The 57,671-nt window shown below is 42.7% G+C and carries 57 protein-coding genes (1 of these 57 cut by a window edge); 42 read left to right on the top strand and 15 right to left on the bottom strand.

The features are described 5' to 3' along the window. The 5 genes from MED222_RS08645 to MED222_RS08665 form a co-directional block, all read right to left on the bottom strand. A protein-coding gene (locus MED222_RS08645) for a fimbria/pilus outer membrane usher protein (RefSeq protein ID WP_032555266.1) crosses the window boundary here: on the bottom strand, positions 1 to 912 show its 5' end (the start). Its footprint begins 1,479 nt before the window's first position; 912 of the gene's 2,391 nt are visible here — the first part of the coding sequence; the start codon lies at positions 910 to 912; its stop codon lies off the left edge, out of view. Positions 913 to 922: 10 nt separating this feature from the next. Next, the gene (locus MED222_RS08650; protein WP_009847511.1) at positions 923 to 1,603 is read right to left on the bottom strand and encodes a fimbria/pilus periplasmic chaperone; all 681 of its coding nucleotides are present in this window, start codon (positions 1,601 to 1,603) and stop codon (positions 923 to 925) included. Positions 1,604 to 1,680: 77 nt separating this feature from the next. Next, positions 1,681 to 2,265, bottom strand: coding sequence for a hypothetical protein (locus MED222_RS08655; RefSeq protein WP_009847510.1), 585 nt, complete (start codon positions 2,263 to 2,265; stop codon positions 1,681 to 1,683). A gap of 192 nt (positions 2,266 to 2,457) precedes the next feature. Continuing rightward, positions 2,458 to 3,096 (bottom strand): helix-turn-helix transcriptional regulator, encoded by a 639-nt coding sequence (locus tag MED222_RS08660; RefSeq protein ID WP_009847509.1) that lies wholly within the window; start codon positions 3,094 to 3,096, stop codon positions 2,458 to 2,460. A gap of 237 nt (positions 3,097 to 3,333) precedes the next feature. Next, positions 3,334 to 3,549: a VF530 family DNA-binding protein gene (locus MED222_RS08665; protein WP_009847508.1), complete on the bottom strand. Its 216-nt coding sequence runs from the start codon at positions 3,547 to 3,549 to the stop codon at positions 3,334 to 3,336. A 515-nt stretch (positions 3,550 to 4,064) separates the two neighbouring features. Between MED222_RS08665 and MED222_RS08670 the strand changes: the two genes are divergently transcribed. From MED222_RS08670 to MED222_RS08680, 3 genes are read left to right on the top strand one after another with little or no spacing between them, the layout of a single operon-like run. Beyond that, positions 4,065 to 4,559 carry a TadE family protein gene (locus MED222_RS08670; RefSeq protein ID WP_157044866.1) on the top strand — a complete coding sequence of 165 codons (495 nt, stop codon included), beginning with the start codon at positions 4,065 to 4,067 and terminating at the stop codon, positions 4,557 to 4,559. 11 nt (positions 4,560 to 4,570) lie between these two features. Next, a complete protein-coding gene (locus MED222_RS08675) occupies positions 4,571 to 5,128 on the top strand; it encodes a TadE/TadG family type IV pilus assembly protein (RefSeq protein ID WP_009847506.1) in 558 nt (185 codons plus the stop codon). 10 nt (positions 5,129 to 5,138) lie between these two features. After that, on the top strand, positions 5,139 to 6,521 hold the full coding sequence (locus tag MED222_RS08680; protein WP_009847505.1) for a vWA domain-containing protein: 1,383 nt from the start codon (positions 5,139 to 5,141) through the stop codon (positions 6,519 to 6,521). Positions 6,522 to 6,706: 185 nt separating this feature from the next. Here MED222_RS08680 and MED222_RS08685 read toward each other — a convergent pair whose 3' ends face one another. Beyond that, on the bottom strand, positions 6,707 to 8,395 hold the full coding sequence (locus tag MED222_RS08685) for an AMP-binding protein (RefSeq protein WP_009847504.1): 1,689 nt from the start codon (positions 8,393 to 8,395) through the stop codon (positions 6,707 to 6,709). A 90-nt stretch (positions 8,396 to 8,485) separates the two neighbouring features. Beyond that, positions 8,486 to 9,235 carry a helix-turn-helix domain-containing protein gene (locus MED222_RS08690; RefSeq protein ID WP_009847503.1) on the bottom strand — a complete coding sequence of 250 codons (750 nt, stop codon included), beginning with the start codon at positions 9,233 to 9,235 and terminating at the stop codon, positions 8,486 to 8,488. Positions 9,236 to 9,429: 194 nt separating this feature from the next. Between MED222_RS08690 and MED222_RS08695 the strand changes: the two genes are divergently transcribed. From MED222_RS08695 to MED222_RS08775, 17 genes are all read left to right on the top strand, one after another. Next, complete coding sequence (locus tag MED222_RS08695) at positions 9,430 to 9,618, top strand: Flp family type IVb pilin (RefSeq protein ID WP_009847502.1); 189 nt, start codon at positions 9,430 to 9,432, stop codon at positions 9,616 to 9,618. Positions 9,619 to 9,780: 162 nt separating this feature from the next. Next, the gene (locus MED222_RS08700; RefSeq protein ID WP_009847501.1) at positions 9,781 to 10,311 is read left to right on the top strand and encodes an A24 family peptidase; all 531 of its coding nucleotides are present in this window, start codon (positions 9,781 to 9,783) and stop codon (positions 10,309 to 10,311) included. A 39-nt stretch (positions 10,312 to 10,350) separates the two neighbouring features. Beyond that, entirely contained in the window at positions 10,351 to 11,700 is a 1,350-nt protein-coding gene (locus MED222_RS08705; protein WP_009847500.1) for an ATP-binding protein, read from the top strand. Beyond that, on the top strand, positions 11,693 to 12,442 hold the full coding sequence (gene cpaB, locus MED222_RS08710; protein ID WP_009847499.1) for a Flp pilus assembly protein CpaB: 750 nt from the start codon (positions 11,693 to 11,695) through the stop codon (positions 12,440 to 12,442). The genes MED222_RS08705 and cpaB overlap by 8 nt, the downstream gene beginning before the upstream one ends. A gap of 8 nt (positions 12,443 to 12,450) precedes the next feature. Continuing rightward, positions 12,451 to 13,908 (top strand): type II and III secretion system protein family protein, encoded by a 1,458-nt coding sequence (locus MED222_RS08715; RefSeq protein ID WP_009847498.1) that lies wholly within the window; start codon positions 12,451 to 12,453, stop codon positions 13,906 to 13,908. Then, positions 13,898 to 14,167: a hypothetical protein gene (locus MED222_RS08720; protein ID WP_032555265.1), complete on the top strand. Its 270-nt coding sequence runs from the start codon at positions 13,898 to 13,900 to the stop codon at positions 14,165 to 14,167. The genes MED222_RS08715 and MED222_RS08720 overlap by 11 nt, the downstream gene beginning before the upstream one ends. A 14-nt stretch (positions 14,168 to 14,181) precedes the next feature. Then, a complete protein-coding gene (locus tag MED222_RS08725) occupies positions 14,182 to 15,447 on the top strand; it encodes a Tad domain-containing protein (RefSeq protein ID WP_009847496.1) in 1,266 nt (421 codons plus the stop codon). A gap of 2 nt (positions 15,448 to 15,449) precedes the next feature. Beyond that, entirely contained in the window at positions 15,450 to 15,878 is a 429-nt protein-coding gene (locus tag MED222_RS08730) for a TadE/TadG family type IV pilus assembly protein (RefSeq protein WP_009847495.1), read from the top strand. Beyond that, complete coding sequence (locus MED222_RS08735; protein WP_009847494.1) at positions 15,878 to 16,378, top strand: TadE/TadG family type IV pilus assembly protein; 501 nt, start codon at positions 15,878 to 15,880, stop codon at positions 16,376 to 16,378. Before MED222_RS08730 ends, MED222_RS08735 begins: the two co-directional genes overlap by 1 nt. 1 nt (position 16,379) lies before the next feature. Beyond that, a complete protein-coding gene (locus MED222_RS08740; protein ID WP_009847493.1) occupies positions 16,380 to 17,594 on the top strand; it encodes an AAA family ATPase in 1,215 nt (404 codons plus the stop codon). A 35-nt stretch (positions 17,595 to 17,629) separates the two neighbouring features. After that, the gene (locus MED222_RS08745) at positions 17,630 to 19,081 is read left to right on the top strand and encodes a CpaF family protein (RefSeq protein ID WP_009847492.1); all 1,452 of its coding nucleotides are present in this window, start codon (positions 17,630 to 17,632) and stop codon (positions 19,079 to 19,081) included. Between the two features lie 10 nt (positions 19,082 to 19,091). Beyond that, positions 19,092 to 20,057: a type II secretion system F family protein gene (locus tag MED222_RS08750; protein ID WP_009847491.1), complete on the top strand. Its 966-nt coding sequence runs from the start codon at positions 19,092 to 19,094 to the stop codon at positions 20,055 to 20,057. A 3-nt stretch (positions 20,058 to 20,060) separates the two neighbouring features. Then, positions 20,061 to 21,032, top strand: a complete 972-nt coding sequence (locus tag MED222_RS08755) for a type II secretion system F family protein (RefSeq protein WP_009847490.1) — start codon at positions 20,061 to 20,063, stop codon at positions 21,030 to 21,032. Then, positions 21,029 to 22,033, top strand: a complete 1,005-nt coding sequence (locus tag MED222_RS08760; protein WP_009847489.1) for a tetratricopeptide repeat protein — start codon at positions 21,029 to 21,031, stop codon at positions 22,031 to 22,033. The genes MED222_RS08755 and MED222_RS08760 overlap by 4 nt, the downstream gene beginning before the upstream one ends. Positions 22,034 to 22,057: 24 nt before the next feature. Further along, positions 22,058 to 23,839, top strand: coding sequence for a hypothetical protein (locus MED222_RS08765; RefSeq protein ID WP_009847488.1), 1,782 nt, complete (start codon positions 22,058 to 22,060; stop codon positions 23,837 to 23,839). Beyond that, on the top strand, positions 23,832 to 24,761 hold the full coding sequence (locus MED222_RS08770) for a glycosyltransferase family 2 protein (protein ID WP_009847487.1): 930 nt from the start codon (positions 23,832 to 23,834) through the stop codon (positions 24,759 to 24,761). The genes MED222_RS08765 and MED222_RS08770 overlap by 8 nt, the downstream gene beginning before the upstream one ends. 9 nt (positions 24,762 to 24,770) lie before the next feature. Then, on the top strand, positions 24,771 to 25,490 hold the full coding sequence (locus tag MED222_RS08775; RefSeq protein ID WP_009847486.1) for a class I SAM-dependent methyltransferase: 720 nt from the start codon (positions 24,771 to 24,773) through the stop codon (positions 25,488 to 25,490). A gap of 68 nt (positions 25,491 to 25,558) precedes the next feature. Here MED222_RS08775 and chrA read toward each other — a convergent pair whose 3' ends face one another. Further along, positions 25,559 to 26,707: a chromate efflux transporter gene (gene chrA / locus MED222_RS08780; protein WP_009847485.1), complete on the bottom strand. Its 1,149-nt coding sequence runs from the start codon at positions 26,705 to 26,707 to the stop codon at positions 25,559 to 25,561. A 100-nt stretch (positions 26,708 to 26,807) separates the two neighbouring features. Between chrA and MED222_RS08785 the strand changes: the two genes are divergently transcribed. Then, a complete protein-coding gene (locus MED222_RS08785; protein ID WP_009847484.1) occupies positions 26,808 to 27,737 on the top strand; it encodes a LysR family transcriptional regulator in 930 nt (309 codons plus the stop codon). Here MED222_RS08785 and MED222_RS08790 read toward each other — a convergent pair. Together MED222_RS08790 and MED222_RS08795 are read right to left on the bottom strand one after the other, a co-directional pair. Beyond that, positions 27,721 to 28,845: a phosphatase PAP2 family protein gene (locus MED222_RS08790; protein ID WP_009847483.1), complete on the bottom strand. Its 1,125-nt coding sequence runs from the start codon at positions 28,843 to 28,845 to the stop codon at positions 27,721 to 27,723. The two genes, MED222_RS08785 and MED222_RS08790, sit on opposite strands and share 17 nt — an antisense overlap. 408 nt (positions 28,846 to 29,253) lie before the next feature. Then, positions 29,254 to 29,808, bottom strand: a complete 555-nt coding sequence (locus tag MED222_RS08795) for a gamma-glutamylcyclotransferase family protein (protein WP_009847482.1) — start codon at positions 29,806 to 29,808, stop codon at positions 29,254 to 29,256. A 307-nt stretch (positions 29,809 to 30,115) separates the two neighbouring features. Between MED222_RS08795 and MED222_RS08800 the strand changes: the two genes are divergently transcribed. After that, positions 30,116 to 31,300, top strand: coding sequence for an NnrS family protein (locus tag MED222_RS08800; RefSeq protein WP_029223481.1), 1,185 nt, complete (start codon positions 30,116 to 30,118; stop codon positions 31,298 to 31,300). Positions 31,301 to 31,647: 347 nt separating this feature from the next. Continuing rightward, positions 31,648 to 31,965, top strand: coding sequence for a DUF3622 domain-containing protein (locus MED222_RS08805; RefSeq protein ID WP_009847480.1), 318 nt, complete (start codon positions 31,648 to 31,650; stop codon positions 31,963 to 31,965). 174 nt (positions 31,966 to 32,139) lie between these two features. Here MED222_RS08805 and MED222_RS08810 read toward each other — a convergent pair whose 3' ends face one another. After that, positions 32,140 to 33,186 carry a succinylglutamate desuccinylase/aspartoacylase family protein gene (locus MED222_RS08810; RefSeq protein WP_009847479.1) on the bottom strand — a complete coding sequence of 349 codons (1,047 nt, stop codon included), beginning with the start codon at positions 33,184 to 33,186 and terminating at the stop codon, positions 32,140 to 32,142. Positions 33,187 to 33,446: 260 nt separating this feature from the next. On the opposite strand from MED222_RS08810, the gene MED222_RS08815 reads away from it, so the two are divergent. Beyond that, positions 33,447 to 33,986: a DUF3332 family protein gene (locus MED222_RS08815; RefSeq protein ID WP_009847478.1), complete on the top strand. Its 540-nt coding sequence runs from the start codon at positions 33,447 to 33,449 to the stop codon at positions 33,984 to 33,986. Between the two features lie 171 nt (positions 33,987 to 34,157). Here MED222_RS08815 and MED222_RS08820 read toward each other — a convergent pair whose 3' ends face one another. Beyond that, positions 34,158 to 35,630 (bottom strand): aminoacyl-histidine dipeptidase, encoded by a 1,473-nt coding sequence (locus MED222_RS08820; protein ID WP_009847477.1) that lies wholly within the window; start codon positions 35,628 to 35,630, stop codon positions 34,158 to 34,160. Between the two features lie 1,064 nt (positions 35,631 to 36,694). Here MED222_RS08820 and MED222_RS08825 point away from each other — a divergent pair. The 14 genes from MED222_RS08825 to pgpA all read left to right on the top strand — a co-directional run bounded on the left by MED222_RS08825 (position 36,695) and on the right by pgpA (position 49,501). After that, the gene (locus tag MED222_RS08825) at positions 36,695 to 37,984 is read left to right on the top strand and encodes an NCS2 family permease (protein WP_009847476.1); all 1,290 of its coding nucleotides are present in this window, start codon (positions 36,695 to 36,697) and stop codon (positions 37,982 to 37,984) included. A gap of 84 nt (positions 37,985 to 38,068) precedes the next feature. Beyond that, complete coding sequence (gene tet(34), locus MED222_RS08830) at positions 38,069 to 38,533, top strand: oxytetracycline resistance phosphoribosyltransferase domain-containing protein Tet(34) (RefSeq protein ID WP_009847475.1); 465 nt, start codon at positions 38,069 to 38,071, stop codon at positions 38,531 to 38,533. An 89-nt stretch (positions 38,534 to 38,622) separates the two neighbouring features. Beyond that, complete coding sequence (gene frsA, locus MED222_RS08835; protein ID WP_009847474.1) at positions 38,623 to 39,876, top strand: esterase FrsA; 1,254 nt, start codon at positions 38,623 to 38,625, stop codon at positions 39,874 to 39,876. A 143-nt stretch (positions 39,877 to 40,019) separates the two neighbouring features. Beyond that, the gene (crl, locus tag MED222_RS08840; RefSeq protein ID WP_009847473.1) at positions 40,020 to 40,409 is read left to right on the top strand and encodes a sigma factor-binding protein Crl; all 390 of its coding nucleotides are present in this window, start codon (positions 40,020 to 40,022) and stop codon (positions 40,407 to 40,409) included. A gap of 76 nt (positions 40,410 to 40,485) precedes the next feature. Continuing rightward, positions 40,486 to 41,670 (top strand): glutamate 5-kinase, encoded by a 1,185-nt coding sequence (proB, locus tag MED222_RS08845; protein WP_012604650.1) that lies wholly within the window; start codon positions 40,486 to 40,488, stop codon positions 41,668 to 41,670. Between the two features lie 66 nt (positions 41,671 to 41,736). Further along, positions 41,737 to 42,987 carry a glutamate-5-semialdehyde dehydrogenase gene (locus tag MED222_RS08850; protein WP_009847471.1) on the top strand — a complete coding sequence of 417 codons (1,251 nt, stop codon included), beginning with the start codon at positions 41,737 to 41,739 and terminating at the stop codon, positions 42,985 to 42,987. 156 nt (positions 42,988 to 43,143) lie between these two features. Then, positions 43,144 to 43,593 (top strand): transcriptional regulator NrdR, encoded by a 450-nt coding sequence (nrdR, locus tag MED222_RS08855; protein WP_004734394.1) that lies wholly within the window; start codon positions 43,144 to 43,146, stop codon positions 43,591 to 43,593. A gap of 40 nt (positions 43,594 to 43,633) precedes the next feature. Further along, entirely contained in the window at positions 43,634 to 44,728 is a 1,095-nt protein-coding gene (ribD, locus tag MED222_RS08860) for a bifunctional diaminohydroxyphosphoribosylaminopyrimidine deaminase/5-amino-6-(5-phosphoribosylamino)uracil reductase RibD (RefSeq protein ID WP_009847470.1), read from the top strand. A gap of 84 nt (positions 44,729 to 44,812) precedes the next feature. After that, positions 44,813 to 45,469, top strand: coding sequence for a riboflavin synthase (locus MED222_RS08865; protein WP_009847469.1), 657 nt, complete (start codon positions 44,813 to 44,815; stop codon positions 45,467 to 45,469). A 108-nt stretch (positions 45,470 to 45,577) separates the two neighbouring features. Further along, the gene (gene ribBA, locus MED222_RS08870; RefSeq protein WP_004734397.1) at positions 45,578 to 46,687 is read left to right on the top strand and encodes a bifunctional 3,4-dihydroxy-2-butanone-4-phosphate synthase/GTP cyclohydrolase II; all 1,110 of its coding nucleotides are present in this window, start codon (positions 45,578 to 45,580) and stop codon (positions 46,685 to 46,687) included. Between the two features lie 280 nt (positions 46,688 to 46,967). Next, a complete protein-coding gene (gene ribH, locus MED222_RS08875; protein WP_004734398.1) occupies positions 46,968 to 47,438 on the top strand; it encodes a 6,7-dimethyl-8-ribityllumazine synthase in 471 nt (156 codons plus the stop codon). Then, positions 47,438 to 47,905: a transcription antitermination factor NusB gene (gene nusB, locus MED222_RS08880; RefSeq protein ID WP_004734399.1), complete on the top strand. Its 468-nt coding sequence runs from the start codon at positions 47,438 to 47,440 to the stop codon at positions 47,903 to 47,905. The genes ribH and nusB overlap by 1 nt, the downstream gene beginning before the upstream one ends. Before the next feature lie 115 nt (positions 47,906 to 48,020). After that, a complete protein-coding gene (gene thiL / locus MED222_RS08885; RefSeq protein ID WP_009847468.1) occupies positions 48,021 to 48,995 on the top strand; it encodes a thiamine-phosphate kinase in 975 nt (324 codons plus the stop codon). Further along, positions 48,995 to 49,501 carry a phosphatidylglycerophosphatase A gene (pgpA, locus tag MED222_RS08890; protein ID WP_009847467.1) on the top strand — a complete coding sequence of 169 codons (507 nt, stop codon included), beginning with the start codon at positions 48,995 to 48,997 and terminating at the stop codon, positions 49,499 to 49,501. Before thiL ends, pgpA begins: the two co-directional genes overlap by 1 nt. Positions 49,502 to 49,692: 191 nt before the next feature. Here pgpA and dxs read toward each other — a convergent pair whose 3' ends face one another. From dxs to xseB, 3 genes are read right to left on the bottom strand one after another with little or no spacing between them, the layout of a single operon-like run. Then, entirely contained in the window at positions 49,693 to 51,576 is a 1,884-nt protein-coding gene (gene dxs / locus MED222_RS08895) for a 1-deoxy-D-xylulose-5-phosphate synthase (protein WP_009847466.1), read from the bottom strand. Between the two features lie 21 nt (positions 51,577 to 51,597). Beyond that, entirely contained in the window at positions 51,598 to 52,482 is an 885-nt protein-coding gene (ispA, locus tag MED222_RS08900; protein WP_009847465.1) for a (2E,6E)-farnesyl diphosphate synthase, read from the bottom strand. Between the two features lie 20 nt (positions 52,483 to 52,502). Beyond that, positions 52,503 to 52,745, bottom strand: a complete 243-nt coding sequence (gene xseB, locus MED222_RS08905; RefSeq protein WP_004734405.1) for an exodeoxyribonuclease VII small subunit — start codon at positions 52,743 to 52,745, stop codon at positions 52,503 to 52,505. A 298-nt stretch (positions 52,746 to 53,043) separates the two neighbouring features. Here xseB and pomA point away from each other — a divergent pair, with 298 nt between their 5' ends. From pomA to MED222_RS08925, 4 genes are all read left to right on the top strand, one after another. After that, positions 53,044 to 53,808: a flagellar motor protein PomA gene (gene pomA, locus MED222_RS08910; protein ID WP_009847464.1), complete on the top strand. Its 765-nt coding sequence runs from the start codon at positions 53,044 to 53,046 to the stop codon at positions 53,806 to 53,808. A gap of 11 nt (positions 53,809 to 53,819) precedes the next feature. Then, complete coding sequence (locus tag MED222_RS08915; protein ID WP_009847463.1) at positions 53,820 to 54,767, top strand: flagellar motor protein MotB; 948 nt, start codon at positions 53,820 to 53,822, stop codon at positions 54,765 to 54,767. Positions 54,768 to 55,153: 386 nt separating this feature from the next. After that, positions 55,154 to 56,602 carry a tRNA uracil 4-sulfurtransferase ThiI gene (gene thiI, locus MED222_RS08920; RefSeq protein ID WP_009847462.1) on the top strand — a complete coding sequence of 483 codons (1,449 nt, stop codon included), beginning with the start codon at positions 55,154 to 55,156 and terminating at the stop codon, positions 56,600 to 56,602. A gap of 668 nt (positions 56,603 to 57,270) precedes the next feature. Further along, positions 57,271 to 57,671 (top strand): LysR family transcriptional regulator (locus tag MED222_RS08925; protein WP_009847461.1); only part of this gene is annotated, 401 nt, incomplete at its 3' end.

Raw genomic sequence — 57,671 nt, 5'->3', positions numbered from 1 at the left:
CCTGCCTGATTGATAACTAATGTCTAACCGAACGTCATTGGTACCAGAAACGAGAGGTAAGTCATCAAGTGTATATCGACCTGGAGGTAAGCGAATCTCGGTGAGAAAAACATCGTTGATATAGATTTCTACATCGGCACTCTCGTTCAATACTAGCGGTTGAGTTCCTCCGTTCTGGATGTTTCGGGTAGGTTGCAAGTCTTGATACAAACGTTCAAAAGCAAGGCCTCCGAGAGGAGTACTAGGAAGGTGTCCAGCACTGGCTTGGGTGACATCACCAAAGGTTAGGCGAAAAGGGGTATTTGGTTCATCGAAGAACAGACGAGCTTCACCTCGATACACGTCGGAATTAACATCGTTACCACCAGTTACAAAGCCAGATATGTCAATATTGACGCCTCGAACACCACCGATATTGGATTTCATTAACCATTCACCAAGCCAGGTTTGGGTGTCATCTGCGTTAGAGTCGTTGAACAGGGAGTAATCCGTACTGGCATTTAGTGTATTTTGCACTGTCCAAAATGCGCTTTCTGAGTACTGGGCTGGTTCATATTTGCTACCAAACGAAAGCAAAAATTCAGCAGCAGCCGTCTCATCAATAACTAAATCAATACTTTGTTCGGAAGCGTTGAAAATTGCATTGATACCCATACGATCCAACTGGTCGATTGTAATGTACTCTTTGGAAAAACCTCGCAGTGCAGCCAGTGTATCAGCATTGATCAACTTTTCAGTCGACTGAACAATCTGCTCTACGTTAATGGAGCCAACGCTCATACCGTCAGAATACGCATTTACTTCGCCGATTGTGTTCTCACCCCAAGTCACTGGAAATGGGAATAACCAACTTTGAGCGAATGCGGTTTGTATAGTCATTATTAGAGTGAGGCATAAAATGAGACTTTTCATGCAAGCCTCATTAGTCTACTGTTTTAACAGAAACTTTCTCTGGCTGTCCCAGTTCACTTGGTAAGGCGTACTTGATCGCCGTTCCTGGCATCAAGTAAGCGCTTGTTTTTTTACTTAGAACTTCCCAATTGACTGTTTTGTCCACTTTACCACCTGAGAAGTTAAACTCCATACCATTCATGTTCAGTACTCGCTTACCATCATTACGAATAACAACCTGTCGGTTTAGGAGTGTAGTGGTTGGAGTCGATTTGCTGGATGAGGGAGATACAAAAACCAAAGTTGCAAACTCTAGTAACATAGAAATAGAACTGTCGTCATTTTCCTCAATTTTATTTTCTAGTTCAATTTGAGTAAAGACGATACGGTAGGTGACTGTTTGTTTGATTGGTTCTGTTGGCATGTAACGTACGCGGAAAGTCTGAGACTTTTGGCCGTCAATTTTCGCTTGAGGTGGAAGGATGAGAAACTCCTCTTCTGACGGTGTTAAGATTTCTTCACCGGTAGAAAAATCAGTTTGATAGACGTTTACTTCTAGGAGGATCGGCTCTTCTTCGACATTAGTCACTTTATACAAGCCTTGGGAATTCCGACCTACATCATCGAGCTCTAAATAGATAGGACTCACTTCGTACGCGAAAAGAATAGAACTAAGCAATAAGGAAAATAGAAGAGTGGTAATCCTAACCATAGATATTTCTCCATGAAATAAACTTGGCCCGATAACCGAGCCAAGTTTTGTTTGAGTCCATAAGCGTTATTCGGTTTTTAGCTTGCAGGACCGGCTGCTGCAAGGCTCACTTTGATTTTACCTTTATACTTACCTGCTTTTGCAAAGCCTGAATCTTCAGGTTTCACATAAATTGGATGCTTGTTGATTTTGTTCACCAAGTGTTCGCCCAAGGATGGAATTGGTGGTGCCGTTACTTCCATCGCATGATCGTTTTCGGTGTTCGCCACGGTATCTGAACCAATTTTCACTTTGTAGTTAATGGTTTCATTCATATTGTGCTTGGTTACGCCGTTTAGCTGGTAAGCCGTTACTGAAAACTCCAAATCAGTACCGTAATTACACCAAGCACGTAAGTTACCCACCAAAACTTTCTTGTTGTTGAAGCCATTGCTCCACGAATCAGTGTGAACTTTGTTCGCTTTACGTAGAACGTTATTCTTCACGTCTTTTTTACCGATTCGCAGTAGACAGCGTTTTGGCACTCGACCTTCGATTCGAATCGTTTTTTGGTCCGTTTTACTCAGTGTTGTAAAGTCCACAGCATTATTAAACTGAACCGCAGAAGCGCCAAAAGAAAGTGAAGCGGCTGCCACAGCTGTAGCAATAAGTAACTTTTTCATAACTCAATCCCTCGTTGATTTAAGATGCATACCCGTGCATCACTTTTAAAGGTTACGAGGGAACAAAGTGCCAAACCTCATCACATAGAGTGAAAAATATCGCTTACATAGGGTGAGTTTAGAATGAGTTTTTTCATATTCCACTTTTCTTGTGATCTTACTATTTTCTTGTGACCTTGCTATATATCGAATCTAATTAAAGCTTTTTACCTGAGCAAGAAGTTCATACCTGGATCGTAAGTTTAATTTACGAAGTAAGTTTGATGAGTGAGTCTTTACTGTGTTAATACTGACGTGTTGCTGAGATGCTATCTGAGAGTTTGACAGCCCTTTTAGCATCAATGAGCAAGTATCCCTTTCTTTATTTGTTAACTCTTGATAATTAACGAGGTTTTCGCAAGCAGATTCAAGGCTTGGTTCATTATTCTGATAAAAAGAGACAAGTTTATTTAGAATAGTCCTAGGAAACCATATATCTTCTTGATAAACAGATAGGATTGCTTTCGATATGAATTCGAAGTTTTGCCCGACTTGCCCCGAAAATCCCTTTTCTAACCATACCGTTGATGTATTGTCATTAACATTTACGGCTAACCAAAACTCGAGTCGTTCATGAAGGATAAACCCGTACCTTTTAGGACAAGGCATCGTCTGAATATCAAACAAGACTACTGTTTCTGGCGATAGTTTAGGTATTTGCATAAAGCATCGATCATGGGTTATCTGGGCGTTAGGGAGAGATACGGCAAGTAAGTCTTTTATCACCCGTAAGTATGAGTTATTACGGGTGAGAACATGAATTTCTAAAACGAGTTCAGAATCATTTTCCATTAATGACCTCTCTACTTATTCACGTATAAATCTTGACTAATCGGTAGGTTAGGGAAGGAAATCCCTACGATTCCCAGTTCAATAATAGTAGTATCGATTGAGTATTATTCAACGTAATGAATGCGTTATTTTTATTAATTGTTGATTATTAAGGGAATCAGGGAGAGGGAAATGAGGTGCGCACCAATTGTTTCATACTTTAGTACCGTAAATGGTGCGCTTTGTTGAAGGTGAGAGCTAGTTAGTTTTTAGTTGGATGTAAATCTGCTCTACTTTGGTGCGTGCCCAATCTGTTTTACGCAAAAATTTTAAGCTCGATTTAATGCTCGGGTCTTTTTTAAAGCAGTTGATGTTCACCATGTAACTCAACTCTTCCCAACCGTAATGTTCAACCAATTCAGTCAGTAGCTTCTGTAGAGTGATACCGTGAAGTGGATTATTGTCTTGTGTCATGAGATGTTCTCGCCATTTATTTGAGTTAAGTATACCAGTATCGCTTTATGAATTATCAGACCATTTAAGTCGGGTGTATGTGTTTCGTTATTGAGGAAATATCTAAAAGTTGTTGTGTTTGTTTTCTATAAAGCTTGAGACTTATCCTTATATACTTCTGTCTCACTATTGAGAACTACGGGCTTGTTTGTTGTAAAAACAACTACTGTTATCTTTATATCCTCATTCTTATAATGGATATAAAACATACAGTTATTTGAAGGGTTAATAAATTAAGGCTCAGCCTTTATTGTGTTTTCGTTATTGTGACTTCTATTAAGTAATTGAAAATAAGATGGTTAGATTTATTTTAGCTTTAATTACACTTCCTATTTGCAACCTTTAAATTTGCATGGAGTATTAATCTTGAACAACCAATCCATCACATCTATAGATGTAGGATATGTTTTTCTATATTTTCTGAATCTCCAATGGGCCGGAGGTGATGATTAGAAAAATGCATGGGTGGGGGTTGCATAATGTCTATTTTAAGAGGCTCGGGGCGTAACAGCACACGAGGCTATCTCAAATCCAAAACAAAAGGCATCGCTATTATCGAGTTTACGATCGTGGTGAGCCTGTTTTTTGCGCTTTTTTTGACGGTTGTTGATCTTGGTATATATGGGTTTGTTAAATTGACCATGCAACATTCGGCAAGAGAGGGCGCAAGATATGCCATCACAGGTCGTTCTGATCTCGATCCCGACGCATCGAGTAATCGAGAAGCGGCAATCTTAGAAAAAATTTCCCAATCTTCGAGTGGTCTACTCGACAAAGTGATGGATGTTCAAAACATACGTGTTGAAGATGTCTATGGTAATGCCGTCGCTGGTTTTGGTGGCTCAGGGGACATTATTTCTATTCATCTTGATTGTGAGTGGCCATCTGTAAACCCTTATATGTATGTTTTGCTTGATGACGGGAAGTTTAAATTTACCGTTAGTGCGGCAATGAAAAACGAAGCTTTTTAAGGAGGAACAGGATGTTTCCTTTGAAGATCAAAAGAGCCGCAGAGAAAGGGTTTGCGGCAATCGAAATGACCTTAATAGCACCATTGTTCATGTTGCTTATTGTTGCTGCTGTCGATATCACGCACCTCATTCAAGCCAATCACATCATTATCAGTATCAGTCGAGAAGGTGGGAACATTATTTCTCGGAGTAATACTGATACCCCTCAAGAAGTGATGGACATCATAGCGACGACATCGGGAACATTGGACTTAACGCAAGACGGTGTCATTTACATTACCGAGGTGGTTGGTCAAGAAGGTGCTTCCCCCTACATTAAAAGTCAATATCGATGGAACCAACACGGATTAAGTAAAAATAGTGCTATTTGGTCGAGTTGCAGTAACTGGGCAAGTGATGGGGAGTGTTCTGATGTGGATTCAGATGATCCCCCGCTCATCAATAATCTCGCAGTTGCACTTGATGACGGGGAGATCGTTTACAGCGTAGAGGTATTCTATGACTACTCACCCATCTTTAGTCGAGTATTCGACGAGCAATATATTTTGAGTGACACAACATATATGTAGGGAGGTTAAAATGGATAAGGGAACCCCAATCAAATATCGTTACAGTCGGGGGTTAGTGGCTTTGATGTCAATCATCGCACTGCCTTTTATTTTGTTAGTTGTTGGACTTTCAGTGGATGCTGGACGCGCTTACATTGTTAAGTCTAAATTATTTGCGGCGGTTGATGCCGCGAGCATAGCAGCCGCAAGAGCGGTCGCTAATGGCGAAGATGCTGGCCGTGCGGCAGCTCAAAAATATTTTTCAGCCAATATCCCCGCCGACTTTTATTCAGCAACGCCTAGCTTAGGTGCAGTGAACTTCGCATATGATTCTTTTGGTAACATCTCCATAGATATTTCGGCCACAGCGCAAGTGCCCACTATCTTTTTGCCCTTGATAGGGTTAGATACATTTAACCCTGGTGTTTCCGCACAATCCATTCGTCGACCTGTAGATCTAGTGTTAGTGATTGATAATACAACCTCCTTGAGACTGGGGAGCATCGGTGATGTAACACAAGATGTTATTGATCGGTCTAAGTCGTTCGTTGAAAATTTTCATGAAGGATTTGATCGAATTTCATTGGTCAAGTTCGCTTTTGGAGCTGAAGTCCCTGTGGGGTTCAATGCGACGCGTGGACATAGTCGGAGTAGCATCAAATCTGAAATTGACAGTTTTAACTTTGGTAGCACTTCAAATGCCCAGTACACCAATGCATCGGAAGGGATGTATCGAGCTCTGAATGAACTCAGAACGGTGACTGATCCTGCCAACTTGAAAGTGATCGTGTTCTTTACTGATGGAGCGCCAAATACCTTTGCTACGACGTTTGATTTCGAAGGGGGGGGAACTCACACTGGAGCCATAAGATCGAGCGACGGTAGTAGTGGTAGGCCTAGAGGTCTTTGGAGGCATGATACGATTGCTACCACTTTACCAGGCGGTTACGAGGGGCGAGATATTGATGACTATATCAGCGAAATTCCTGAGCACTACACAGCCCATGATACTAATGCCACTGAATTCAAAATTTTAAACCCGACTCATGCGGTGCGCCCAGTGGCGCAATATGCCCCTAATAGCCATTCAGCAAATGATTTGTATACCAGAGTGAATCGGGTTGCTCGTAATCTAGTTGAAGACATCGCGGAAAAGGCTAGAACGGAAGACATTTATGTATTTACGTTGGGTTTAGGCTCATCACTTACATCGGCAACTGGACCTGATAGTGAGTTTGGTGAGGACTTATTGTTACGAATGGCAAACTCTAGCGCGCTTTTAGATGATCCAGATCTGAGTTCCGACTATGATCCCGCTCAGCTTGAAGGGGTGTATTGCCATGCGATTGATGAGGAGGCGTTAGGCCCTTGCTTTGACAAAATGTTGGATGTGATTATTCGTTTAACATTATAGCGTTATTCTAGAGTCTACTTATTTCTTCTAAATATTGTTCACATAAGCATATCATTCAGAACTAGATAAAATAAAAAGAGGGAGCTGTTCAGCTCCCTCTTAGTGCTGTCGTTTATTATACTGCTAACTGCTAACTGCTAACTGCTTTTTAGCTTTGTTAGCGTTAGCAGTAATAACAGTAACGGTTACTCTTCCCAAACCACTAATTTATCTTTCGGCCAGTTATGACCGATTTCATGGTATTTCTGCTCAAGGATATGTCGCTTTATCTTGAGAGTCGGGGTAAGTACACCGTTGTCGATGCTCCACGGTTCCTTAATCATCAGTACCCCTTTGATCTTCTCATGCGAGGCTAACTGTTCGTTCATTTTTTCAATGACACGTTTACTTGTTCTTTCATAACGAGCTCGATCAAAATTAGGGAAGTCATGCGGTACCACTAGTAGGATAGGACCAGGTAAGCCTAAGCCGATCAAACACATCATTTCTACGCGGCTGTATTCAAACAGTTTGTTTTCGATTGGCACTGGAGCCACAAACTTACCTTTCGCAGTTTTAAAGGTGTCTTTTTTACGTCCCCGGATCGTTAGGTAGCCCTCGCTGTCGATATCACCAATATCGCCAGTATGAAGCCATCCCTCAGAGTTAAAAGACTCTTGGGTGGCTATGTCATTTTTGTAATAGCCAGAGAACATACCTTTGCTTCGAACCAAAATTTCTTCATCTTCTGCAATTTTGAGTTCGATGCCCGGACCAGCATTACCCACAGTACCAATTTTGTCGGCTCTAAACGGGTGATTAATCGTGCTGTAGGCGAAAGACTCTGTCATTCCCCAAGCCTCGGTAATGTGTAGACCAACACTCTCATACCATGCGAGTAGAGCCGGTGATACCGGAGCTGAACCACATCCCAAAACGCGGGCTTGATCTAACCCTAGGCCATCAGCCAGTTTCTTCTTAATGATGTTGTTGATAAACGGAATCTTAAGTAAGAAATTCAGTTTCTTCTGCGGAAGCTTATCTTGGATTCGTTGCTGGAACAGAGTCCATAAACGAGGAACTGAAATAAATAGAGTAGGGCGATGCATTTTCACATCATCAATAAAGGTATCTAAAGACTCCGGGAAAGCAGTGACTATACCGCCCATTACCGATGAGCCAAAGATGTAAACGCGTTCTGTAATATGGGCAAGCGGTAGATAAGAGAACAAGCGATCGCCGGGTTGGATACCAATATGATCGATCAACCGTTGAACTGACCACGTAAAGGCGCCGTATGTGAGCATCGCGCCTTTTGGTAGCCCTGATGTACCCGAAGTATAAACAAGCGACATTACTTTATCATCGTGATGCTGAGGACGCTTGGTTGAGGGTTCATGGGTATCGATGAGTTGTTCGAAAGTATGTTGGCACTTCGCTGCGCTATCGTAGGGAAGTGAGATACTCACCAAGTTTGGATTATCATCCAGTACTATTTGAGTGGCCTTAGGATCGTCGAGTTTACCCGCAATCACAATTTTACTTTCACTGTGTTCAATACAGTACTGTATGGTATCGGCACCCGCTGTTGGAAAGATTGGGACGCTGACAAAATCTCCTAACATCATGGCAAGATCGCAGATAAACCATTCTGCACAGTTTTTCGATACGAGAGCGACTCGATCACCGGGTTGGGCTCCGAGTCCTTCTAATGCTGACGCCAGTTTCAGTGCTTTGTCGGCCACTTCTTTATAAGTAAACTCAACAAATTGGCGGTTAATAATTTGCTTTAAGTAGACCTCATCGGGGCGTTCTTCTGCCCATTTTAAAATCATGTCATTGGGTGTAGGGAGAGCTGTTGCTTGTTCTTGGCTAAACTCGTTAGGCTGAATCATTGTCTAACTCCATGTTTTTCGCTAAGTTATTTTTGTTAAAATCATGTTAAATGTACCATGATTTTTTCTTTTAGGGAGTAAAATTAGCGTTTATGTTCTTTGTTTTCCGTTATCTGTGCAGGCTCGCCTGTAACTTGCAGGCGTTACTCCAGTCCGTTTCTTAAAAATTCTCGAGAAATATGACACATCCTTGTATCCACATTGATAGGCAATGACAGCAATTTTTGATTCGGTATCTGCCTCGATTAACTTTTTGGCAAGTAGAATGCGTTTATCGCACACGAAGTCTCTAAAGCTTACTCCAAAGTGTAGATGAAACTTCTTAGAAAAATAGGTGGTTGAACAGTGACATTTCTCGGCGATCTCTGTTTCTCTGATTTCTTTGTTGATGTTGTCCATCACAAAGTTAATAACTTCGGATGTGAAGACCTTTACAGGCAGTTGGTTGTTGTTGTTTGTGTCTCTGTCGATATCGAAGTGGGACTCGAACATATGCTGTGTCTTGGCCTTAAGCTCTTCGAATTGACTGGTCAGATGATTACTGTTTGTTTCTATGATGAAAAATATATTCTTATGATTTCGAACGATATTAGGTAACGGGTCAGAGCAAATAATGACAATTCTTTTGTTCAAATTTTCGCAAATAGATAAAGCCATGGTAAGTAGTTGGGTTTTATCTGCGCTATTCAATATGAAAAATACCAATCTTACATCTAAGTTACTGATTATAGATATGTCTTGTTTGAAGTTTTTAATAGAAAAATAGTGGCCTATTTTATTAATAATAACGGAGTTGAAATCACTATCTTTGTCCGACAATAACGGAGTTACTATTTTCATATCAATATAATCTTCGTTTCATATCGGTTTTTTTGTCTAAAAACAACCGAATAACAAGTAATAGTAATTAGATTAGAAGTACCACAAGAAAGTGCAAGTAAATGGCAAAATAATCCTAACCTAATATATCGTTCAGCTCTAGATTTAGTTTACAGGTAAATAAAACCTGATACGTAAATCAAGGAGAGATTCTTATGAATAACCTATTGAAAAATATTAAAGAATTTATGAATGATGAAGAAGGTTTAACGGTCATCGAATATGTGATCGGTGCTGCTATGCTCGTGTTAGGGTTGACAACCATATTCAGTGGAATTGGTAATGTCTTGTCAGCGAAACTCAGTGCTATTGTTAATGCTATTAGTACGACAACAGCCCCGTAGACACTATGAATAAAAAGGGAATTAGAAAGCAGAAAGGACTAACTATTGTCGAGTACGTTATCGGTGCTGCTTTACTTGTCATTTTTGCTTGGGCCATATTCTCTGGTATAGCTACAGCCTTATTCAGTAAGTTCATATTAATTGTGTCAGGTATATAAATGAATGATAAGTGAATCTCTAGTTTTTTGGGTGCTATTAATTATTGTTTCAGTCTTCGATGTGAAAGAAAGTCGGATACCGAATAAGGTGCTGATTTTATTCGTATTGCTGTACTTTATTTTATTGATTAATGGCGGATTTTCTTGGGATTCACTTGTTATTTCTTTGATGGGGGCTATTACTCTTTTCTTCTCAGGGCTTTTTTTATATTTATTAAAAGCAATGTCTGCTGGTGACGTCAAGTTTTTGGGTGTGATAGGTCTATATGTTGGATGGGGAAATCTACTTGATACTTCTTATTATATTCTCATTTCCTCAGGGATAATCGCTACGTTTTACTTACTCTATAATAATGCAAACAGTGAATCTCTGACCGTTAGAAACTATTTTGAAGAGAAATTAATGTTAGTTAGTGGAATGTCAACTAGAACAAAGAATTTGTCTACGGTTCATTCTAGGTATTCAAATAAGGTGACGATGCCTTTCGCACCTTCAGTTGTTATAGGCTTAGCGATGTATAGCTATTTTACGTAATTTAAATTGAATTATTATTCGATGTGTTGGAGAGAGCATATGGATATTAGTGGGATACCGTCCCCGAGTAATTTAAAGCCTCAAATATCAGCACCTGTGGTTCCTACATCCATTGAAATGCTTGGTGTACCTGAGGTTGTGATTGAAAATTTATTACTCAAACACCTGTCCGCTTACCCTAAGTCAGATGTCTTGGATCTATCTAACTATTTGTGTGTGGTTACGCACATTGTAGAAAATGGACTTGCGGTACTTAGACAAAAATCATTCATTGAAGTTTTTCAACCAACTTCAGCTTTAACGTTAGACTCATCTTCACACAGCCATGTCCGTTATTCACTGTCTGAAAAAGGCATAGAAGAAGCTGATTTAGCTTTCACTCGAGATGCTTACTTAGGACCCGTTCCCGTATCTCTTTCTCAATATAGCAATATTGTTAATCAACAAGATTTACGTTCTGAATTAGTGACTCGATCGCATGTTGAAGCGGCTCTTAGTGACGTCTACGGAGTCGACAGAATGATATCAGTGTTGGGACCTGCAATTAATTCCGGCAGGGCTCTACTTCTTTATGGGCATGCTGGTACAGGTAAAACGTTTGTAGCAACACGTATCGTCAATGCTTTGCATACTTCGGTGTTTATCCCTTATGCCGTTTACGCCTTCGGTAATATTATTAAAGTTTTTTCTACGCAACATCATAAACCGCTAGACAGTAACGGTAGTGAAACATTGGTTTCTCTCAAGGATCAGTACGACAAGCGTTGGCTCAATTGTGAAAGACCCAATATCCAGGTGGGTGGAGAGTTGACCATGGATATGCTCGAAGTTAATCATTCTGAGAACAGCCGAGTTTGGCTAGCGCCTTTACAAATGATGGCAAATAATGGGATTTTGGTTATTGATGACCTCGGGCGTCAACCAATGCCAGTGGACAACCTCCTTAATCGCTGGATTGTACCTATGGAGCACTACTTCGATTACTTATCGTTACCGAATGGACAGCAAGTTACGATGCCATTTGTGCTCACACTCGCTTTCTCTACCAACTTAAACCCGGATAAGATCAGTGACCCAGCGTTCTTGCGTCGGTTGGGTTATAAAATTGAATTTAAACCTCTTTGCCAACGAGACTATGAAGCTTTATGGATGAGTGTCGTTTCTGATAAAGGGGTAGAACTTCAAGATGGTTTTTTTGAGCGATTGTCTCAAATGCACACGCTATACAAAGTGCCGCTTTTCCCTTGCTTACCTAAAGATCTCGCTGGTATTAGCAAAGATATTCTTTCATTTGAGCAACTCCCGCCAGTTATTACTTTCGATATTCTTTCCATGGCATGGGAAGTCTACTTTACCTCTGATGGACACGAGGAAGAAAATAATGAATAAGAGTCAGGTATTCCTATTGTTTTTACTGTCCGTAGTATTCGGCTTAGCGGCTGTATTTTTTGCTAAGCAATGGATGGATAACCAAGTTCAACCGACGATTGAAGTTGAAGAGGTTGAACGTCACCCGGTTGTAGTCGCATCTCAAGAAATTGAAGCTGGAACCGTAATTGAAGATCAGTACTTAACGACGAAGCTGATGGAAGTGGATTGGATCAATGAAAATAATTACTCAGATCAAAACGAGCTAATTGGAAAAGTTGTCGCCAATACTATCTACGCAGGAGAGGTGCTTCATAAGTTGCGCTTTACCGTTCCTGGTGAAGGTTCAACACTCGCTGCGTTGATTCCTGAAAATAAGCGAGCAGTAACTATTCGAGTCGATGATGTTATTGGTGTGGCAGGGTTTCTATTACCAGGAAACAAGGTCGATATTCTTAATACCGTTTCCTATGGCAAAAACTCTGCGGCGACTCGAACAGTGTTGAAAGATATTAAAGTGTTAGCCGTAGACCAAACAGCAAGAACCAAAGAAAACAGCCCTATCATAGTTCGAGCGGTAACACTTGAGGTGACCCCAAAAGATGCAGAGAAGCTTCTTACGGCGAAGAGCAAAGGCAGTATTCAGCTTACCTTAAGGAACCCTCATGAGGTTGATAAAAAAGTCGTTCGTCGATACGTGCCTAGACCCAGTGTCACCATTATCAAGGGTACGGAAACATCCAGTGTGCGCGTCAAGGATTGAGGTGAGATATGAGAATTATATTAGCGTTATTTTTGAGCCTGATTTGTTTTTCGACCGCAAGTGTTGCTGCATTGCAAACGGGAAAAACAGTGACGGTTCCACACCATAAATCTACACATGTGGTGTTATCAGGCAAAGCGAGCAAGGTTTCACTTGGTGATCCTGATGTTTTGGATATCGTAATTTTAAAATCTAACGAAGTGTTTTTGATTGGTAAAAAGTTAGGTGCGACAAATCTGATGGCTTGGGATTCACGAGGACAGTTGATTGAGTCGATTAATATCGAGGTCACTCATGACTTAAATAGTTTGAAGTCCAAGCTGTATGAGTTTCTTCCTGATGAGACTATAGAGGTTCACAGCGCGCAGAATCGTTTGTTACTGAGTGGGCAAATTAGCAACCAACAGAAGATGAATGTTGCCATGCGAATTGCTGAAACTTACGCAGCAGGGCAAGCTGCAGACGACTCTAAAGAGAGTGGTAGTGAGCAAGTTGCTGCCACCGGAGTCATCAATTTAATGTCGATTGGTGGCGCTCAACAAGTCATGTTAGAAGTGACGGTCGCCGAGGTTCAGCGAAGCTTAGTGAGAAAGTTCGATGCCAATTTCCACTTCTTCCAGACCAGTGGCTCTAACTTTTCATGGGGTGCATCATCGGTTCCTGCTGGTGCATTAGGGGCTACGCCTGTCTTTGATATTCCAACCTCTACTGATTACGGGATTTTAGGCTCGTTCATTGATAGTAATACCCTGTTTACATTCGCCCTGGATGTAGCAAAACAGAATGGTGTAGCGAAAGTATTAGCTGAACCTAACTTAACCGCATTAAGTGGATCTAAGGCTGAGTTTTTAGCGGGTGGTGAATTCCCTATCCCTGTGCCAGATGAAGATGGTATTACGATTGAATATAAAGAGTATGGGGTCGGTCTGAAATTTATCCCAACGGTTCTGAGTGATAAAAAGATCAATCTAAACTTGGCTGTGGATGTGAGTGAAATTGCGAACAGCAGTTCATTGACTATCGACCCTGGTTCGACGAATGCGACGTATTTCATCCCTCCAATCACACGTCGAAGTGCCTCTTCTACGCTTGAACTTGCGGATGGACAAACTATTGGTATTGCGGGGCTTCTGAGTGAAAACGTGCGGGACGTCAGTAACAAAATGCCAGGTATTGGGGATGTGCCAATTTTAGGTCAGCTCTTCAATAGTCAAGAGTATGTATCTGGCGAAACAGAGCTTGTCATTCTTGTTACGCCTAGGCTCGCTAAACCCGTAGACAGAAGCAAAGTCACACTGCCAACTGATGCCTTTGTTGACCCGAATGACCTGGAATATTACTTGTTAGGTAGAAGCGCTTATATTGCTGAGCCTTCTGATTCTGAAGACAACAGTAATGTAAGTTCTTCTAAACCTATCACACCAACTGATGGTGGTAGTGAAGGTTCATTCGGTCATGATTTGTAAGGAGATAGATATGATTAGAACAATGATGGTCTTTCTCGCACTGGTATTAGTTGGTTGTGCGAATGACGCGCCTTTAGGGCAGTCGGTTGTTCAGTTGAAAGTGGAACAAACGTACAACCCGAACGCGACTCAAGAGAACTTGGAAGTTTTACCTGATGGGACTGGTGAGCGTATGCAAGCTAGTTATGACAGCTATGTGGGCAAAGGTGATGAGGATCTTTCCGGAAATAATAGCCAGGTTTTACAAAGCTTTAATTAGCGTGGAGGTACTTTATGTCGTATCAAGTATCAAATAGTCCCAAGAAGCAGGGAGGTTTGGTGGTCATCTTTGTGACCATTGCGTTACTCGTATTCCTTGCGGTGTCTGCTTTGGCGGTGGACATCAACCATATGCTAGTGAATAAAACGCGCTTACAGAATGCGGTTGACTCCGCTGCATTGGCTGCAGCCACTATATTGGATAACAGCAAAGACCAGGCTGCGGTATCTGCAGAAGTTACATCAACATTGAATGCTATGGCGGGAGCTTCTGGTAATCATGAATTTAATTTTTCTACAGCAGTGGTAAGTGTTGAATACTCCAATGACCCTCAAAGTTTTGCGGGGACAACTACGTTTGGTGCTGATGATGATGTTTATGTTCGCGTTAATGTTAGTTCACTGGATATGGATGAATTTTTCATTCAGATGTTTGGTTTAGCTAAAGATGTATCTGCAACAGCGGTTGCTGGGCCTAGTTCTGGACTGCAAGTCGTCAACAACATTGTACCTATTGGAGTATGTATTGGTGATGGAACTTCAGATAATGACATCAATGAAGACGGCTATGATGATGCGACCGGTGAAGCAATTACCAATGTATTTGGCTATGAAGTAGGAACCGTTCATGCTCTAAAAGTGGGTGATAAAAAACTGTCACAAATGGGGAATGGTAACTATCACTTGCTGGACTTTGGGTCTGGGGGAAAAACAGTAAAAGAGGCGTTGGCTGGTTATTACGACTACTCCGTAGCTATTGGCGATAGTGTCACTACCAAGCCCGGGGGAACTGTCGGCCCCACTGCTGATGGGTTGAACACTCGCTTTGGTGATTATGGTGGTGGTTTATCAAGTTCAGCTTATCCTTCTGATTATGTCACTACCGAGCCTAACTCCCAAATTAAGATAGATAAAAAAACGGGCGACATTAATTTTGATGGCTCTTATACCTATGCTCAATATGAGTCAGACACAAACGCATGTATTACAAACAATGGTTCGGGTTGTGTTTCTGGTGGTACAGCATGGCGACGCATTCTTCCAATTCCGATGGTCGATTGTTCGGGTAAAAGTGGTGGAGTAACCAGTTTTACCGTGCAGAAAATAGGGTGTTTCTTCTTATTGCAAAAGGCACCAAGTAACAATTCAGGAACCCCAGCAGTATTTGGTGAGTTTATACATTCTTGTAGTGTCGCTGGTGGCTCTGGTGGTTCTGAATCATCAACTGAAGGTCCATACAAAATTGTTTTGTATAAAGACCCTGATGGGGGAGGCTCTTAGTTATGAATAGGAAATTAAACAAGCAGCAAGGTCTCGCAGCTATTGAAATGATGATTGCAACACCAGTTTTATTGTTTTTCTTAGTGTTGGTTCTTGAGTTGGGAAACATTCTAATTCATTACAATGTGATATCTAAATCGGTTCAAAATGGGGCTCGATACGCAGTTAGCGAAGTTTATGGAACACAAGGTGGAGCATTGGCGCCGACTGCGGAAATTCAAAACATCGTGGTTTACGGGAAAAACACGGTAGGTACAGCCATACTTTCTAGTCTTGCAACTTCTGATGTGGTTGTTACTCCTCCCACTGCGGACAGTTATGTGAGAATAACGGTGAATTATGAGTATGTTCCTCATTTCTTATCTGTCCCATTTTCATCTGAAAGTTTATCAATTCCCTTGAGTGTGTCGTCCGTGATGAGGGTTTTTTGATGGAGTCAATCAAGAAACATAGCGGTTTAGCCATCATCGAATTTACGATTGTTTCTTGGTTGGTGTTTTTGCTGATTTTTCTGATTCTAGCTTTAGGGGCTTACGTATTTTCATTGCAGATTGTTAATGAGGCGACCAGAAAAGCAGCTAGGTTAGCGACCGTTTGTTACGTGCTAGATCGCGATAACATTGCGGGGGTTGTCGTAGAAGACATACCACTACTAGGCTTTAGTGATAGTAATTTGGAGGTCGCGTACTTAGATGCTTCTGGCGTTGAAATTACTTCTGATTTCGAAGCGAACCTGAGTGCGATCAAGTTTGTTAGAGCAAGAGCTATAGGTTATGGCATTCAACTGATCAGTAACCTAAGCTTTTTAGGGGCCAATGGTTTTCTTACTGCCCCTGCGTTTGAGACAATTTTACCAGCTGAGAATTTGGGTGTGATAAAGGCTGAAACAAATACTAGGACAAGGTGTCCGGAACCAGTACAGGGTGGGTAGTATGGGCGAAGCAATTGATATTTTACCAAGTGAAGACGATGCGATTCGCCTTAAAACCAACTTGAATGTATGGCTTATCTATAGCAACGAAAAATTTCATGCACATATGAGACAGCAATTAAAACGCTGTCGAAATGTTCATATCGACTCTTTTTCTTTGCTAGGTATGACTGAAGAGTATGTGAAAAATATAGATGCTCCCGATCTTATTTTTGTTGAAGCAAGTGGTGGTTGGGCTCAGAAAATGGTGGATCTTCAAAGCTACAACCTACAGTTAGAAGAGCATGATTTATCTTTAGTTGTGTTTGGTGATGAGAGTGATAACGGCTCATTGAAAATAGCGCTAAGACTTGGTGCTTCTGATTTTCTATCTCATGACATTTCAATTTCAGGTCTTTTACCGCTACTTAAGAAAACTGCAGCGGAGAAAATTGAAAACTCTAGTTATGGTGAAGTGTTTTTATTTATCAATACTAAAGGTGGTATGGGGGCGACAACCTTAGCGCTCAATACAGCCGTAGAAATAGCAAGTTATCACCCGAATGAGGTGCTGTTGCTTGATATTGATCTCCAGTTTGGTGTTATTCCAGAATATTTGAATATCACGCCGTCCTACAGTATTTCGGATGCCATCGACAGTTCTAATGATTTGGATGAAATGTCGTTAGGAAGTTTAGTGAACAAGCATACATCTGGGTTGCATGTTTTAAGTTTCAAGCATGAAAACAACGCGGATGATTATGAGCACGCCCAGAAAATTGGAAAGTTATTACCTGTACTACGCCGTTTCTATCGCTACATTATCATTGATTTCTCTCGAGGCTTGGATCATATCTTTGCTTCGGCTATCTCCCCTGCGACTAAGGTGCTACTTGTTGCTCAACAAACCTTAGTGTCTGTTAAAAACAGTAACCGTTTAGTAAGAACGCTGAAGTTTGAGTACGGATTACAACAAGATGCAATAGAGATCATCGTAAATCGTTATGAGAAACGACAAACCATTAAATTATCGGATATAGAACAGACCGTTGGAAAGCATGATATCCATTTAATGCCTAACGATTTTAAAGTGGCACTAGAGAGTGCCAATTTAGGTCAGCCTTTGGTTGAGTCAAAAAAGAAGAGTTCGATTACACGGTCGATCATCGATTTATCTCACATCCTTTCTCCTCCGGAACAAGAAGAGAAGAGTTGGCTCAAAAAGATATTTTCATAGATTGTTTGTTCTAAGCATATAGATGAGGGATCGTTATGTTCTTTAAACGAAAAAATATAAATCCGGAGTTTGAAAAAAAAGCAGAACAATTTTCGCAGCAGGAGAGCGAAAACGTTGCTGCCTTTCCTCAAGGTGATGCTAGTGATTCAGTTGCTTTAAAAGGGCTAGATGCCAGAGAAGAACAAGAAAAATCGGTTAATGAAGCAAAAAAAGTCTTAGAACAAGAATTATCAATTAAACACTATTTCCATAAGCAGCTCTTAGAAACACTCGACCTTGGTTTGCTTTCTAGCCTTGATAAGGAGCGTGCTAAAGTCGACCTCCATGAAGCGATTGTTCAGCTAATGGCTGACGATCAAAGTCATGCCCTGAGTGCTGAAGGTCGAAAAAGAGTTATCAAGCAAATCGAGGATGAAGTGTTTGGACTGGGGCCGTTAGAACCGTTATTAGCAGATAAAACGGTATCCGATATTCTCGTGAATGGACCTAAGAGTGTGTTCGTTGAGCGAGGGGGGAAATTGGAAAAGACACCCTATACTTTCTTAGATGACCGACACCTTAGAAACATCATTGACCGTATTGTTAGCCAAGTGGGGCGTCGAATTGATGAGGCTTCTCCAATGGTGGATGCTCGATTGGCCGACGGTTCTCGTGTGAATGCGATTATCCCACCTCTTGCTTTAGATGGCCCATCGGTATCCATACGACGTTTCGCTGTGGATAGCTTAACTATGGATAATTTACTGGAGTATAAATCAGCCTCTCCACAAATGGCTAAGTTTGTGGAGGCTGCAGTGAAAGGTGAGCTTAATATCTTGATTTCAGGAGGGACGGGGTCAGGGAAAACAACCACACTGAATATCTTTTCTGGTTTCATTCCTCGAGACCAACGAATCATTACTATAGAAGACTCTGCCGAGTTACAACTTCAACAACCCCATGTTATTCGCCTAGAAACCCGCCCTGCTAATTTAGAAGGGAAAGGGGAGATTAGTCAAAGAGAATTGGTAAAAAACACCTTACGTATGCGACCGGATCGAATTGTGGTTGGTGAGGTGCGTGGTAGCGAAGCTGTCGATATGTTAGCGGCTATGAATACTGGTCATGATGGATCTCTTGCCACTATTCACGCCAATACCCCCCGTGATGCTCTAAGCCGTGTTGAGAATATGTTTTCGATGGCTGGTTGGAACATTTCTACCAAAAACCTCAGAGCGCAGATTGCTTCTGCTATCCATTTAGTTGTGCAGATGGAGCGGCAGGAAGATGGTAAGCGCCGTATGGTGAGCATTCAAGAGATAAATGGTATGGAAGGAGAGGTCATCACGATGTCTGAGATCTTCCACTTTCAGCGTCAAGGTGTCGATGAGCATGGCAATATTTTAGGTTATTACACAGCAACCGGTGTGGTGCCTCAGTCTCATGACCAATTGGTGAAGCGTGGTCTTGATTTGCCGTTTGAGCTCTTTACCGAATCACATAGCTGAGGAGCGGATTATGGATAGCGTAACAGTTTCATTGGTTCTATTGTTTGTTGCGGTGTTGTTTATTTCACAAGCCTTATTATTGCCAGCTGCCGGAAAAAAAGCTAAGCACAAAGAGTTGACTCGTCGCTTAAAAGAGACACAAAGAAATATTGATGAAGAGAGTTTGTCGCTCTTAAAAGATCACTACAACAAAGAACTATCACCACTTGACCGGAAGTTGATTGTCATTCCTTTCTTTGCAGACCTAAAACGTATGCTGGAATTGGCGGGGCTGAAGATCACTTTAAGTCGCTTCTTATTGATTGTGTTCTTGTGCGCCACTTTGTTGGCTTTGGTTGCTTTAGTATCAAATCAAGTGTGGTTCATTTGTGTAGCGGCTTTTGTCTTTGCTTGGGTTGTTGCTTACTTGTTTGTTCAAAACAGAGTGACATACAGAATGGCACGATTCGAAGAACAGTTACCAGAAGCTTTGGATATTATCAGGAGAGCTTTACAAGCAGGTCAGCCATTGGTTCAGTCTTTCAATGAGGTGGGTGAGGAGATGCCTGAACCTATTGGCGTTGAATTTAAGAACACCTACAACTTGTTGAACTACGGTTACGATTTGAGGCTCGCTATTATGCAAATGACAGAAAGAGCACCCACGGTTTCGATGTTGGCTTTTTCTAGTGCAGTCATGCTGCAGAAAGAGACTGGGGGGAATCTCTCTGAGAATCTGCAAAAAGTATCTGAAGTACTGAGAGCGCGTTTTAAACTAGAAAGAAAAATCAAAACTCTCTCTGCTGAGAGTCGGCTTTCTGCCTGGATACTGACTCTTTCTCCCTTTGTTCTGTTTTTCGGCCTTAAATTCGTAAACCCAGAATACATAGAACCTTTGTATACCGACCCTAGAGGAATATCGATGGTCAGTATTGGGGTTATTTTGTTGGCTATTGGGGCGTTGTGGATAAGAAAAATAATAAATATCGAGATATAGATTATGGAATTCTTTGATTTAGATGTATGGAAGCAAGCACTCTCTGAGTTCGGGATCAGTAGCCAAGCCTTACTGTACGGGATGATCTTGCTGACCACTATGTTACTGACCCTTACGCTTGGTTTTCTTTTTGTAGGCACTCGCTCCCCGTTGGATAAAAAGCTAAAGCAGATATCCAGTGGTCGTCATACGAGTAGTCGAAAACCTTACGATTTTACCAATACGTTAGAGTCGTTAACGCCATTTATTGGACGAGGGAATAAAAAAGACAACGAAACTTACTCAGAAAAACTCATGCATGCCGGATACCATGAAAAAAGTGCGCTTTCTGTCTTTTATGCTTTCAAAGTACTTTCAGCCCTTGTCGGGTTTGTTTGTGCATTTATGGTGTTTTATTTAGCGATAGGGGGCAGTTACAACAACTTATTGATCGTGACTTGTATCTTTGTCGGTACGTTTTTACCCAATTTTATATTGAGTAAAATGCAAAAAGATAGACAGAGAAAGATCAAGAATGGTGTACCAGATGCTCTTGATCTGCTGGTGGTTTGTACAGAGTCCGGTCTTGGTTTTAATGCTGCGCTAGGACGAGTTGCTAACGAACTATACATTTCACAGCCCGAACTTGCCGATGAGTTGGATACTGTTTTTGCCAAGATACAAGCAGGTGTCACCATGCCAGATGCTTTGAGTCAGCTCGTTGAACGAACGGGACTTCATGAGTTAGACGGACTCGTATCCTTGCTGTCTCATGCCTCAAGAATGGGGGGGAGCTTGGCGCAAACTTTACGAGACTATACCGAAGATTTTCGAGATAAGCGGCAACAAGCTGCGGAAGAAATTGCAGCAAAAATACCCACTAAGATGTTATTTCCTATGTTGTTATTTATTTGGCCTTGTTTTTTTATTGTTGCCCTAGGACCAGGGATGATGATTGTTATGGACGCATTGAGTGCGCCAGGAGTCGGTTTATGATGCTAATGAATAGAATGGTTTTACTTTTACTGCCGTTATTAATTTTAGGGTGTGCCTCTTCTGATGAACCAACCAATCAGTTTGATGCCGAGTTGTATTCGGGGAAGCCAATTGACACCTTAACCAGTGACGATCCCCCTGTCAGTGAAAAAGAAGCCATTATGCGCGGTGATGTAGCTTTAAGGGATAACAATATCGATTTAGCTCTTTACGAATACATTCGTTCTCTGTCTTTTCCTGAGCAAGAGTTTCACGATAAAACGTTGTTTACTATCGGCAGGATTCATTCATCGAGAGGCAACTATGCACTGGCTGAAAAAGCGTATCTGGCGGCATTAGATTTTAATCCGGCACATACGGAAGTGCTGGAGCAGTTAGGCGTTTTATATACCAAACAGCGTCGTACAGATGAGGGAAGAAGCTATTTCTTTAAGGCGATCAATGCAGACCAAGTTCGTTTAAAAAGTAGTGAAACGATTACAAATTACCAGGCCTTAAGTCAAAGTGAAGTAGCCGCTTTGAAGGTTGACAGTATGTCTCCTGCATCAGCCTTTATGGGTATTGGCGTGCTGGAAGATGTCGATGGAAAACATCAAATCGCACAAGAATACTTTAAAAAATCGCTTACTATCGATAAGACATCAGTGAAAGCTCTACTGAATATGGGGTATTCCCATTACATGTACGGTAACTACAAAGAAGCGTATCAATATACTCGTTCGGCTTTAGAGATAGAACCGAACAATGAAAAGGCTCAAAACAACCTTGCGCTCATTTATTTGGCATCAGGTGATGTGAAAAAAGCGATAAATGTGTTTATGCGTCATATGGATGCACCTGAAGCTCTGAACAATGTAGGGTATTTTTTAATTATTCAAGGTCGACCAGATGAAGCCGTTCCTTACCTTCAACAAGCAATTGATAAGAAACCCTCTTATTACAAAATCGCCAATGAAAATCTGAATAGAGCGCTATCAGAGGTAAGAGAGATGAAGCAATAACTACTTAGCGCCAGTTTTAGTGCAATGAAAAGGATCTTTATATTGCCTAACCGTGAAAGTTTAAATAAAGATGTCATTGTAATCTCTATTTTTTGGTTTGCCTGCGCATCAGTGATACTGTTTTACAAGTGGGAAGCAGTATCCGCACTCAATCTAAATGATAACGATGATTATATGCGTTATGTTCAGTTCCAAGCGTGGATGAAAAGTGGTCATTGGTACTTAGAACCGATGAGTAATTTCAATGCTCTCGATGGCATTATTATTCATTGGTCTCGGTTTCCTGATCTAATGTTATCTATAGTCGCTTTCCCATTGCTATTTATAATTGATGATAGTCTTGCTTATTCAATCTCGATTTCTGTTGTGCCATTGTTTTACTTGTTACTTTACGCATTATCATGTTTCTATTTATGTGACCAATACTTTGGGAGCAAATATCGTTTCATAAGTATGATGTTTGCTATTTCCTCTCCTTCAATTATTCATTTCCTGCCAGGTTCTATTGATCACCATAATATTCAACTTATATTAGCAGCACTGTTTCTTTCAGTTACACCTCTTACTACTCGTAATCTCAATCAATCATGGCGTGTTTATATACAATCCACTTTCCTATCTTTATCTTTGTGGACGGGTGTGGATAATCTATTGTTGTTTTTTCCGTTCTTTTTTCTTTATACTGTCTATTTCAGTTTTTTTAATAACGGATACTTTAGTTATATCTCCAAGCTATACGCTAATTGTACGGTTTTGTCATCTATTACTGTTTTATTGAATAGGCCTTACGATGAGTTTTTTGTTTTAAAATATGATGAAGTATCATTTATTATTATAATATTATTCTTTAGTGGTTGGTTGTTTGTTCATTTTTATCACAGGTTGGCGAGTAATGATAAGAGTGTAACTGAAAGGACTTTCCTGTTTATTACTCTTGGTTTATTGTGTTTACTTCCTGTTTTTATTGTTTACCCATCACTTACTAGTGCTTTATTAATTGATTACCCTCCAATACTTAAGATGTATTGGCTTGATCAAGTCACGGAAGCTAAATCTGTTGCTAGTTATATATCAACCCATGGTTTATTTTCTGTTGAAAACTATGCGTTGCTATTGGTTCCCGCAATTCTATCCCCGATATTTAAGTTAAAAAACCACCATGCAATAATATTGTACATCATCTTTATGTTTAATTTATTTCTTGCGCTATTTTGGCAGATTAGAATAATGAGGCTGTGCTTTGTTTTAGCTGCACCTTTTCAAGCATACTTTATTATAAAATTGTCCGATGTTGTTAGATATTCAGTTCTAAAAATTATTGTTATCTTCTCTGGTGCTCCTTTAGCTTTAGCACTTTTTATTGTTATTTTGTCACCAGAAGAAAAAGTAACCACTGTTTTTGATAATATAGAAAACCCACCAGATATATTTAAAGTATTAAAAGATAACGGTATTAATTCACATACAATTCTTTCTGGGATAGAAACCGGCGCTCCTGTACTAGCAAAAACCAACAACAGTATCATTGCAGCGCCTTACCATCGAAATATTGCTGGCAACCAATTCCTAATTGAAGTGATGCTAGAAGAGGACATGCTCTTAGCAAGAAAAGAAATAATAGACAAAAGGGTTGATTATATATTGATTGGTAATGACCCTCATTTATCTCTTCTGGAGGCGTCGGGAAGCGATAATTCTCTAGTTAAAAGGCTTCATGGGGATAATGTTCCAGATTGGCTAGAGGTGACATACGACGGAGTTAAGGATGGTTACCGAGTTTTTAAAGTGAGGGGTGAGAATGAATAAGCCGAAATTAGCAGTATTGCTCCCATGTTTTAATGAAGCGGGTGCTATTGGGAAGACAGTTATGTCTTTTAAGCAGGCTTTACCTGATGCATCTATTTATGTTTATGACAATAACTCAACCGACAACACGGTAAACGAGGCCTTGCAAGCTGGGGCTATTGTTCGACATGAGCCTCGCCAAGGTAAAGGGGAGGTTGTCAGGCGAATGTTCTCTGATATTGATGCTGATATCTATGTGATGGCTGATGGTGATGACACTTACGATGCGTCAATATGCCCTGCGCTGATCGAACAATTGGATAATGAAAAACTCGATATGATTATTGGAAGTCGAGAGCGAGCTTCAATGGCTTATCCCAAAGGGCATATCCTAGGAAATAAGCTGTTTTCATCGCTGATTAATTTAGCATTCAATGCTCAATTGAGTGATGTGTTTTCTGGTTATCGAATTATGAGCCATCGATTTGTCAAAACCGTACCCATTTTCAGTGATGGCTTCCAAATAGAAACAGAGCTTACCGTTCATGCGCTACATCATAATATGCCAATCAAAGAAGTTTCGACGCAATATCAATCAAGGCCTGAAGGCACAGCCAGCAAATTGAATACCTTTAGTGATGGGCTCAAAATTCTCAATTTCATTTTGTTCTTATTGAGAGATGTAAAGCCAATGTTCTTCTTTGGCGTATTGTCTATGTTGCTTTGCTTCATTTCATTGGTTTTAGGAATCCCCGTTATCATCGACTTCATCGATACTGGGCTCGTCGAAAGGGTGCCTACTGCTATTTTGTCTAGTTCAATTGCATTGATAGCGGTGATGTCTTTTTTCTGTGGGTTGATACTCGACAACGTATCACGAGGTAGGCGAGAGATGAGGATCCTTTCTATATTACGAACGAGTGATAAAACGCTATCTGAATAGGAATCAAGCATGAGAACAAGCAAGGATGAAGACAAAGAGTGGATCGATTATTTATCTCGTTTCAGTGATGAATATGATGAGCGAGTTTATAACGGCAATACAACGGGTTATGTGATGAGAGCTGGTCATATAGCATGTGAAAAGCCATTTGGTGAAAGTGAACACTTTTCGAGAGTGTTAGAAGTGGGCTCAGGAACGGGCGAACACTTATTGCACGTCAAACACACCTTTGACGAGTATATCGTGAGTGATGGCGATGCATCAGCACTCGAAGTAGCAGATAAGCAACTCAGTCGTATCAATTCTTATGACAAACTCACTTTTAACGTAACTAATGCTTGTGAGTTAGATTTTGAAAGCAATAGTTTTGATCGCGTGATCGCAACTCATATATTGGAGCACTTATACGAGCCTCACTTGGTGATCAAAGAGTGGTTGCGAGTGTTAAAACCTGGAGGCACTCTGTCTATTTTGATTCCTACCGATCCTGGGATCGCTTGGAAAATCGGCCGTTATATGACGACAAGAAAACACGCCTTACAGAAGGGGTGGCATTACGATTACATTATGGCGAGAGAGCATGTCAATCCATGCAATAACCTAATCGCTTTCTTAAGGTATTACCTTCCTGAACACCAAAAATCATTTTGGCCGCTGAGCTTTGTGCCGCTTATTGATTGCAATTTGTTCTTCAACTTTCATGGTATTAAACCGTTATCGGGAAATTAAAGGTGCCTCTGTTTTTAAAAGTAAGAAGTAAGTGATGAAACCACTCACTTCTTATTCTCAATTATTGCTTAGATCGCCAAACCTGTAATTGCGCCAAACAACATAAACACACCCACTAACCCTACAATCGGGACCTTTACGGTTTTTAATAACCACACACCAACAATGATCAGAGCGAAGTCTATGCCGCTGCTCACTGCGCTTGTGAAGATGGGTTGGTATAGAGCCGCAAGCAATAGACCAACAACTGCTGCATTCACACCGGTAAGAGCACCTGCCACCAAAGGCTTGCTTGCAATCGCCTGCCAATTCTTCAGTACAGCCAGTAGCAATAAGAAACCCGGTAAGAACACCGCAACTGTTGCGAGCAGTGCACCTGTAATCGGTGCCGATGGCATCAACACATAGCCTAGATAAGTGGCTAATGTAAACATTGGGCCAGGTACAGCTTGCGCAGCGGCATAGCCTGTTAGGAAGGTATCTTGAGACAGTTGGTCGCCAATACCATTTTGTAGCAATGGAAGAACCACGTGCCCGCCACCGAATACCAAACTACCTGCTTGGTAAAATAAACCAAATACTTCAATGCCTTGAGAGTATGCACTGAACAGAGGTAAACCAATCAGTAGTGCTACAAAAATCACTAGCGGTGTTATGGATATCTTATGTGTCGAAGGCGTTGTTTTTGAGTCTTGCGAGGTTAAGAACTTACTGCCAACCATCGCTGCAAATAGGAGCACTAAGACTTGAGGCCAGATCCCAGGAATCAAAAGTAGAACAATCGCGGTGATTACACACAGTGCTGTTGCTACCTTTGATTGGCAAAAGTTTTTGTACATGCCGAAAGTGGCGTCAGCTACAACCACGACTGCGAGTAGCTTAAGTCCGTGGATGATTGAAATGAAAAGCGGTGCTTCCAACAACTGGTTGCTCACTAAGGCCAATATCAACATTAGGATGACAGAAGGGGAGGTGAAGCCTACAAATGCGGCAATCGCACCGGTTAAGCCACCTTTTTTGTAACCAACCGCAAAGCCAACCTGACTTGAGCCTGGACCCGGAAGAAATTGACTGAGGGCGACAATTTGCCCGTACTCTTCGTCGGATAACCAATTCAGTTTCTCAACAAAGGTTTTACGGAAGTAGCCAATATGTGCCGCTGGTCCACCAAAGCTAATCCAGCCAAGCCAGAAAAAGGTTTTAAAAATTGAAAGCATGATCGATTCCAGATAAATGTTTAGCGTAATTTAGGTGGAGTTGTACTATGATTCAAATTAATTGTTTTAATTATAATTATGAATGATATGGGATTGGTTTGTGGCTGACTTTAACTGGAAAGGAATTGATCTTAACTTATTGATTGCACTACAGGCACTGTATAAAACGAACAGTGTGAGCAAAGCGGCTGAGCGTTGTTATGTCAGCCAATCAGCGATGAGTCATAGCTTACAAAGACTGCGAAAGTTGTTTGATGATCCTCTGTTTGAGCGTGTCGGTAGCAAGATGGAGGCGACCGACCGAGCCATTGAATTATCGAGCACCGTCGATGCGTTGCTTAATACTATTCAATCTGAAGTTCTGTTGTCCAAAAGGTTCGAAGTTGATAGTTATAAAGGCAGCTGGAAGATCGGACTTACCGATTACGCGGAACAGATGTTTGGCCCAATGATCTTCGATTTTATTAAACAAGCTTCGCCAAACTCTCAAGTCGCATTTCTTAACGTTAATCGAAACAATTACCAGCAGGTATTTGAAGAGGCTAAGCTAGACATTGCGATAGGCAGCTTTGGTGAAGTGCCTAAGCTATATGGCATTGAACATCTCTATACCGAGCAACATGTTTGCTTGCTTGATGCATCCGTTTTGGATGTTGAGTTGCCTATGTCATTACAATCATTTGTCTCTGTGGAGCACGCCTTAGTGTCTCCTAATGGTGCCTTAAAAACGGCAGTTGATACTAAATTGTCTGAATTGGGCTACACCAGAAAAGTGGCGATATCTTCAAGCAACTTCTTAACGGTAAAACGATTGATCAGTGGCAGAAAGCTATTGTGCATTGTGCCTAAGTTAGTCGCTAGAAATGCCCCTAATGTCGACAGTTCACTGATAGCCGTTGCTCCGCCGATAGATGTTCCTGATTTTGATATACAGCTGGTTTATCGTAAGGGAAAGCAATTAGATGACAAAAACACTCACTTGAGGAAAGTGATCTCTCAAGCGGTTGAGATTGTCATTGCGGCTGAGTGATTGATGACGCGTTTCTTTTTAGCAAATAACCAATTAAGTGCCAAAGAGCAACTACCATTAGAGCGCCTATATACCCATCTATTGCGTAGTGCCACGCTAAGTGAACGGACCCAACTTGGACAAAGAAAGCGTAAACCCACGCAATATATCCCCAGTTTTTGTTTAACCGGAATGTGGTCATAGCCATTAACACTGCGATTGTTACATGCAAACTTGGCATGGCGGATATGCCCGTTCCTCTGCCTCTTATTCCTGTCACATAGCTATCCCAAAGCATATCCTGCGCGGATAGCATCCAAAGTGGGAATAGATTCGCTTGCTTTAACTGGAGGTCTTGCGCTTGTAGACGTTCCATTAACCTAAGATAGAGATCTTGTTCATAGAAGTGGTGAAAGTAGGCGGGTCCCGCAGACGACAACAGCGTCGCTATGACGTTACCTAGGAGAAACCAAGATATCAAAAAGGTGAGGATAAATTGGTTACGCAGGTGGTCATTTTTCCGATAGACAATGAAAAAAAGTAACATCCCCCACATAAGAAAAAACCATAAATTGTATAGAAAATTAATCACTAGAGTTGAAGCCGCATTAGGCAGGAAGAAATGTGTTATTTCCCATGGGGATACACCGAAGTGCAGCCACTTATCTAAATGATAAAAGGTAAGATCTAGATTGTATGGATTGAAGTGAGGTATCAGTGATTTTATAAACGTATAGCTCGAGAATGAGATGTTTAAAACGAGCATTAACAAAACAAAATAAATAGGCTTGGATATAGGAAATAGCAGCGATTTCACTTTTTTTATTAACCGTATCGTTGGTTTTTTTTCTCGTTTAAACAATAAATAGCAATAGTAATACGTAGCCCAAACAGTAAAAGTGACAGAGCAAATTGTAATCAAAACATCGATATAGCTATAGATGTCATATTTCATATTCTCGGGAACAAATATGTTGATGATTAAGGTAAACGGGGCAATGAATGCAACATAATACAGAATCAGTTTGTTTCTTCTGAATTCATGAAGTAAAGACGATAACAAGTTTGATTGTTCTTTTTGAGGAGTGGATTTGGCGGTGGTCGTCTCTGAATCCATATAGCCCTTCATCAAGATTTCCTATCATGATTAAAGGTTAGTTCATTTGAGCTGGTTTTCTACTTTTCAACCTTGTGTCTAAGGTAAAAATAAACGAAATAAAACCTTCCATTTTTCACAACCCGACTATACTTAATTTACGACTAAAAGCAGTCGTAAAGAATAGGCTTTTTGATTTACCTAAGTAAAAAAATTGATTATATCCTAATGATATAGCTGAAAAAACTACCAGGCTAAACGGACTTAGTTGGTCTTAAAAGCGCTAGCTCCCCCTAGTGCTTTTTCTTTTGTTCTAAGTTAGCTCTAATCTCTTAGGTGTTTACAGGTTTGAGTTGTTTAACCCCGATTTAGAACAGTTAACGGTCGAGTTCACTGACTAAGAGCAACGAGCTATGTAGACCGACAAATTATGAGTATCAACTAGCTACGAACGGTCAGTATCAAGCCATCAATCACACTGTGGTGGTGATCAGAAACCCCAGCAAGGTTGCCGTATTTCGGCTGGTGGCGATCATTTTCTAATGGATGGTGCCAACCTTGTGTATGTTCCACAAAGTGCGCCGCAAAGCTTTCAGACACCTCTAAACATCCTGCCATGACAGTATCAACATAGGTTTGAACGATAGGGCTGTTTTCACAAGGCGCTTCGATTTCGTCTTTGATGTAAACCCAGATCGATTGATCCGCTTTAAACTCGGTTTGGCTCTCTATCTGATCGTTTCTTAGCTCAATTCGGTGATAACCACGCTCACGACGATCAAATTCAGCCAACGCAACATCATCGACCTCCAGCAAAACACCATTCACTTGTCCCTCACCAAGATTGACGATCAACGGTGACAAAACATAGCTGTCGTCGATTTTACTCCAGTGACGCACTAGGCCGTGCACTATCGCAGGAATCGCTTGTCCTGTTTGACCTGTGAGTTGACGAGAAGAGGAGTTGATCAAGCTACCATAACCAAAAATATACATCGTGTTCCCTGTCTGTTCTTTTGTATTTGAGACTAGTCTTACTATATGTTTGGCTTAATCAAATGTCAGTAGTTTTTTATTTTACACACCTTCGAGTCTAAATGACTTTTTGTAGTGTGTTTAATTGACACTTTTTTTACCTCTAAATACACCTTGTTGCTTGTTTTTATTGGTTTTATATCTTTGGCGTGTTTCATGCATTGTGTTAGGCAATATTGCGGTGATGATTACTGCACCTTGAATTTGGCTATTGGTAGCAATTCAATATAAGCCACACTTGGCTTGTTATCTGAAATGAGGAATGAGTTTGTTAAATATCACAGATAAAAGCGTAGAAGATGCGATTCCAGCTTATCTTCGTTTAGGTTTTAGACCTTTCTTCTTTCTAGGCAGCCTCTATGCCGTGATTGCTATCGTCGCTTGGGTTGTCATGTTCCAAAATGGTCAGCCTGAAGTGTTAAAAGTACCCGCGCTTTGGTGGCACGTACATGAAATGCTGTTTGGTTTTTCTATGGCGATTGTGGTTGGTTTTGTTCTGACTGCGGTGCAAACGTGGACGGGAGTCAACGGAACCAAACATTATCGATTAGCTGCGCTCGTTGGTTTGTGGCTAGCACCTCGTATTCTATTTTGGACACCGGCGCCATTGTGGTTAATCTCATCGGTTGAAGCGTTGTTCTTGATCTTTGCCGCTTACGAGATTGGTTTCCGTGTCGTGAAATCGAAAGGCTGGAAGAACCTGTTTTTTGTGCCGCTGTTTATATTGGCTATCGTCGCCAACTTTGCTAGTTACGCGACGATTAAAGGCATGCCTCCATTCCCATCGTCTGCAGTATGGCACGCAATGCTATGGTGGTTTACTTTGCTATTATCCGTGATGGGTGGACGAGTTATCCCGTTCTTCACGGCCCGTCGTTTTGACTTTGAAAAAGCACAACCACTGGTTTGGTTGGAATGGCTAGCGAACCTGCCTTTGGTTGGGTTATTTGTGCTGAGCTTCTTCCCGTTGACCTTTGCTCAAGTGGGCAATGAGTTGATGGTGTTTGCAGGTGTGACTCAGTTGGTGCGCTTTGTTCGTTGGAAGCCTTGGACAACGTTGTCTGAGCCTTTGGTGTGGTCACTGCATGCGGCTTATTTGTGTATTCCTTTGAGCTTGTTGCTAAGAGGCTTGTTAGATAACCCATTTGCAAGCCATAACATGCTGCACCTGTTTGCGATTGGCGGTTTGAGTGGGCTCATTCTTGCGATGATCACTCGTGTTACCATGGGACACACAGGCCGTGCTATCTATAAAGGACCAAGCATGGCGCTGGCGTTCTCGGCTATCTTTATCGCGGCATTAGTTCGTAGTTTAGGTGTCACTTTCTTCCCTGCTTACTTATTTGAGATGGTCAACATCAGCGCGGGTTTATGGACGTTGGCGTTTGGTCTGTTTATCTGGAAGTTTGGCATGATGTTATTAACCCCAAGAGTGGATGGTCATCCGGGGTAAGCGTATTGATTTTCTTCCACATTTTTAAAGGGAAGCACTGAGCTTCCCTTTTTGATCGCAGCTAGTTATCGCTTTAATTTGTCTCTGTTTGAGAACCGTTCATTTCATTGTTGTCGATAAAATAGCATAGAAGTTGATGGTGAATCGGAGAGTTACGAACCGATTGAAATCCGGCACACACGATTTACAGCACTGGAGTGTGATCCGCTGCAAATATTTGCAGCAATATTCATTGATTTGTGCTCTAATACCGCGCTTACCAAGGGATGGTGTTAAAAGATGCTCACTTAGATGGAGTTATCAAAGTTGACCGATCCCTTAATGATCTCCCTTAGGAAAAATAGAACATGTCTAAGAACAAAAAATTTGATATCCGCCTTACAGAAAAACGCAACGGTTGGTGTGCAGAGATTACTCGTCAAGTAACGTCTCGCAGCACAACAGTATCTAAGCGTGAGTCTGGTTTTGAAACTGAAGCTCTAGCACAAGAGTGGGCAGAGAAAGAGCTAGCATCTTTCATCGCAAACCAAGCTGAACGTAACGAGCGTAAATCAGAGCAGCGTAAAGAGCGTGACGAACTACGTCATACTAAAGAGCTTAAAGCTGAGCAAGCACGTGAAGCACGCGCAAAAGCTCGTGAAGAAGAGCAAGAAGACGCTGAGTAATTTAGCGCTTAATTAATTTACAGGTTCCTTAATTTTAAGATAAGGGACAAGTAAAAAAAGCCCCAATATAACTTTTTTCTTTCTAGTCAAAAGTATATTGGGGCTTTTTAGTTTGTGGAGTTTATTTTCGAAAATGTAGCCACTTCTTGCTAGTGACTACATGTCATTCATTGATTAGTTGTTAAGCGTCGTTAGCCAATCATCTTCCGCTACTTCTTCAATATAGCTCTCAACTGATTGTCCCACTTCATCGTCATCTTGTTTGAAGTAAGCAATGTGGAATACTGCGTCACCTTCGTTTACTAACGGTAGAGTTTGTTGGCCAATTACGATACCGCCTTTGGTTGTGATCACTTGGCCTTCTTGGTGACCTAACGGAGAGCTTATGTAAGCAAGGGTTTGTCCTGCTTCAACTTGTTCGCCAAGTCTCACCATGTTACGCAAAATACCGTCTGACTCAGCGCGGATCCAGCTGGTGGATTTGCTCAACACTGGCTCTGGCAACTTTTTACGGTTCGGGCGCAGCATGCCGATTTCTTTCATCACTTGATGTACGCCAAGGTAACCCGCACGAATCGCTAGGTGATCAAAACGCAACGCTTCACCACCTTCGTAAGTTAATACAGGGATACCCAATTTTTCCGCTTCGCTACGAAGTGATCCGTCACGCAGTGGTGAGTCAATGATCACTGGTGTTGCGAACGCTTTTGCGATGCGCAATGTTTCTGGGTTCGACAGGTTTGCACGGATCTGTGGCAAGTTAGTACGGTGAATCGCACCTGTGTGTAGATCCAAAATAAAATCACAGTGCTTCGCCACATTCTCAAAGAAAGTGTAAGCGATGCGTGATGTTAGCGATCCTTTCTCACTGCCTGGGAAGCAACGGTTTAGGTCACGACGGTCTGGTAGGTAACGAGATTTATGGATAAAGCCAAACACGTTAACGATAGGCACAACAATCAAGGTACCTTTCAGTTTCTTTGGATCAATCGCATTTGTCAGTTGTCGTGCAATCTCAACACCGTTTAGCTCATCGCCGTGGATAGCCGCATTTACCATCAGTGTTGGGCCTGCTTGGCGACCGTGAATAATTTCAATCGGGATCGAAAGTGGAGAGTGCGTGTAAAGCTGAGCCGCTTGCAGTTCAATCTCCATTCGCTGTCCTGGCTGAACAGTATAACCAAGTAATTCGAATGGTTGATTAGGTTTTAGTCTTGCCATTTAGGTTGTTCTCAACATGGTGATAATTCGTTAACACGGAATGTACCAATCGTTGATTTTTAGTACGAATCAATCGGTTTACGGTGACGACAAAAGTTTTCTATGGAGTTGTCTATAAATAAGTTTCCAGTTTTAATTTGACTCATTATAGGGTGTTTCAAATTGTGGTTTTTCTGACAGTACACTGATATTTGTCATTTGGTTGGTTGCTATTATCCACCGCCATTTTTTGGCGGCCAAATTCAAATATCGAGATGAAAATGAAAAAAACAATTTCAAAAGTTGTAGCACTAGCTGTGGTATCTGTTGCTTTATCTGGCTGTGTTGGTAACAACGCAGTAACGGGTTACCTAATGAAGTTCAACCTTAAAGCCGTTGATAACCGTTACGCTCGTGGTGGTTTGAACATATTGCTTGCACCGGCTTACGGTCTAACAGTTGCAGCTGATTACTTGGTATTCAACTCACTAGAGTTCTGGACGGGCAGCAACCCACTAACAGGTGCACCGCATATATTTGATACTAAGATTGATACTTACCTTGATATCAACCATCAGCTTGATAAGTCACTTACTGAAGCACCAGTAGGTCCTATTACGAGTGCTGATATGATTGAGAAAGGTCAAATGCAGCAGATCGACGAAAACACGATCCAAATGGATATCACTTACCAGTCTGGTGAGCGTGCGACATTGATCGGAGTTCGTGATGGTGAGATGGTGACATACTTCATCGACGGCGAAGTAGTGGCACAAACTTCAATTGATGAGTTAGAAAGCTACGCGGCTTCACGCGCTTAATTGTTTATTTAGTCACAAGTACATAGCTACAAAGATTGGATACAAAAACAGGTACTCATTGAGTACCTGTTTTATTTTGTGTCTATAAACGGTGTTTACTGAAAAGTGCTATTTAGTGAAGAGCCCTATTTATTGGAAACACCATTTATTGAACATACATAGTTTATCGAATTATGCTTTTTCTGGGATAGCTGCAAGCAGTGCAACCATTTGATTCCAGAATAGCTCAACCGTATCGATCTTCACTTTCTCATCAGGAGAGTGAGGGAACTTGATGGTTGGGCCGAAAGAAACCATATCCATGTTCGGGTAAGGTTCTTTGAATAGACCACACTCAAGACCAGCGTGGATAACCATGATGTTTGGTTTGTGACCGTAGATACCTTCGTACATGTCGCGGAAGATGTGCATAATTTCTGAATCTGCATCTGGCTTCCAACCTGGGTAAGCACCAGAGAATGCGATGTTAGCGCCTGCTAGTTCAGCAACAGAGTGAAGCATGCTTTCTACTTGGCTACGACCTGAATCGATAAGAGAACGGATCAGGCAAAGCACTGTGATTGAGTTCTCTTCTGTTGTGATAACACCTACGTTTAGAGACGTTTCAACAACACCTTCAATCTCGTCACTCATACGAATCACGCCGTTTGGACATGCGTTAAGTGCCGCGATAAAGCGAGCTTGGTCTGCTGACGCAAGTGCGCCCATTTCTACAGAAGCTTCTTCGTTGAAAGTCACGATGCTGTCTTCTACTTTACCTAGCTCTGTTGAAAGCAGCTCTGTGTAGTAGTTGTATAGCGAAGCCAGTTTCTCTTGGTTTTCAGCAGGAACAGCAACCGTTACGAAACCTTCACGAGGAATAGCGTTACGAAGGCTACCACCTTTGAATTCGACGATGCGAAGGTCTAGCTCTTTTGCGTGACCCGCTAGGAAACGAGCAAGCAGTTTGTTTGCGTTTGCACGACCTGTGTGGATGTCGCAACCAGAGTGACCGCCTTTTAGGCCTTTTAGCGTTAGCTTACGTGTTACGAAGTCAGCTGGAATCGCGTTACGTGCAATTTCAAATGTCATTGCGCCGTCGATACCGCCAGCACAACCCATGTACACTTCGCCTTCTTGCTCTGAATCGGTGTTAAGAAGGATATCGCCTTCTAACCAACCCGCTTCAAGACCGAAAGCACCAGTCATGCCTGCTTCTTCATCTACGGTAAGTAGAACTTCGATAGGGCCGTGTTGGATTTCGTTCGAAGCCAGAACCGCTAGGCAAGAAGCCATGCCCATGCCGTTATCAGCGCCAAGCGTTGTGCCTTTCGCTGTAACCCACTCACCATCAATGTATGGTTGGATTGGATCTTTAGCGAAGTCATGAACTGTGTCTTCGTTCTTTTGTGGAACCATATCGATGTGAGCTTGCAGCACGACACCTTTTTTGTTTTCCATACCCGCCGTTGCAGGCTTTTTGATGAATACGTTACCCGTTGGGTCACGACGTACATCTAGGCCTTGCTCTGTTGCCCAAGCAATAATGTATTGAGCAAGTTCTTCTTCATGTTTCGAAGGGTGCGGGATTGAACAAATTTTATCGAAAAACTGCCAAATAGGGGCAGGGGGCAATTTACTGATCTCAGAATGGAATTCAGACACGGATGACTCCTTTTTTATTTGATAACCATATATTTAGGTTTTGTAATGGCAAAAAACTAGAACAAAAATCTAAAATATGGGTCTGTTTTGATGGCAACAGCATACCACTTGAGCGTTTTGACGAGTAGCGGTTCTAAACCTCAAATAGCTCAAATTTTGAAAGCGATCTTGTCTATCTGATCATAAATAAGCGCGTTGATGCTTATAAATGGTACAGGCAAACGTTTGTTTAACTCTATTTTGTAATTTAATTACAAAATAGAGTTTGTAAAATAACCGTAAATAGCCAAAAGTGTGACGCATAGCAAAAAATGCTTGTAATCTTTTTTCTTTAGGGTATATTAATAACCAACTTCTGAAGTGAAGAGTAAATGCTCAAAGGATGAGTCCGTTTTATCGCCTCCAAGGAACCGAGAAATCAAATTCGTTTTTTATTGATTTATTAAGGTGATAGTTATGAAAGGTTTACCATCTGCAATGTTCTGGATTAACAGCTCTGTTTACACTAGCAACTTTGCATACCCTACAAGCTTTGGTTACTAATACCACAAGCATGTAACTCGAACAGTTTTGTTCACCCCTATATATTGGAATTATTTTACAGCCCTTTTGGTTGACAGATTCTACCGCCACTCAGTTTTGAGTGGCGTTTTTTTTGCCTGCTACTTTTCCAAACCGCTTTCGCTTATCACTTTTCCTGCTGTTCTGCGTGGTTGTTTTTTAAACGCCGAAATATCAATTTGCGCCTTATTACTGATCCTGTTGAAAAATACATAACTATTGTGGGTTTGAATTCGGAATTTATTAGCTAGATTCTCAATGAAAATAACTGATGGTTTAAAAAATGGCCAAGTACTTTCATCGCATTTATCTTACTTATCTTATTGTTTTTAATCGTTACTTTATCTTTCAGTCTTCATTTTTAATCGCTCTGTTTCATACGGCATTCTGATAAAGATCGATTAGAGCCTTAATTCTATCTGGAATTTGTTATTTGATAACTTTATAATCCACAGCCAATCGATTACGCAACCGTTTACTTTTTACCCTTATAGGATTCGATAATGTTCGAAAAGCTATTCAAACTCAGTGAAAATGGCACCAATGTGCGCACTGAAATCATCGCAGGTCTAACAACCTTCCTAACAATGGCTTACATCATTTTTGTAAACCCAATGATTCTAGCTGATGCTGGTATGGACCATGGCGCTGTATTTGTAGCAACCTGTTTAGCAGCTGCTATTGGCTGTTTCATCATGGGCTTTGTTGCTAACTACCCAATTGCTCAAGCTCCAGGCATGGGTTTGAATGCATTCTTTACCTACGCTGTTGTAATGGGGATGGGTTATACGTGGCAAGTTGCTCTGGCAGCGGTTTTCGTATCGGGCGTGATCTTCATCTTCTTAAGCATCTTTAAGATCCGTGAATGGATTATCAACTCGATCCCAATGTCTCTGCGTGTTGGTATCTCTGCAGGTATCGGTCTTTTCCTAGCGTTTATTGCTCTTAGCAATGCTGGCATCGTTGTTTCTAACCCTGCAACGAAAGTTTCACTGGGTGACATTACCGCGATTGCTCCTATCCTAGGTGCGCTTGGTTTCTTCCTTACGATTGCTCTTGTTCACCGTGGCGTGAAAGGCGCAGTAATGATTGCGATTCTAGCTATCACAGCTGTTGGTATTGTTATTGGTGACGTTCAATACGGCGGCATCATGTCGACACCACCAAGTCTTGCACCAACATTCATGCAGCTTGATTTCTCTGCTGTATTTGAAATCGGTATGATTTCAGTAGTATTCGCTTTCTTGTTCGTCGATTTATTCGATACAGCGGGCACTCTGGTTGGTGTTGCAACGAAAGCAAACCTAATCAAGGAAGACGGCAAATTGCCGCGCTTAAACAAAGCACTGCTTGCTGACTCTACAGCAACATCTATTGGTGCATTGTTAGGTACATCAAATACAACCTCTTACGTTGAGAGTGTTGCGGGTGTAGCAGAGGGCGGTCGTACTGGTCTAACAGCGGTTGTTGTTGGTATCTTGTTCCTACTGGCTCTTTTCTTCTCACCGCTTGCCGGTATGATTCCAGCCTACGCAACATCAGGTGCATTGTTCTATGTAGCAATTTTGATGATGTCTGGCCTAGTTGGTATTGATTGGCGTGATCTTACGGAAGCAGCCCCAGTCGTGGTAACATGTCTGCTTATGCCGTTGACATACTCTATCGCTGAGGGTATCTCACTAGGCTTCATCGCTTACGCTGCAATTAAGCTGCTAAGTGGTAAAGGTCGCGACGTTTCACCTGCTGTGTGGGTAATGTCGGCTATCTTTATTCTTAAATATACTTTCGCTTAATCGTCTAGATTTCTGCTTAATCGCTGAAGAGGCTATGTTTGAAATAGCCTCTAATAACATGACAAAATTATTAGGTTTTATACTATGAGCAACAAATTCGTTATCACTTGGGACAACATGCAGACTTACTGCCGTCAACTTGCTGAAAAGCAAATGCCAGCAGAGCAGTGGAAAGGCATCTGGGCAGTGAGCCGTGGTGGTTTGGTTCCTGGTGCAATCTTGGCTCGTGAGCTAGGTATTCGTCACGTAGATACGATTTGTATTTCTAGCTACGACCACGATCACCAACGTGATATGACAGTCGTTAAAGCACCTGAAGGTGACGGCGAAGGCTTCCTAATCGTTGAAGATCTTGTTGATAGTGGTGACACTGCACGCAAGCTTCGCGAAATGTACCCGAAAGCGAAACTGATCGCTGTGTGTGCAAAGCCATCTGGTGCTGACTTGCTAGACGAGTACATCGTTGATATCGCTCAAGACACATGGATTGAGCAACCTTGGGATACTAGCCTAAGCTACGTTGAGCCGGTAAATCGCAAGTCAAAATAAGCGTAAACTTAGTTTTTTGAGAAATGACCCTTTATAGGGTCATTTTTTTTTATATGATTAGTAACAACCATTTCTTATTAAGTATCCCAATGTCTGAATCAGAAGAAACGAGCTCAAACCTTTCGGAAACCTTGTTTGTAAAGCACAAGCAGGCTAAAGAGACCTCAATGCTGACACAATACATGCCAAGCTCTGAAGCGCTATTGGATGAGAAGCGTGAACAGCAAAACTCATCATGGTACCGAAACCTAAGACGTCTTCAGTGGGTATGGCAAGGCGTTAACCCCATTGAGCAAGAAGCGGTATTGGCTCGCATCGCGTCATCAGATAACTCTCGTACAACCGATGAGTGGCTTGATACGGTCATGGGTTACCGAAGTGGTAACTGGGCATACGAATGGACCAAACTGGGTATGCAGCATCAAAATCGCTCGAACGAGAAGAAGGGTGAAGAAATGGCTGAAGAGCTGTTTTCAGCATCGTTGTGCTTCAGCATTGCTGGCTACCCACATCTCAAGAACGACAATTTGGCGGCTCAGGCTCAAGTGTTGGCCAACGCAGCTTATTCTGAAGCAATTAAGCATACGAAGTTGATCGTCAAACAGATTGATATTCCATACCAAAACAAGAAGATCAAAGCGAACTTGCATCTAACCAAAACAGACAAACCACAACCGGTTGTGATTGTCAGCGCTGGTCTAGATAGCTTGCAAACCGATATGTGGCGCTTGTTTAGGGATTATTTAGCACCAAAGAACATTGCCATGCTAACGGTAGACATGCCATCGATAGGGCACAGTGCACATTGGCCGTTAACAGAAGACTCATCTTGTCTTCACCAAGCTGTCTTGAATGAACTGCCTAATATCCCGTGGGTCGATCACCACAAGGTTGGCTTGTTTGGCTTCCGCTTTGGTGGCAATGCGATGGTGAGATTATCTTTCCTTGAGCAGCATAAGCTTAAAGCGTGTATCTCTTTAGGCGCGCCAATTCACGATATCTTTGTTCATGCCGACAAATTGAAACAGATGCCTAAAATGCATTTAGATGTGTTAGCTTCGCGTCTTGGTAAAGGGGCTGTTGATATCAATAGTCTTTCTGGGCAATTGATGGCGTGGTCACTCAAGGTGCAAGGTTTGCTGTCAAACAGTAAAACCAGTGTGCCTATCTTGGCATTAGCGTTAGAGGGCGACCCAGTATCACCTCCAATGGATAACCAACTTGTTGCTATTTACAGTGATTACGGTAAAGCGAAGAAAATCAAAGCTAAATCAATTACACAAGGTTATGAGCAATCCCTCGAATTGGCGATAAAGTGGCTTGAGGATGAATTATTTAGATGACATTTCTCCTAAATTAGTTAAGCATGAAAAGTGTACAAAGTAAGTACCTGATACTCAGAAATAATTTATAAAATCCAATTGCGTAGTTTCTACGTATAACATTCTGAGTAACGTCATTCTTAACATTGAAATGGAGATTCAATATGTCAGAAGTGACACAACAACCTACGCATTATCGCTTGTTAAATGTTTTAAAGGCTATAGGCCCTTACTTAAGGGAGCCGCAATCAGAAGAAGGCCACTATATTTTTGATTGCTTGTCTGTGTGTGTGAACGATAAAAAATCGCCAGAAGAACGTGAGTTTTGGGGCTGGTGGTTGGAGTTGGATAAGTCGGAAGAAGGATTTTCGGCGAAGTACAACACGGGTAAATACAACATCGATGGTAACTGGGATCCTTTGCCATTACCTAAAAAGGCGATCGCTGAGGTCTCTCGAACTCAAGAAGCCTTTCACCAAAAGCTGGTTGATGAACTTCAAAAGAAATTTGAAATCGGCGTTCAGTTAGACGAAGAGTCTGTCGAATTCGTCTGATTTTAAAGGTTACTCTTCTATATAAAGCAAAAAGGTGCGATTTCGCACCTTTTCTGCTTGTGAATTCCCCTTTTGATTGCTAAAACATCACCTCTTATTTGTTTTATCCATAAAAGACTTCATGACAACAAATCATCAAAGCGGGACAACAACACAGCGTAAAACTGTCGTTGTTAAACTGGGTACCAGTGTCTTAACTGGTGGAACATTGGCATTAGACCGCGCTCATATGGTTGAGCTGGTTCGTCAATGTGCTGAATTAAAAAAACAAGGCCACTCTGTGGTTATGGTTTCGTCTGGCGCAATTGCAGCCGGACGGGAGCACCTTGGTTACCCCGCACTTCCCAACTCTATGGCAAGCAAACAATTGCTTGCGGCAGTTGGGCAAAGTCAGTTGATTCAAGTTTGGGAGTCTTTGTTTGCTATCTATGGCCTTAAGATTGGCCAGATGCTACTGACTCGTGCTGATCTCGATGATCGGGAGCGTTTTCTTAATGCACGTGACACGATCAATGCGCTTGTTGAGCACGATATTATTCCGGTAGTAAACGAAAACGATGCAGTAGCAACCAACGAAATTAAAGTGGGCGACAATGATAACTTGTCGGCCTTAGTGGGTATTTTGTGCGGTGCTGATAAGCTTTTGCTATTAACGGACCAAAAAGGCCTGTTTACGGCTGACCCTCGTAAAGATCCAAATGCTGAGCTCATCAAAGAAGTAAAAACTATTGATGACACACTGCGTAAGATCGCAGGCGGAAGTGGTACTACGTTAGGTACTGGCGGCATGGCGACAAAACTGCAGGCAGCTGATATTGCTCGTCGTGCGGGTATTGAAGTGATTATTGCTGCGGGCAGTGCTGAAAATGTGGTGTTTGATTCATTGAGTGACAACCCACAAGGCACGCGTTTCTTGCCTTTAGCGGAAGCGCTTGAAAACCGTAAACGTTGGATTCTAGCAGGCCCAGCTTCTGCAGGTGACATCGTAGTCGACGATGGAGCGGTGAACGCAGTTAACACTAAAGGTAGCAGCTTGTTGGCGAAAGGGGTTGTTCGAGTTAAAGGCGAATTCTCTCGTGGTGAAGTCACCCAAGTCACAGACAGTAAAGGCAAAGTCATTGCACGTGGTATCGCCAGTTATTCAAGCCAAGACCTAGCAAAAATTGCAGGCAAGCACAGTAAAGATATTGGCGACATTCTTGGATACGATTACGGGTCAGAAGTCATTCACCGTGACGACCTGGTTGTAATCCAAGAGTAGCTCGTGATGATAAGGCGAATCGCCTTTTTACATCCAAAGACAGACAGAATTTAGGGAGAGTTAAACGTGGATTTAACTAACATGGGTATTGCAGCAAAAGACGCTGCTTTTCACCTGGCGACCGCATCAACGGCGCAAAAGAACAAAGCATTGGCGATCATCGCTGATGAGCTAGAAGCAAACGCGGCAACGATTCTAGAAGCGAACGCGAAAGACATCGAACTTGGCCGTGAAGCCGGTCTGACTGACGCACTGCTTGATCGTCTACTTCTCAACGAAGAGCGCTTAACCGGCATCGCTAACGATATTCGTAACGTGATTAGCCTGAACGACCCTGTGGGCAGCGAAATGGACAGTAAGGTACTGGAAAACGGTATGTCACTGTCTCGCCGCCGTGTGCCACTTGGTGTGGTCGGTGTTATCTATGAAGCGCGTCCAAACGTAACTATCGATATTGCAGCACTGTGTCTGAAAACTGGTAACGCAAGCATCCTACGTGGCGGTAAAGAGACGTTCTTCTCGAACATGGAACTGGTTAAAGTTATCCAGTCTGCATTAGAGAAAGCTGAGCTTCCTGCCGCTTCTGTGCAGTACATCGAGAAACCCGATCGTGAACTTGTCTCTCAACTGCTTAAACTGGATGACTACGTGGATATGATCATTCCTCGTGGCGGTGCTGGCCTGCACAAGATGTGTAAAGAGAACAGTACTATTCCAGTTATCATCGGTGGTTTCGGTATCAGCCATATCTTTGTTGATGAGAGCGCTGATCTTGAGAAGTCTGTTGATGTTGTCGAAAACTCAAAAGTTCAACGCCCATCAGCGTGTAACTCGTTAGATACATTGCTAGTGCATGAAGTCGTTGCTGAAGCTTTCCTAACTAAGCTGAAACAGCGTTTAGCAGGTAAGGTAACCTTGGTTGCTGACGTCAGTGCAAAATCACTGCTAGCAGATTTTGAAGACCAACGTGATGCGGTTGAAGGTGACTTTGACACTGAATGGCTAAGCTACACGTTAGGCGTGAAAGTGGTAGCGGATGTGGCAGAAGCGATTGACCACATGCGCGTACACAACGCGAGTCACTCAGATGCGATCATGACTAATAGTCTAGAGAGCTCAGAGCGTTTCATTAACTCTGTTGGTTCTGCGGCGGTTTATGTGAATGCATCAACACGTTTCACTGATGGCGCACAGTTTGGTTTAGGCGCTGAAGTCGCAGTATCAACCCAGAAGCTGCACGCTCGCGGCCCAATGGGCTTAGAAGAACTTACAAGCTACAAATGGGTAGGTAAAGCGAACTATTTGATTCGCGGTTAACGCTGGTCGTTAATTTTACTCCTCAGCTCATTTTTGAAATGGCGATCGAGTAGCAATAATCAATGAATCACCACACAAAAGGGCCTTAATTGGCCCTTTTTCTTTCCTAACGTTTGGCAATTCCGTTACACTGATATTCAATTATTTGGAGGTGATATGCATTGTCCTTTTTGTTCAGAGAACGACACTAAAGTAATCGATTCAAGACTGGTAGCCGATGGCCATCAGGTTCGTCGTCGCCGTCAATGCCTTGCATGTAGTGAACGTTTTACGACTTTCGAATCGGCAGAACTTGTGATGCCGAAAGTCATAAAGTCGAATGGAAACCGCGAACCATTTAATGAAGATAAAATGGTGGGTGGTGTACAGCGCGCCCTAGAAAAACGCCCAGTGAGTGCTGATGCGATTGAACTTGCGATCAGTACGATTAAGTCACAACTCCGTGCAACTGGTGAGCGTGAAGTACCAAGCGAGATGATTGGTAATCTTGTGATGGGTCAATTGAAAGAATTGGATAAAGTGGCGTACATTCGTTTTGCCTCTGTTTACCGCAGCTTTGAAGACATCCGAGAGTTTGGCGAAGAAATCGCTAAATTAGAGGATTAACGCCTCAATCATGTCAAACTTTACTCCCCTAGATTTTCAAATGATGTCGCGTGCTATTCAGTTAGCAAAACGCGGCATTTACACCACTGCACCCAACCCGAATGTGGGTTGTGTCATCGTACAAACCGACGGTCAGATCGTTGGTGAAGGTTTTCATGCCAAAGCCGGTGAGCCTCATGCTGAAGTACATGCTATGCGAATGGCGGGCGACAAAGCAAAAGGTGCGACTGCTTATGTCACGCTAGAACCTTGTTCTCATTACGGTCGAACGCCACCTTGTGCGGAAGGTTTGATTAAGGCTCAAGTAGCCAAAGTGATTTGTGCTATGCAGGACCCAAACCCAAAAGTTGCAGGTCGTGGTATCAAAATGCTACGCGACGCAGGCATTGATGTTGAAATCGGTTTATTAGAGCAAGATGCTCTCGACTTGAACCCTGCATTTATCAAGCGTATGCAAACGGGCATGCCATTCGTTCAGTTAAAGATGGCGGCTAGCCTTGATGGGCAAACGGCATTGGAAAATGGTCAAAGCCAGTGGATCACATCGCCAGAAGCGCGTCGTGATGTTCAGAACTACCGAGCAAAGTCAGGCGCTGTGCTATCAACTAGCCAGACGGTGATTGACGACAACGCGTCGTTGAATGTTCGTTGGGCAGAGTTGCCAAGCAGTATCAAAGATCATTACGCTGAAGACGAGCTGCGTCAGCCGATTCGCGTGATTCTTGATCGTCAAAATCAACTGCGCCCTGAGCTCAAGTTATTCCAAACTCCAACATCGGTATTGAGAGTCGCTGAAGCGTCTGCTGATATTGAAGTCGGAACCACAGAGGTAGGTCAGCTCGATTTGCACGATCTGATGCGTCAATTGCCAGCGAACCATATTGATCATATTTGGGTCGAAGCGGGCGCGACATTGGCCAAGAGCTTGATTGAAGCACGGCTAGTGGATGAGCTAATCCTCTATTTAGCGCCTAAACTTATGGGCAGTGACGGACGAGGTTTGATGGGCGCATTAGGGCTCACTTCAATGTCTGATGTGATTGACCTAGAAATCAAAGATGTTCGACAGGTTGGTGTGGATATTCGCATCGTCGCGAAGCCTATTATTGCGAAATCAATTGCGGCTAACCAATAGTCGCGAAATAAATCGTGACGAAACCACAGTAGAAATAGTTACTCCAACTACATACGTGTTGTTGACAACAAAAAGAGTTTTAAAATGTTTACAGGAATTGTAGAAGCCGTAGGTACATTGAGTGCAATCACTCCCCGCGGAGAAGACATCACCGTAACGGTTAATGTTGGTCATCTTGATATGGCTGACGTTAAGTTAGGCGACAGTATCGCGACCAATGGTGTGTGTTTGACGGTCGTTGAGTATAACGATCACAGCTACAGTGCAGACCTTTCGCTTGAGACCCTGAAAAAAACGGGTTTTGTCGATTACCAAGCCGGCGACAAGGTCAACCTAGAGAAAGCAATGTTACCGACCACGCGTTTCGGTGGTCATATCGTATCGGGTCACGTTGATGGCGTGGGTGAGATTGTTGAGCGTAACCAAGTCGGTCGTGCGATTGAGTTCTGGGTAGAAATGCCTGCAGAGATCTCAAAGTACGTAGCTCAAAAAGGTTCAGTCACTGTTGATGGTATTAGCCTGACTGTGAATGATTTACGCAAGAATGCCTTTAAGTTGACTATCGTTCCTCACACCTCTTCAGAAACCACCATTGATCAATTCAATGTTGGTCGTAAAGTGAATCTAGAAGTCGATGTATTAGCGCGTTATATGGAGCGTCTACTGCAAGGCCAGCAGCAAGAGTCTGAGCCTGAATCTCGATTAACGATGGAATTCTTACAGCAGAATGGTTTTGCCTAATCGTTGGTACAAAGTGTGTTAAGCGAGACTTTGTAAAGCGAAGCAATATCATCAGGTTTAAATAGTGTCGGTTCTAGGAAGCAGAACCATTTCAAAGGATATAGAACAATGCCAATTAGTACTCCTCAAGAAATTATTGAAGACATTCGCCTAGGAAAAATGGTTATCCTGATGGATGATGAAGATCGCGAAAATGAAGGCGATTTGATCATGGCAGCAGAACATGTCACGCCAGAAGCGATTAACTTCATGGCGATGTATGGCCGTGGCTTAATTTGCCTAACGTTGACCAAAGAGCGTTCAAATCGCATGGGTCTAGCACCTATGGTTCAAGACAACAACGCTCAGTACACGACGAACTTTACGGTTTCAATTGAAGCTGCTGAGGGCGTAACAACGGGTATTTCTGCGTCAGACCGCGCTGTTACCGTTCAAGCGGCTGTGGCAAAAGATGCGAAAGCGGCTGACTTAGTTCAACCTGGTCATATCTTCCCTCTGACAGCTCAAGAAGGTGGCGTTCTAACACGCGCAGGCCACACTGAAGCAGGCTGTGATTTAGCTCGTCTAGCAGGCTGTGAGCCAGCATCTGTTATCGTTGAGATCCTAAATGACGACGGCACCATGGCACGTCGCCCTGATCTTGAAGTCTTCGCTGAAAAACACGATATCAAACTAGGCACCATTGCTGACTTGATTGAATACCGCAACAACACAGAAACGACGATTGAACGCGTAGCACAATGTCATTTGCCAACAGAGTTTGGTGACTTTGAGCTTGTGACTTACCGTGACACGATTGATAACCAGATCCACTACGCGATGCAAAAAGGCGACTTGTCTGTAGGCGCTCCTCTAGTACGTGTTCACCTGCATGACACGTTTACCGATCTGCTTCATTCAGACCGTGGTACTGAGCGTAGCTGGTCACTAGATAAAGCGATGAAGCGCATTGGCGATGAAGGCGGTGTGTTGGTTATTCTGGGCAACGAAGAGTCGTCTGATTCTTTGATTCACAAAGTGAAGACATTCGAAGCGCAAGACAAGAACGAGCAGCCAACTATGGCGAAGAAGCAAGGTACCTCGCGTCGTGTTGGTGTCGGCTCTCAGATTCTTCAAGACTTAGGCGTACACGATATGCGTCTGCTTTCTTCAAGCACTAAGCGTTACCACGCATTGGGTGGTTTTGGTCTTAACGTTGTTGAGTATGTTTGCGAGTAAGTCGACATATCTCTGTTTATAGCAACATAATTTACCGATGATTCCAGTAGCTCTTTTGGTGATTAGTTTTGCCAAAAGAGCAAAGTAGTTAAGCCCGATTCAAAACGTGTTAAATACACGAGCTTGACTACTGGTTGCTCCTATATGGTTGAGAGCCGTGCTGCGTTATCATCTTTACATCTCCGGTGTCTGTTCTTCTAAATTAGCATTAGATATTGCTCACAGTTTTGTGCTAGAATCCGGCGATTCTCACTTGATGAAAATAGTTAAAGGAAGGCTTATGAAAGTGATCGAGGGTGGCTTCCCAGCGCCAAATGCAAAAATTGCTATCGTTATTGCTCGTTTCAACAGTTTTATTAACGAAAGTTTACTTTCTGGTGCAATCGATACTTTAAAGCGTCATGGACAAGTAAGCGAAGACAACATCACTGTTGTTCGTTGCCCTGGTGCAGTAGAACTTCCACTTGTAGCGCAACGCGTTGCAAAAACAGGTAAGTTCGATGCGATTGTATCTCTTGGTACAGTAATCCGTGGCGGTACACCTCACTTTGACTATGTTTGTAGTGAATGTAATAAAGGTTTGGCACAAGTGTCTCTGGAGTTTTCGCTTCCAGTAGCGTTTGGTGTTCTTACTGTTGATACGATCGATCAAGCTATTGAACGCGCAGGAACCAAGGCTGGTAATAAGGGTGCAGAAGCCGCACTTAGCGCACTTGAGATGATCAACGTTCTTTCTGAAATCGATTCCTAATGGGGGCCAGTGTGAAACCAGCCGCACGTCGTAACGCACGTCAATTTGCTCTACAAGCAATTTATTCTTGGCAAATTACTAAAGAAAATATTGCTACCGTTGAAGAACAGTTCTTATCTGGTGGTAAGTATGATGAAGAAGAGCATCATGCCGCAGAACCTGCTCTAGCTATGCCAGAAACAGACGTTGCATACTTCCGCGACCTACTAACTGGTGTTGCTCTTAGCCACATGGAACTTGATAGCAAGCTTCGTCCATTCGTATCTCGCCCTATGCAAGATTTGGATTTGATGGAACTAGCGCTTCTACGTTTAGCTATGTACGAGATGACTCGTCGCGAAGATGTACCATACAAAGTGGTTATCAATGAAGCTATCGAGCTTGCGAAAGTATTCGCAGCAGAAGACAGCCATAAGTTTGTTAACGGTGTGCTTGATAAAGCTGCACCGCACGTTCGTAAGAAATAAGACGTTCGTATATTGAATCTAAAGGTCAGCTTTTATGCTGGCCTTTTTTGTAACTAAATTTCTGTAATATCAATAATTACGGTGATTTGTATGAAGACTAAAGATAGGGCATGTGATGTCTGGCGAATTTAACCTGATTGAAAAATATTTTGTAAATCGACAACCACAACGTAAAGACGTACATCTGGCTGCTGGCGATGACTGTGCTTTGGTCAAAGCGCCAAGTAATGTTCAGATAGCGATTAGCACGGATACTTTAGTTGCGGGCACTCACTTCTTAACAGAGGCGAATCCGGCATGGGTAGCACACAAGGCGTTGGCTTCGAACATTAGCGACCTTGCGGCGATGGGTGCGACGCCTGCCTGGGTTTCATTTGCGTTAACCATGCCAGAAATCGATGAAGAATGGCTTGCTCCCTTCTGTGATTCCTTCTTCAAACTTGCAGACTATTTTGGTATTCAACTTATTGGTGGTGACACGACCAAAGGGCCGCTGAGTTTAACGCTGACTGTACAGGGCTTTGTGCCAGAAGGCCGAGCACTACGCAGAGATGGCGCGAAAGTGGGGGACTGGATTTACGTAACGGGTAACTTAGGTGACAGCAAAGCTGGGCTAGAGGTGATATTAGACCCAGAACAGAACAAAGCTAAGCCTTATGCACTTGAGTTAGAAGAGAGGCACTACATCAGCTCTCCACGAGTATTGGCGGGGCAGGCGCTCGTGAACCTAGCTTCATCGGCTATTGATATCTCTGATGGCGTTATTGCCGATTTAAAACACATCCTTAAGCGTTCTCAGGTCGGTGCAAGCATTGATGTGAGTGCGTTACCAATCTCCGCTGAATTACTTCAATTCTCTTCTGATACCGGTTCTGCACAGCAGTATGCATTGACCAGTGGTGAAGAGTACGAACTCTGCTTTACCGTGCCGGAAGAGAATAAAGGTTCATTGGAAAGTGCTTTGTCGCACACAGGTACAAAAGTCACCTGCATTGGCCAGATAAGACCTGTAGAATATTTTGAATTACACAATAATGGTGAACCACTAAGCTGGAACTTAACTGGTTACGATCACTTTAAGGTTAATTGATGACAAATCCACTTTCTCTTATTTCTCTTAAAAATCCTTGGCACTTATTGGCTACGGGTTTTGGCAGTGGCTTATCGCCGATTATTCCAGGCACAATGGGCACGCTTGCGTCGATTCCATTTTATCTATTGCTGGTTCAGTTACCGTTTCCTGCTTATGTCGCAGTAGTGGTTGTTAGTTGTATTATCGGTATCAAGATCTGCCAGGTGACATCTGATGATATGGGTGTACACGACCATGGCTCTATCGTATGGGATGAGTTTGCGGGCTTTTGGATCACCATGGGCCTAGTGCCTTTATTGAATATCCCTACGGATGACTGGAAATGGTTATTCACTGGTTTTGTTCTATTTCGCTTTTTCGATATGGTGAAGCCTTGGCCTATTGGCTGGCTAGATAAACGAGTACACGGCGGCTTAGGTATCATGATTGATGATATCGTGGCGGGTATTATGGCGGCTGTTGCCTTGTACGCAGTGGCACATTTCGCGGGCTGGTTAGTTTAAGTTAGCTAAAGGATTAAGACTTAGTTGCAAGCACATTAAGCTAAGTCTCGGATACTAAAAAGGTTGACCCTAGGGCCAACCTTTTTTGCTTTTATTGCTTTTATTGCTTACGATTTTAGAGCTTACGAGCTTACGAGCTTACGAGCTTACGAGCTTACGAGCTTACGAGCTTACGAGCTTACGTGTTAAGGCTATTTAGCAAGATAGTCAGAGATCGACTTCTCAATGCCTTTCGCATCTAAGCCAAGCTCTTCATGCAGCTCATCCTGTGTTCCTTGAGCAATAAACTTGTCTGGGAGGCCAAGATTCAATACTGGCATCAGTAGTTTCTCTTGCATCAAGAATTCAATCACACCCGCGCCCGCACCACCTGCTATTGCGTTTTCTTCGATAGTAACAAGTACATCGTAGTCTGCAGCAAGTTGTTTGATCAAAGCTTCATCGAGTGGCTTCACAAAGCGCATATCAGCCACTGTCGCATCGATAGCGTCTGCGGTTTGAAGTGCACTCTCAAGGAAAGTACCGAAGCTTAGGATAGCGACTTTCGAGCCATCTTTTGCTTTTTTGCTTTCGCGAACGATACGACCTTTACCAATCTCTAGCGCAGTAAACTCACTTTGAATCTCGGTGCCCATACCATTACCACGAGGATAACGAACGGCACTTGGACCTGTGTGCTGGTGGCCAGTGTATAGCATTTGGCGACATTCGTTTTCGTCGCTTGGTGCCATGATCACCATGTTTGGAATACAGCGCATAAAGCTTAAGTCGAACGCACCTTGGTGTGTTTGACCATCGGCGCCAACAAGACCTGCACGGTCAATAGCGAACATAACCGGTAGATCCATGATAGCGACATCGTGGATCAGTTGATCGTAGCCACGTTGTAAGAACGTCGAGTAGATAGCCACAATCGGCTTATCACCCGCAATCGCCATACCCGTTGCTAGTGTCACTGCGTGCTGCTCAGCAATCGCTACATCGAAGTACTGTTCTGGGTATTCTTTCGAGAAACGCACCATGCCAGAACCTTCACGCATTGCTGGCGTAATTGCCATCAGCTTAGGATCTTGCGCAGCCATATCACACAGGAAGTCGCCAAAAATCTTAGAGAAAGTTGGTTTCGAGCTGGTGCTCTTAGGCAGACTTGAGTGTGCGGGATCGAATTTCGGAACGCCGTGGTAACCTATTGGATCTTTCTCTGCTGGCTCGTAGCCTTTGCCTTTCTTGGTCATGATATGCAGGAACTGAGGGCCTTTTAGGTCTCTCATGTTCTTCAGCGTTTTAATCAGCTCATTCACATCGTGACCGTCAACCGGACCAATGTAGTTAAAGCCTAACTCTTCAAACATGGTGCCAGGGACAACCATGCCTTTTAGATGTTCTTCTGTACGACGAACGAGCTCTTTAATCGGCGGAACGCCCGATAGCACTTTCTTGCCGCCCTCACGAATTGACGTGTAAAGACTGCCAGAAAGAACTTGAGCTAGGTGATTGTTTAGCGCACCGACGTTTTCAGAGATCGACATCTCGTTATCGTTCAGGATAACCAGCATGTCATTGTGAATATCACCCGCGTGGTTCATCGCTTCGAAGGCCATACCTGCGGTAATCGCGCCATCACCAATCACACTGACGACTTTACGGTTCTTGCCCTCTTTCTTCGCACTGATCGCCATACCAAGTCCGGCGCTGATCGATGTTGAAGAGTGACCAACAGAAAGCGTGTCGTATTCGCTCTCTTGCCGCCATGGGAATGGATGCAGTCCATCTTTTTGACGGATAGTCGATAAGCGGTCACGACGACCTGTAAGGATCTTGTGCGGGTAGGCTTGGTGACCAACATCCCAAACCAACTGGTCAAAAGGCGTGTTGTACACGTAGTGCAGAGCAACGGTTAGCTCTACCGTACCTAAGCCCGATGCTAAGTGGCCACTTGACTGGCTCACTGAGTTTAGAAGATAGGTGCGTAATTCATCACAAAGCTGTGTAAGCGTCTCTTTTGGAAGTAGACGCAAATCCTCTGGCTTATCAGCCAAAGCAAGAGTTGGGTACTTGGATATATCAAGAGTCATAGGTAATGCGCGCTTATTGTCTTAGTTCTTGCGCTCGATGACGTATCGGGCGAACTCTTCGAGTAACTGGGTATTGTATGGGATTGCAGCCAAAGCTTGAAGCGCTTCCTGTAGCAGAGTTTGCGCTTTTTCTTGAGCGCCCTCTAAACCTAACAAAGAAGGGTAGGTGCTTTTGTTCAATTCTTGATCAGAGCCCTGTGGTTTACCCAAAGTTTCGGTATCGCTAATGATATCTAAAATATCATCCTGAACTTGGAAGGCTAACCCGATTGCATCGGCGTACTTATCTAATTGAGGCATCACTTCGAACGCTTTTTCGCCAGCAGCTAGAGCACCTAAACGAATCGCACTCTTCATTAGAGCACCAGTCTTGTTACGGTGAACTTCTTCTAACTCCTCTAGCGTGACAGAGCGGTTTTCAGCTTCAATATCAAGTGCTTGTCCAATACACATACCTTGTGCACCAGATGCTTCTGCTAGGCGTTGAATCATTCGAACGCGATTGCTTTCCCCGTCAGCACTTAATGTGCCTTCCGCAAGTATAGTAAACGCGAGAGTTTGTAGTGCATCGCCAGTTAAAATTGCCGTTGCTTCATCGTATTTAATGTGACAAGTCTGATGGCCACGACGCAATTCGTCGTCGTCCATTGCTGGAAGGTCGTCGTGAATCAGAGAATAGGCATGAATACATTCGATTGCTGAAGCTGGAGTGTCGAGTTCTTCCGCAGTGCAACCGAGCATTTCCCCTGTAATGTAGACAAGAAACGGACGTGCGCGTTTGCCGCCTAAAAGTAACCCATAACGCATCGCGTTAATGAGATTCTGATTTTGGTGTGGCAGGCGATCAAGCCAAAGGTTAAGTTGCTCGTTATTACGTGCTTGATAAGACAATAACGTCTCGATCATAGGGGATCTCATACAATTTGTTATTCAGGTTGTGGGTTAAAGTCACTCAGTTCTGCATTTTCATCATTTTGCAGCAGGATGCTAACACGCTGTTCAGCGTCGTTTAGTTTACTTTGACCAGCACGAGCGAGGGAGATGCCTCGTTCGAACTTTTTCAGCGCATCATCTAAAGCTAGATCACCATTTTCTAGTTGATCAACCAAGCCATCAAGCTCTTCGATAGCCGCTTCAAAGCTCATATTTTCAGGTTTCTTAGTAGCCATAATAAATCTGCGTTTGGAAAGATGAACGAACGTTACCCTAGGCCGCTGAGATGGTCAAATGTAACCAAGAATTTTTGCTAGAAAGTTCGTTTTTAAGGCGCTTGAATTTACTTTGATTGAATAACCGTGGCTTTATCGAGTTTATACGCTTTGGATAAGTCCAAAGTAAGCCAATAGTTGTGATTCAAAAACGAAAAGTGTGATACTTAGACGAAGAATTAACTAAAAGATCTTATAGTCTTGCCGATAAGAATATTATCGTCGACGTAGAACTGTAAAAAAGCATGAGGAGTGCTCAGTGGATTTAGCAACCCTAATAGGTTTGATTGGTGGATTTGCCTTCGTAATTATGGCAATGATCCTAGGTGGAAGCCTCGGGATGTTCTATGACACGACATCCGTTTTGATCGTGATTGGTGGTTCAACGTTTGTTGTTCTAATGAAATTCACCATGGGACAGTTCTTTGGTGCGGCAAAAATTGCCGGTAAAGCATTTATGTTTAAAGCCGATGAGCCAGAAGATCTTATTGCTAAAGTCGTAGAGATGGCGGATGCCGCGCGTAAAGGCGGTTTCTTAGCACTTGAAGAGATGGAAATCAGCAACAGTTTCATGCAAAAGGGTATCGACCTATTGGTTGATGGCCATGATGGTGATGTAGTGCGTGCAGCACTGCAAAAAGACATCGCGTTAACCACAGAACGTCACGAACAGGGCGCTAAAGTATTTACAGCTTTTGGTGATGTTGCACCCGCAATGGGTATGATTGGTACCTTGGTTGGTTTGGTTGCCATGCTTTCGAACATGGATGATCCAAAAGCGATCGGGCCGGCGATGGCGGTTGCACTTTTAACCACTCTATATGGTGCAATTCTTTCGAACATGGTGTTCTTCCCTATCGCGGACAAACTTGCTCTACGTCGTGACCAAGAGACACTGAATCGTCGTTTGGTGATGGATGGCGTACTCGCGATTCAAGATGGTCAAAACCCACGAGTTATTGACGGTTACCTGAAGAGTTACCTTAACGAAGGTAAACGTACGATTGATGGTGAAATGGCTTAAGGGGAATAAAAATGGATGAAGAAAATCCATGTAAATGTCCCCCTCCGGGTTTGCCACAATGGATGGGAACATTTGCTGACTTGATGTCATTGTTGATGTGTTTCTTTGTACTGCTCCTCTCATTCTCTGAGATGGACGTACTGAAATTTAAACAGATCGCAGGCTCAATGAAATTCGCGTTTGGTGTACAAAACCGCTTGGAAGTAAAAGACATTCCTAAAGGTACCAGCATTATTGCGCAGGAGTTTCGTCCTGGTCGCCCAGAACCGACGCCTATTGATGTAATCATGCAGCAAACCATTGATATTACGCAGCAAACTCTAGAGTTTCATGAAGGGGAATCTGAGCGTGCTGGCGGTACGATGCGTGATCAGGGCAAGATGACGGGGGGTAAATCAGCAGAGGTTTCTGCGCACAACAACCAAAACTCAGAATCAGATCAGCAGCAACAGCAAGCTCAAGAACAGTCTCAAGAGATGGAAACCTTGATGGAGAGCATCAAGAAGGCGTTGGAGCGAGAGATCGACCAAGGCGCGATTGAGGTGGAAAACCTTGGCCAGCAAATTGTGATTCGAATTCGCGAGAAGGGTGCATTCCCATCAGGATCCGCTTTCCTACAGCCTAAGTTCCGACCTTTGGTGAGACAGGTTGCCGAGTTAGTGAAAGATGTTCCGGGCATTGTCCGAATCTCTGGGCATACTGATAATCAACGTCTTGATTCTGAGCTTTACCGTTCTAATTGGGACTTATCATCGCAGCGTGCGGTGTCTGTGGCTCAAGAGATGGAAAAGGTCCGTGGTTTCTCTCATCAACGCTTAAGAGTGCGTGGTATGGCTGATACTGAGCCAGTAGAGCCGAACGATACTGAATGGCAACGTAGCTTAAACCGTCGTGTTGAAATCAGTATTATGCAGGGCGAACCGCTTTACAGTGAAGAAGTCCCAGTAATCACTGAATAGTATTTACCAAGAATATGCATCCCAAAGCTCAATCTGTCGTAGATTGGGCTTTTTCTTTGTCTGATACACAAAAGGGTTTGTACCAAGCTAGTAAGAGAAGAGAAGAGAAGAGAAGAGAAGAGAAGATAAGAGAAGAGAAGAGAAGAGAAGAGAAGAGAAGATATGGATAAATGAGCTTGGATGAAATCGAGACGATAGTTTGTCACTAAGGTGAGTTTATTAATGGCACCAAAGCACGCACTCTTTTCCTTGTTTGATTTTCTCATGTATAATTCGCGCCCTTAGATTTAATATTGATCTATTATTGCTTCAATAACTATGTGAAATGACCTTTTACGTGGTGATGAACCTATTAAAATTGTGAACCTTATTGGCGTGAAAGTACTATGAAATTTATTGTTAAGCCCCACCCGGAAATTTTTGTAAAAAGTGAATCGGTGCGTAAGCGCTTCACAAAGATTCTAGAACGTAATATTCGTACTATTCTTCAGCGTCGTACTGAGTCTGTGGCTGTCTTCAACCGCCGTGACCATATCGAAGTGACGTCTGAGAGCGACAAATACTTTAAAGAAACACTTGAAGTATTGACGCAAACTCCGGGTATTCATCACTCCCTTGAAGTTCAGCAATCAGAATTTAAAGACCTGCACAATATTTACGAGCAAGTTCTCGAGCGTAGCGGTGCTCTTATTGAAGGTAAGACTTTCTCTGTACGTGCTAAGCGTCGTGGTAAGCATGATTTTACTTCTATCGAGCTAGAACGCTACGTAGGCGGCGGTCTAAATCAAGCGGTTGAATCAGCAAAAGTAAAACTGAAAAATCCAGATATTACCGTTAAAGTTGAAGTCGAGAACGATAAGCTAAACCAAGTTATTGAACGTCATAAAGGCCTAGGTGGTTTCCCTCTTGGTACTCAAGAAGATCTGCTTAGCTTGATCTCTGGTGGCTTTGATTCTGGTGTTTCAAGCTACTTACACATCAAACGTGGTTCTAAAGTGCATTACTGCTTCTTCAATCTTGGTGGCCCTGCTCACGAGATTGGTGTTAAGCAGGTTTCTCATTATCTATGGGATAAATACGGTTCATCTGCAAAGGTGAAGTTCATCTCTATTGATTTTGAACCTGTAGTTGCAGAGATCCTTGAGAACGTTGAAGACGGTCAAATGGGCGTTGTTCTTAAGCGTATGTTCATGCGTGCTGGTGGTATGGTTGCAGAGCGTTTTGGTATCGAAGCACTAGTAACGGGTGAAGCTCTTGGTCAGGTTTCTAGCCAAACGCTAACTAACCTGCGTCATATCGACAACGTGACGGACACTTTGATCCTTCGTCCACTTATCAACTGGGACAAAGAAGACATCATCGACCTGTCTCGTAAGATTGGTACTGAAGACTTCGCTAAAGTAATGCCTGAGTATTGTGGTGTTATCTCTAAGAAGCCAACCGTGAAAGCGAAGAAAGGCAAACTAGAAGCGGAAGAAGCTAAGTTTAACTTCGAAGTGCTGGAGCAAGTGATCGAGAACGCTCGTATTATGGATATCCGTGATATCGAGAAAGAGAGCCAAGAACAGGCACCAGAAGTGGAGCAAGTTCAAGCCGTTGCTGAGCACGCTGTCGTTCTTGATATCCGTAGCCCAGACGAAGAAGATGAAAGCCCGCTAGAGATCGATGGTGTTGAAATCAAACACATCCCGTTCTTCAAGCTTTCAACTCAGTTTGGTGACCTAGACCAATCGAAAGAGTACTTGTTGTACTGTGACCGTGGTGTCATGAGCCGTCTGCAAGCGCTTTACTTGCAAGAACAAGGCTTCCACAACGTTAAGGTTTACCGCCCATAGTGGTGTGTTGACCAACCGTTAATAATTTTGCAAAGCCGCATACTGAAAAGTAAGCGGCTTTTTTATTGTCTATGATGAAGGATTGACAGTAGACAGAGGCATGCGTTTGGACGTGCTATCGTCATGCTCAGCTTTGAAATTTTGGATTGATAGAACTGGTGAGATCTAAACGGGTCTATAAGTACTGAAGAAGTGTGAGTATCTTGAAGTATTCTGTTACTTTTTAGTGCAACTCAATGGTGCTATTTGTATGTGTTCAGTTGTTTATTTGAGTGGGTGTCTGATTCTGTGATTAGCGATGAAAAATAATAAAGATTAATTAGCACAGCTATTGATAAACTTATTGTTACTTTTCTTTGCACATAAAAAAACACCGCCCATAAGGCGGTGTAAACAAATTTGACAGACAGGTCAAAATAAATACAGGAAGTACATGCCTCGTTTCAGTATAGAACTGCAACAAAACATTTGGTAGAACTCTACCCAACTCGAAAAGAACGAGTTTGCAAACACAACATCGCAGGAGCTAAACCAATTGATTCTAGAGAGAATCAAGCCGTTCAGGCTAGCTGCTGCGGGATGAAATATAGAATTTCTCTGGCCGCTAGGCAATGGACAAATTATAATGTTTCAGATAAAAAAAACTAATGCTTATTTAGAGAGTAACTATGTCTCGTCGATTACCCCCATTAAACTCGCTAAGAGTGTTTGAAGCCGCGGCTCGACACTTGAGTTTTACGCGTGCCGCAGAAGAGTTGTTTGTTACTCAAGCCGCGGTCAGTCATCAGATCAAAGCGCTTGAAGAATTCTTATCTTTGAAGCTGTTTCGTCGAAGAAACCGCTCTTTGCTGCTGACTGAAGAAGGTCAAAGCTACTTCTTGGATATCAAAGATATTTTCACATCACTGGCAGAAGCGACAGACAAAGTGCTTGAGCGAAGTGAGAAGGGCGCATTGACCATCAGTTTGCCGCCGAGTTTTGCTATTCAATGGTTGGTACCAAGGCTCGCTGACTTTAATCAGCAAGAACCTGATATTGATGTAAGAATCAAAGCCGTTGATATGGATGA

The sequence above is a fragment of the Vibrio sp. MED222 genome (assembly GCF_000153005.1).
GTDB lineage: Bacteria > Pseudomonadota > Gammaproteobacteria > Enterobacterales > Vibrionaceae > Vibrio > Vibrio tasmaniensis_A.
Note: the sequence above shows the minus strand (reverse complement) of the source record. Positions and strands in the feature narration are given on the sequence as shown.

Bases quoted from the DNA above. Each gene is read 5' to 3' on its own strand.
- frsA (WP_009847474.1), top strand. From the start codon at position 38,623: ATGTCTGAATCAGAAGAAACGAGCTCAAACCTTTCGGAAACCTTGTTT.
- MED222_RS08745 (WP_009847492.1), top strand. From the start codon at position 17,630: ATGTTCTTTAAACGAAAAAATATAAATCCGGAGTTTGAAAAAAAAGCA.
- ribBA (WP_004734397.1), top strand. From the start codon at position 45,578: ATGCCAATTAGTACTCCTCAAGAAATTATTGAAGACATTCGCCTAGGA.
- MED222_RS08725 (WP_009847496.1), top strand. From the start codon at position 14,182: ATGTCGTATCAAGTATCAAATAGTCCCAAGAAGCAGGGAGGTTTGGTG.
- xseB (WP_004734405.1), bottom strand. From the start codon at position 52,745: ATGGCTACTAAGAAACCTGAAAATATGAGCTTTGAAGCGGCTATCGAA.
- MED222_RS08655 (WP_009847510.1), bottom strand. From the start codon at position 2,265: ATGAAAAAGTTACTTATTGCTACAGCTGTGGCAGCCGCTTCACTTTCT.
- MED222_RS08795 (WP_009847482.1), bottom strand. From the start codon at position 29,808: ATGTATATTTTTGGTTATGGTAGCTTGATCAACTCCTCTTCTCGTCAA.
- thiI (WP_009847462.1), top strand. From the start codon at position 55,154: ATGAAATTTATTGTTAAGCCCCACCCGGAAATTTTTGTAAAAAGTGAA.
- MED222_RS08765 (WP_009847488.1), top strand. From the start codon at position 22,058: ATGAAAAGGATCTTTATATTGCCTAACCGTGAAAGTTTAAATAAAGAT.
- MED222_RS08650 (WP_009847511.1), bottom strand. From the start codon at position 1,603: ATGGTTAGGATTACCACTCTTCTATTTTCCTTATTGCTTAGTTCTATT.
- dxs (WP_009847466.1), bottom strand. From the start codon at position 51,576: ATGACTCTTGATATATCCAAGTACCCAACTCTTGCTTTGGCTGATAAG.
- MED222_RS08705 (WP_009847500.1), top strand. From the start codon at position 10,351: ATGGATATTAGTGGGATACCGTCCCCGAGTAATTTAAAGCCTCAAATA.
- MED222_RS08680 (WP_009847505.1), top strand. From the start codon at position 5,139: ATGGATAAGGGAACCCCAATCAAATATCGTTACAGTCGGGGGTTAGTG.
- thiL (WP_009847468.1), top strand. From the start codon at position 48,021: ATGTCTGGCGAATTTAACCTGATTGAAAAATATTTTGTAAATCGACAA.
- MED222_RS08815 (WP_009847478.1), top strand. From the start codon at position 33,447: ATGAAAAAAACAATTTCAAAAGTTGTAGCACTAGCTGTGGTATCTGTT.
- MED222_RS08720 (WP_032555265.1), top strand. From the start codon at position 13,898: ATGATTTGTAAGGAGATAGATATGATTAGAACAATGATGGTCTTTCTC.
- MED222_RS08750 (WP_009847491.1), top strand. From the start codon at position 19,092: ATGGATAGCGTAACAGTTTCATTGGTTCTATTGTTTGTTGCGGTGTTG.
- MED222_RS08865 (WP_009847469.1), top strand. From the start codon at position 44,813: ATGTTTACAGGAATTGTAGAAGCCGTAGGTACATTGAGTGCAATCACT.
- MED222_RS08775 (WP_009847486.1), top strand. From the start codon at position 24,771: ATGAGAACAAGCAAGGATGAAGACAAAGAGTGGATCGATTATTTATCT.
- nrdR (WP_004734394.1), top strand. From the start codon at position 43,144: ATGCATTGTCCTTTTTGTTCAGAGAACGACACTAAAGTAATCGATTCA.
- MED222_RS08695 (WP_009847502.1), top strand. From the start codon at position 9,430: ATGAATAACCTATTGAAAAATATTAAAGAATTTATGAATGATGAAGAA.
- pgpA (WP_009847467.1), top strand. From the start codon at position 48,995: ATGACAAATCCACTTTCTCTTATTTCTCTTAAAAATCCTTGGCACTTA.
- MED222_RS08700 (WP_009847501.1), top strand. From the start codon at position 9,781: ATGATAAGTGAATCTCTAGTTTTTTGGGTGCTATTAATTATTGTTTCA.
- MED222_RS08685 (WP_009847504.1), bottom strand. From the start codon at position 8,395: ATGATTCAGCCTAACGAGTTTAGCCAAGAACAAGCAACAGCTCTCCCT.
- chrA (WP_009847485.1), bottom strand. From the start codon at position 26,707: ATGCTTTCAATTTTTAAAACCTTTTTCTGGCTTGGCTGGATTAGCTTT.
- MED222_RS08790 (WP_009847483.1), bottom strand. From the start codon at position 28,845: ATGAAGGGCTATATGGATTCAGAGACGACCACCGCCAAATCCACTCCT.
- MED222_RS08915 (WP_009847463.1), top strand. From the start codon at position 53,820: ATGGATGAAGAAAATCCATGTAAATGTCCCCCTCCGGGTTTGCCACAA.
- cpaB (WP_009847499.1), top strand. From the start codon at position 11,693: ATGAATAAGAGTCAGGTATTCCTATTGTTTTTACTGTCCGTAGTATTC.
- MED222_RS08730 (WP_009847495.1), top strand. From the start codon at position 15,450: ATGAATAGGAAATTAAACAAGCAGCAAGGTCTCGCAGCTATTGAAATG.
- MED222_RS08740 (WP_009847493.1), top strand. From the start codon at position 16,380: ATGGGCGAAGCAATTGATATTTTACCAAGTGAAGACGATGCGATTCGC.
- MED222_RS08665 (WP_009847508.1), bottom strand. From the start codon at position 3,549: ATGACACAAGACAATAATCCACTTCACGGTATCACTCTACAGAAGCTA.
- MED222_RS08715 (WP_009847498.1), top strand. From the start codon at position 12,451: ATGAGAATTATATTAGCGTTATTTTTGAGCCTGATTTGTTTTTCGACC.
- crl (WP_009847473.1), top strand. From the start codon at position 40,020: ATGTCAGAAGTGACACAACAACCTACGCATTATCGCTTGTTAAATGTT.
- MED222_RS08660 (WP_009847509.1), bottom strand. From the start codon at position 3,096: ATGGAAAATGATTCTGAACTCGTTTTAGAAATTCATGTTCTCACCCGT.
- MED222_RS08825 (WP_009847476.1), top strand. From the start codon at position 36,695: ATGTTCGAAAAGCTATTCAAACTCAGTGAAAATGGCACCAATGTGCGC.
- MED222_RS08755 (WP_009847490.1), top strand. From the start codon at position 20,061: ATGGAATTCTTTGATTTAGATGTATGGAAGCAAGCACTCTCTGAGTTC.
- MED222_RS08735 (WP_009847494.1), top strand. From the start codon at position 15,878: ATGGAGTCAATCAAGAAACATAGCGGTTTAGCCATCATCGAATTTACG.
- MED222_RS08805 (WP_009847480.1), top strand. From the start codon at position 31,648: ATGTCTAAGAACAAAAAATTTGATATCCGCCTTACAGAAAAACGCAAC.
- ribH (WP_004734398.1), top strand. From the start codon at position 46,968: ATGAAAGTGATCGAGGGTGGCTTCCCAGCGCCAAATGCAAAAATTGCT.
- MED222_RS08770 (WP_009847487.1), top strand. From the start codon at position 23,832: ATGAATAAGCCGAAATTAGCAGTATTGCTCCCATGTTTTAATGAAGCG.
- ispA (WP_009847465.1), bottom strand. From the start codon at position 52,482: ATGATCGAGACGTTATTGTCTTATCAAGCACGTAATAACGAGCAACTT.
- MED222_RS08690 (WP_009847503.1), bottom strand. From the start codon at position 9,235: ATGAAAATAGTAACTCCGTTATTGTCGGACAAAGATAGTGATTTCAAC.
- MED222_RS08810 (WP_009847479.1), bottom strand. From the start codon at position 33,186: ATGGCAAGACTAAAACCTAATCAACCATTCGAATTACTTGGTTATACT.
- MED222_RS08760 (WP_009847489.1), top strand. From the start codon at position 21,029: ATGATGCTAATGAATAGAATGGTTTTACTTTTACTGCCGTTATTAATT.
- MED222_RS08675 (WP_009847506.1), top strand. From the start codon at position 4,571: ATGTTTCCTTTGAAGATCAAAAGAGCCGCAGAGAAAGGGTTTGCGGCA.
- ribD (WP_009847470.1), top strand. From the start codon at position 43,634: ATGATGTCGCGTGCTATTCAGTTAGCAAAACGCGGCATTTACACCACT.
- nusB (WP_004734399.1), top strand. From the start codon at position 47,438: ATGGGGGCCAGTGTGAAACCAGCCGCACGTCGTAACGCACGTCAATTT.